The following is a 55,807-nucleotide window of genomic DNA, read 5'->3' as shown; positions in this document are numbered from 1 at the left end:
TGGAGTTCGTGCAGGCGCTGGGGCCGGTGAAGCGGACGTTCCAGGAGGCCTTGCAGGCACGACAGAGAAAGGTCTCGGGCAGCAGCGGCTGAGGCGTGGCGCCGCGCGCACGCGCGTGGCGGTGGAAGAGGCGGCAGGTGGGCGGAATGCGCGGCGATCGGGCGATCTTTCCGCAATCCCGTGCCAGCGCCCACGCGGTCCCGGCTGCTACGTTGCCGGTGGGTTGCAGATCGTTTTTCCATGGACGGTCACCTGGTGCTCGCTGCGATGACTTCGCGGCCGGCGCCGTTGCCAGCGAGAGATTCCGATGCCAGCAACGATCATGGTCAATGGGGTGCGGCACACGGTGGATGTCGACGACGACACCCCGTTGCTGTGGGTGCTGCGCGACGTGCTGCACCTGACGGGCACCAAATTCGGTTGCGGTGTCGCCCTGTGCGGCGCCTGCACGGTGCACATCGATGGCGTGCCGCGCCGATCGTGCATCACGCCGATCGCCGCCGTCGGCGATTCGCAGGTACGCACCATCGAGGCGCTGCATGAAGTGCCGGTCGGACGCGCGTTGCAGAAGGCGTGGCTCGACAACGAAGTCGTCCAGTGCGGGTACTGCCAGTCCGGGCAGCTCATGTCGGCGGCCGCGCTGCTGGCCGGCAATGCCGCGCCCAGTGACGACGACATCGACGGCATCATGAGCGGCAACATCTGCCGCTGCGGCACGTACGAGCGCATCCGCGGCGCCATCAAGCTGGCGACCCGGCAGGTGGGCGGACGGGGAGACGCGTCATGAGCGCCGATTCCCGCGACGAAACCCTCGCGACGGCATTGGGCGGAATCCGCCAGTCGCGGCGTGCGTTCCTGCAGACGGTCGCCGCGGTCGGCGGCAGCCTCGTGGTGGGTTTCCAACTCGGCGGCCCCACGCAGGCGGCCGCCGCGCGCGCCGGCAAAGGCGCCAAACCGTGGAGCGCGAACGCGTTCATCCGCATCGCCCCCGACGGCGCGGTGACGCTGGTCGTGCCGTACGTGGAAATGGGCCAGGGTGCGTACACCTCGCAGGCGCAGCTGCTGGCCGAGGAACTCGATGTCGGTCTGGATCAGGTGAAGGTGGAACCCGCACCGCCGGACGAGACGCTCTACAGCCATCCCGTGTTCGGCGGGCAGGTCACCGGCGGTTCGGCCTCGCTGCCGGGAAGCTGGGCGACGTTGCGGCAGGCCGGCGCGGACACGCGTGCATTGCTGGTGGCCGCCGCCGCCAAGCGATGGAACGCGCAGCCCTCCGAGCTGCGCACCGAACACGGCCAGGTCATCCACACGGGCAACAACCAGCGACTGGGCTACGGCGAACTGGTGGCCGCCGCGGCGACATTGCCGGCGCCGGCGGAGAAGGCGCCGTTGAAGCCGCTGTCCGAATACAAGCTGGTGGGCCATTCGGTGAAGCGTGTCGACACGCCCGCGAAGGTCAACGGCACGGCGAAGTTCGGCATCGATGCACTGCCGCAAGGCGTGCGCTACGCCGCCGTGCGCGCCACGCCGGTGTTCGACGGCAAGGTGGCCGGCGTGGACCAGGCGCCCGCGCTGGCGGTGCGCGGCGTGCGCCAGGTCGTGGTGCTGGACGATCTGGTGGCGGTGGTCGCGGACCACACCTGGGCGGCGCGCAAGGGTCTGGCGGCGCTGGACATCCGCTGGAACGAAGGCGCCAACGCCAACGTCGACACCGCCGCGCTGGTGGCGCAATGCGACGCCGCACTGGAGCGCGAGGGCGTGGTCGCGGTGAAAGTCGGCGATGTCGCCGCCGCGCGTCCCGCAAAACGCTACGAGGCGACGTTCCGCCAGCCCATGCTCGCGCACGCGACGATGGAGCCGATCAACTGCACCGCGCACGTGACGAAGGATCGCTGCGAGGTGTGGGTTGGCTGCCAGGTGCTGGGGCGCGCGCAAAAGCGCGCGTCCGAAGCCAGCGGCCTGCCGCTGGACAAGGTGATCGTGCACAACCATCTGCTCGGCGGCGGATTCGGCCGACGCCTGGAAGCCGACTACGTGCACCAGGCGGTGCGCATCGCCAAGCACGTGGATGCGCCTGTCAAGGTGATCTGGAGCCGCGAGGAAGACATCCAGCAGGATTACTTCCGCTATCACAACCACAGCCGCGTCTGGGTCGGCACCGATCGCGAGGGAATGCCGGTGAGCTTCCACCACCGCGTGGTCGGGCCGGCGATCATGGCGACGTTCCTGCCGATCTTCTTCAAGGACGGCGTCGACTTCGATGCGGTCAACGGCGCTGCCGGGCCGTACGACTTCGCCAACGCGCGCGTCGACTTCGTGCGCCAGGAACCGCCCACGGGCCTGCATGTGGGCAACTGGCGCGGCGTGGGCCATACGCGCAACGTGTTCGTGGTGGAGTCGGTGATCGACGACCTGGCGCAGCGCGCCGGCATCGATCCGGTGGAATACCGCAGGCGCCTGCTGGGCAAGAGCCCGCGTTCGCTCGCCGTGATGGAACTGGCCGCGCAGAAGGCCGGATGGGGCCGCAAGCTCGAACGCGGGCAAGGGCTGGGCATGTCGGTGCAGGACGGCTTCGGCAGCTTCCTGGCGACCGTGGCGCAAGTGCGCGTGGCGCCGGACGGAAAGTACAAGGTCGAGCGCGTGGTGTGCGCCATCGACTGCGGCGTGGCCGTGAACCCGGACATCGTGAAGGCGCAGCTGATGAGCGGCGTGGTGTACGGCCTGTCCGCCGTGCAGTACGGCAGGATCACCGTCGCACGCGGGCGCATCGTCGAAAGCAACTTCGACACCTATCCCGTGCTGCGCATGCGCGACACGCCACCGGTGGAAGTTCACATCGTGCCGAGCACGGCCGATCCGGGCGGCGTCGGCGAGCCGGGGACGTCGGGCATCTTCCCGGCCGTCACGAACGCGATCTTCCACGCCACCGGCAAGCGCGTGTTCGATCTTCCCATCGACACCGAATTGCTGAAAGGAGGCCGTCATGAAGCGTAATGCAGTCGTGGCCCTCGCGGCGGCATCGGGCGTGTTGCTGTGCGTGGCCGTCGCGTGGGCGCAGAACACGGCGCCGAAGGCCGCCACCTCCGGCGCCACCTTGAAGGCCGTGTCGGAGTTCGATTCGATCACCGATGAGCGCAAGCGCTCGGTCGCGCTGTTCGAGGAAGCGGGCAAGGTGTTGCAGCACCCTCGTTGCCTCAATTGCCATCCGGTGGAGCGTGCGCCCACGCAGGGCGATGACCTGCACGCGCACGTGCCCGAGGTGACCGGCGGACCCGACGACCACGGCCCGCCCGGCATGCCGTGCAGCAGTTGCCACGGCAAGGTGAACTCGATGACGTTGGGCGACACACTGCGCAGCATTCCCGGCGATTCGCACTGGGCGCTGGCACCGGCGTCGATGGCCTGGCAGGGCAAGTCGATCGGCGAGATCTGCGAACAGCTGAAGGATCTCAAGCGCAACGGCAACCGCGACCTGGCGAAGATCAGCCATCACATGGGTACCGACACGCTGGTGGGATGGGCATGGAATCCAGGCTCCGGCCGAACGCCGGCGCCGGGCACGCAGAAGCAGTTCGGTGCGCTGATCGATGCGTGGATCGCCAGCGGGGCGGCGTGTCCGAAGAGCTAGGCCGAAGAGTTCATCTGAAGAGCTCCGTCTGAAGAGCTCGGTTTGAAGAGCGTGGTTGCGATTGCCGTCCGTGGTCGGTGTCGCGCGGCCGATTCCACTGTCATCCCGGCGGAGGCCGGGATCCAGGCCCATTGCGTGTGGGCACTTCCTCTCCGGTAAACCAGCACACCGTCATTCCCGCGAAGGCGGGAATCCAGGGACTTTCCACGCTCCACCTTTGGGCATGCCAGCTGCAACAGCTTGGCCATCGCGATCCGCACGCCATCGGCAAGGCGTGAAACGTCCCTGGATTCCCGCTTTCGCGGGAATGACGGGGAGGGAGTTCACCCTGGTGTGAGTGCCCGCACGCTGCCGGCCTGGATCCCGGCCTTCGCCGGGATGACGGTAAGGGCGCCCAACAATGACCTGCGCATCTCACCCACTACGAAAGCCATTGCGACGATGCGTGTTGTCGCAGAACGGCTTGTTCGACGACCCGCCGCAGCGGCACAGGCGCGCCGACGTCATGCGCCTGATCGTCCGCCCCGTGCCACAGCAGATTTCGACGTTCCCGTGGATGATGAGCGGGCCGTCCGTTTCCGGGTCGATGTTCAACGGCCCGTTGCGCGCGGGCAGGGCGGCCGATTCGATGCTGTCGGGTTCACCCGATGCGCGGAACTGCATGTCGTTGTGGCTGCCATCGCAGAAGGGCTTGTGCTTGGAGGCCCCGCAACGGCACAGCACGGCGCGCATGCCGATGGGCTCGCCGTCGAGCACGATCTGAGCGCGCACACCCAGTGGGCCGTTCTCGCGCAGCTGGATCAGGTTCACCGGCGGCGGCGCTTCCTCCGCGCCGCCGTCGTGGCGACGGTAGCCGATGGCGCCGGACGGGCACATGTGCGCGACCGTCACCAAGTCCTCCGTCGTCGCCGCATCGGGATGGATCCAGGCGCCCGGCGTATTGGCGCGGAACACGCGCGGCAGTCCGAGCACACAATGGCGCGCGTGGATGCATCGCGCCCCGTTGTAGACGATGTCGACCTGCGCACCGGCAATGATTTCCACGCCATCGGGCAGGCGCTGCGGCTGCGGCGCTTCGTTGGCCGCCACCGCGTGCTCCGGCGCGGCGACATTCGTGGGCGTGGCGCGCATCGCCGCTTCCTCGCGGCGGCACTGTTCGGCCTGCGCGGCCAGGCGCCGCGCGAGGCGTTCCGTGCCGGCACGCGTGACGTCCAGCAGCGACACGAGTTCGGGATGCTTCTGCATGATCCGCTCGCAACGACCGCTCATCTCGTGCAACCGCTCGACCATCACGTCCACGCTGCCGGCTTCGCCCATCAGCGCGGCGGAGGACCGGATGGTGGCGAAGCTCAGTCCCGCAGTGGCCTGCGGCAGGGCAGGGTTGGCGGGCAGCGTGCCCAGCAGTGTCGCGACGGGCGTGAGCAGGTGCATCAGGTCGATGCCCGCGGCCACCAGCGCGATCTGCGACGGGCGGCCTACGTCGCCGTAGGCCAGCGACACGCAGCGCAGGCAGTGGTTGTACAGCGCGTTGCCCAGGTCCAGCAGCGCGGCCGCGGGTTCCTCGCTGATCCACAGCCGGCCTTCCGGCGTCGGCGGCGGGCGCATCACCGGGTTGTGCGCGCTCATCCGCGCGGGGCGGAACGCCGGCCGCGCCTGCACGAGCGCGTCGTACTCGCGGCCGATGCGCAGGAACCGCTGGTAATGCGAGTCTTCGCTGCACGAGTCCGCGCCTTCGCCCTGGCGGACGATCGCGTCGATCGCCTCCAGCGCGGTGCGCAGGCAACGCACGGTCTTCAGGCCCGGCAACCGCGCCACGTCGCTGTCGAGCTGGTGTTCCGGATTGCCGACAAACAGCACCCGTTCGCCCATCGACTGGCTCAGGTGCGCCAGGCCCGCCGAGATGGAGTGGTACAGCTCACCGACGGTGTCGTAATCGGTGCACACCGTCATCAGGCGGTCCATGCCGAGCGCGCGCGAATAACGCTGCGGCGGTTCGAAGCCTTCACCGTCCTGCACGTCGGCATCGTCGGGCCGCTCCAGGTAGATGAAGTGCGTGAGCGTCTGGCGGTTGAACGGGGCCAGCTTCACCACGACGCCGGACGGGTGGTAGCCGGGCGGGATCGGAAAGTTCTGGTGCACCAGGTGCGCCGGCGCGCCGAGCGCGGAGAGGATGTTGCACACGATGGCGAGGTGCCCCATCTCCTCGACCGAAACGGAGAGGATCTCCTGCCGCCAGCGCTGGACGGCCTGCAGCTCGGCCTCCGACAGGTCTTCGTCGGTGCGCTCCTTCAGGCTGAAGGCCGCATACAGGTAGCAGCACATCAGGTGGTGTTCGATCTCCGCGGCTTCGGCGAGCAGGGCCCACAGCTGTTCACGGGACTGCGGTACGGCGATCCGAGCGTCCAAGATCCCATCCTCCGTTGCGCGGCCTGACGGCCTGGGCGATCAATCGGGCACGATGCTACAAGCACGTGGAACGATTCTTCGAAAGTCTAGGCCGGAAGACGGCCACCGCAAGAATCAAATGCAGTCAAAGCCCGTGAAGGCGCGATGTCGCCGCGCGCCGCCGTGCTGCGGCATCGACGGTGCGCCATGCCTTCACGGGTTCTTTACCTGGTGCCACGAGCCGGTGGCAGACTGCGGTGATCCGCGCTGACGAGTGGAACGCCCCCCGCCGGCGATCGTCACCCGTCTCCTCGATTGCCGTGTGCCGTTGCGGGAGGTCCGGTATGAGCGAGACAACCGATTTCGGGCCGTTCCGCCTGTGCCCGGACAATCGCGTGCTGCAACGCGACGGCGCGGACGTCGTGCTGGGGAGCCGCGCGTTCGACATCCTCGTCGCGCTGGTCGCGGCCCGCGGCACGGTACTGACCCATCGCGAACTGATGGCGGTCGCCTGGCCCGGGATGGTCGTGGAGAGTTCGAACGTGCGCGTGCAGGTGGCCAACCTGCGCAAGGCGTTGGGCTGCGGGCGCGATGGCGTGCGCTACATCGGCAGTGTCGCCGGGCGCGGCTACTGCTTCGTGGCGCAGGCGCATGCGGCAGGCGTTGGGACGTCGTCGCCCGGCCCGTATGCGGCGAACGACGCCTGGCCTTCGTTCCATGCCGACCGAGCGCGACCGAACCTCCCCGCGCCGCTGCAACGCGCACTGGGCCGCGATGAATGCGTCGCCGAACTCTCGCAGCGCGTGCTCGATCACCGCCTGGTCACGGTGGTCGGCGCCGGCGGCGCGGGCAAGACGACCCTGGCGGTGCTGGTCGCGCACGCGGTGGATGCGTTCGACGATGCGGTGTTCTTCGTCGACCTGAGCACGGTGATGCGCGAGGACATGGTCCTGGAAGCGGTCGCGGCGTGCGTCGGATACCACCCGACCGGCCCCGTCCTGCTCGCCGGACTGGTGGAGGTGCTTTCCACACGCCCGACGCTGATCGTGCTGGACAACTGCGAGCATCTGATCGACGCCGTGGCGCGGCTGGTCACGCAGGTTCTCGCGCAATCGCAACGGGTGTCCTTCCTCAACACCAGCCGGGAAGCCCTGCGGGTCGATGGCGAGCATGTGTATTTGCTGCGTCCGCTGGCCTTTCCTCCGCACACGGGACGATTGACGGCAGGGCAGGCGCTTGCGTGGCCGGCGGTCCGGCTCTTCATGGACCGTGCTCGCGAGGGCGGCGCACCGTATGCGCTCGACAATCGCGATGCCGCGACCGTCGCCGCGATCTGCCGCCGCCTCGACGGCAATCCGCTGGCGATAGGCCTGGTCGCCAGTCGCGTTGGCACGTACGGCATTCACGGCGTGTCGGATCTGCTCGCCAACCAGTTGGCCTTGCACTGGCAGGGCCGTCGCAACGCCGTCCCGCGGCATCAGACAGTGGAAGCGATGATCGACTGGTCGCACGACCTGCTCCCGGAACGCGACCGCCAGGTGCTGTATCGCTTGTCGGTGTTCTCGGGGGCGTTCTCGATGGAGGCGGCGATCGATGTCGTGTCCGACGAAGTCATCCGCGCCCACCAGGCGAGCGAGGCGATCGGCGACCTGATCGACAAATCGCTCGTCAGCGTAAGCGCAGGCGAGGGCGGCACATGGATCCGGCTGTTGGAGACGACGCGCGCGTACGCCGCGGAGCGATTGGCCGACACCCGCGTCAGGGACGAGGTGGCGCGTCGGCACGCGGTTCACTACGCGGGGCGCCTGCAGCGCGGCGCGGCCGGAAACGCGGCGGAAGCGCCGCAAGCGTCGGACCTGGGCAACGTGCGCCTCGCGATGGAATGGTGCTTCGCCGCGCACCATGACCTGACCTTGGGCGCGCAGATCAGCAGCCTCGCCACGCCCTGGCTGTTGGAACAGTCGCTGCTCGACGAGTGCAAGCGTTGCTGCGCGCGCGCCCTGGCCCTGCTGCCGGAGCCGCTGCGATCGAGCCGCGTCGAACTGACCCTGCTGGAGTCCCTCGCCATCGCCCGCTACACGATGGGCGACTACGAAGGCGAGATGACGTCGGTCGTCGAACGCGGGCTGGCAGTCAGCGCGTCGCTGGACGACGCAGGGGCCACGTTCCATCTGCTGGCGGGTCTGCACCTGGCGATGATGGCGAACGGCCGCTTCCCCGATTCGCTCGACGTCGCCGTGCGTTACGCGGCGCTGGCCGCCACCCGGGGCGGCCCGTGCGAAACCATCATCGCCGGCTGGATGGCCGGTTCGTCCCGGCATTATTCCGGCGATCAGATCGCGGCCGATGCGAACTTCGCCTCGAGTGCGCAGCTGCTCGTCCAGCAAGGGATGCGCCCGCTGCGGTACTTCGAGATGAAGGAGCAGGTCATCGCCGTCGCCAGCACGGCACGCGTCAAATGGCTGCGCGGATTCCCGTTGCAGGCCCTGGATGTGGCACGGCGCGTGATCGAAGATTCGCGGCGCCATCCGGACTCGCTCTACATCAGCGTCGTCCTGTGCTTCTCGATCCTGTTGCACAACAAGCTGGACGATGAGGCCGAGCGCCTGATCCAGGACCTGGCGGACGTCGCCAACGAGTACAAGATGGGAACGCGCGTGCAGATGGCGCACTTCCTCACCGGGCGCGTCATGCTTCACCGAGGCCACGCCGAAGAAGCGGCCTGGCACCTGGGGCAATGCCTGGACATGCTGCCGCCGCCGAAGCTGACCGTCATCAGGACCGAGGCACTCCAGGCGATGGCCGAAGCGTTGCGGCAGCAGGAGGACGGGGCAGGGGCGCTGGCGGCGATAGACGAAGCGATCGCACTGGCGGAAACCACGGGCGGGCGTTTCAGCATCGCCCAGTTGCTCAGGACGAAGGCGGAAGTGCTGCAGATCCTGCCGGGCACGAAGCCCTCGCGCGTGGCGATGCTGCTGGCCCGGGCGAAGGATTGCGCACGCGAGCAGGGCGCGCTGGGCGGTGGGGCGTACGAAAGGTCATAACGGCCTTGCGTACCGTGGCGTCGCACGTCTTGGCGGCGACCGCTGGATTCGCCGGGCGCACCTGTGAGCGCTCTGGAACGTGCGCGGGACGCCCTGTAACGTTCGAGACTTCGACCGGCAGGCAGCCGCCACGAAGGACAGTTGCCGTGCCCGACATCGGATCACAACGAACGCGAAGGGCGACGATGAACACCACCACCACCGGGTCCACCTCGCGACACCTGCTGCGCGATCTTTCGCTGTCGGCGATCGCGGCCGGCTTCGTCACGGTGCTGGTGGGGTTCGCGAGTTCCGCGGTGATCGTGTTCCAGGCGGCGCAGTCGTTGGGCGCGACGCCGGCCCAGATCAGTTCGTGGATCTGGGCGCTGGGCCTGGGAATGGGGCTGACGTGCATCGGCTTGTCGCTTCGCTATCGGATGCCGGTGGTGACCGCCTGGTCCACGCCCGGTGCCGCGATGCTGATCGGCAGCGCCGCGGGGCTGCCGTTGTCCGACGCAGTCGGTGCGTTCGTCCTGTCTGCCTTGATGATCATGGCGGCCGGCTTTTCCGGCTTCTTCGAACGCATGATCAGCAGGATCCCGGTGTCGCTGGCGTCCGGCATGCTCGCCGGCGTCCTGCTTCGGTTCGGGCTGGACACGTTCGCCGCCCTGCGCTCGCAGGCGGGCATGGTGCTGGCGATGCTGGTGACCTACCTGCTGATGCGCAGGTACGCGCCACGCTATGCCGTGATCGCGACGCTGCTGGTCGGCATAGGCGTGGCGGGTGCGGCGGGCCTGTTGAACGTGCAGGGACTTTCGCTGGAAGTCGCGCGACCTGTGTTCGTCGTGCCGACGCTGTCGATCGCGGCGATCGCAGGCATTGCGCTCCCGCTCTTCATCGTGACGATGGCCTCGCAGAATGTGCCCGGTGTCGCGGTGATCCGTGCGGCGGGATACCCGATTCCGATCTCGCCCGTCATCGGCTGGACGGGCGTGGCGAACCTGTTGCTGGCGCCGTTTGGCGGGTTTGCGCTCAACCTGGCGGCGATCACCGCCGCCATCTGCATGGGCGAAGAGGCGCATGAAGATCCCGCACGTCGCTACACGGCGGCCGTGGCCGCGGGGGCGTTCTACATCGTGGTCGGCCTGTTCGGTGCCACGGTGGTGGCGTTGTTCGCGGCGTTTCCCAAGGAACTGATCGTGGCCATCGCCGGCATTGCGTTGCTGGGCACGCTCGGCAGCAGCCTGGCCGCGGCACTGCGCGAGGAATCCGAACGCGAGGCTGCGCTGGTGACGTTCCTGGTCACGGCATCGGGCCTGTCGCTATGGGGCGTCGGCTCGGCCTTCTGGGGCGTCGTGGCGGGCGTCGTTACGTTGTTTGCTTTGACCAGGCGCAATGCTGCCAACAACGCAGGCAAGAAGTAGCGCTTCGACGCCTCACACCATGGGCGGGTCGGACTCGCGTACCCAAAGCCGATGCTGCGACAGCGCGTCGATGAAGGCGGCGATGCTTTCGTCGTCGGCGTCATCGGCCTGCACGATGCCCGGGTCGTCGCTGCCGTCGGGCAGTACGGCCGAGGCGCCGGCGCCTTCCAGCAGCGCGCTGGAAGCGCCCAGTGCCAGGATCGGCTTGCAATGGCGGTACTGCTCCTTGATGAACTCCGCCGCGCGTCCATCCAGCGCCAGCGCCTTCACGGCCTCGGCACCGTCGGGAAGGACGAGTGCGTCGAACAGCGGCCCGGGCTCATTCTCCAGCGATGCGTGCGCTTGCAACTGCTTGCCTTCGCGCGTGGTGAACGGACCGACGCGCTGACCGACCAGGCGCGGCACCGCGCCCGCTTCCATCAACGCATCGCGCACTGCGGACAGCGCGGCGCCGTCCACACCATCGCGAACCATCAGCGCGACCTTGCGTGTGCGGATGCTTCCATCGCCCGGGTGCGACAGCAGCGACAGCGCGGACGACTGGCGCACTTCAGGACGAGGCACCCGTCCGATGGCGCGGGGTGCGGCTTCCACGTCGCCGATGCCGAGACCGTCGGCCACCTCGCTCGCCAATTCGACCGACACGTTCATGAGCTGCGACAGCATGCGCTCGCGGATGGCGGGCACCGTGACCTTGCTGAGCTCGAACCGGAAGGCCGCGGCGATGTGTGCCTTCTCCGTGTCGCTCTGGCTTTCGTAGAACAGCGTGGCCTGGTTGAAATGCTCGGCGAACTTTTCCGGGCGGCCGCGCAGTTCATCGGCACGTATCGGCTCGGGAAACGCGACGAATCCCGCCGCACCGGCCTGGAACGGGCAACCGCCGCCCAGGCTGTTGGGCTCGTAGGCCACGCGTCCGCGATGGATGGCCTGACGATGCAAGCCGTCGCGCTGGTTGTTGTGCACCGGCGCGATGGGCGCGTTGATCGGAATCTCGTGGAAGTTCGGGCCGCCCAGACGCGACAGCTGCGTATCGACGTAAGAATGGATGCGTCCGGCGAGCAACGGATCGTTGGTGAAATCGATGCCCGGCACCACATGCGCGGTGCAAAACGCCACCTGTTCGGTCTCCGCAAAGAAGTTGTCCGGATTGCGGTTCAGCACCAGGCGACCGATCGGCTCCACCGGCACCAGTTCCTCCGGCACGATCTTGGTCGCGTCGAGCACGTCGAAACTGAACTTGTTGGCCTGCTCTTCGGTGAACACCTGGACACCGAGTTCCCATTCGGGAAACTCGCCGGCCTCGATCGCTTCCCACAGGTCGCGCCGGTGGTAGTCGGGATCCGCGCCGGAAATCTTGACCGCTTCGTCCCACGCCAGCGAATGCGTGCCCAGGCGCGGCGTCCAGTGGAACTTCACCAGCCGTGATTCGCCCGCCTCGTTGACGAAGCGGAAGGTATGCACGCCGAAACCCTGCATCATGCGGAAGCTGCGAGGGATGCCGCGGTCGGACATCACCCACATCAGCATGTGGGTCGATTCGGGCATCAGCGACACGAAATCCCAGAACGTGTCGTGCGCCGAGGCTGCCTGCGGCATGCCGTGGTGCGGCTCGGGTTTGACGGCGTGCACCAGGTCCGGGAACTTCATCGCATCCTGTATGAAGAAGATCGGGATGTTGTTGCCCACCAGGTCCCAGTTGCCTTCGTCGGTGTAGAACTTCACCGCGAAGCCGCGCACGTCACGCGCGGTGTCCTTCGATCCGCGTGCCCCCTGCACGGTGGAGAAACGCACGAACACCGGCGTGACCTTGCCATCGTCCTGGAAGGGCGCGGCCCGGGTGAGCCTGCGCAAGGATCGGTAGCACTCGAAGTAGCCATGCGCACCGGAACCGCGTGCGTGGACGATGCGTTCCGGGATGCGCTCGTGATCGAAGTGCGTGATCTTCTCGCGCAGGATGAAATCCTTGAGCAGCGCAGGACCGCGGAGTCCGGCCTTCAGCGAGTCCTGGTTCTGCGCAATGGGCACGCCCTGGTTGGTGGTCAGTCGCTGTCCACCGCCGTCGACGCGGACGCGTTCGAGTGGGCCGGTCGAGGGACTGGCTCCGGCGGTGGGCGGGTGACCGGCTTTCGCCGAAGGCTGCGACTCGCTCAGCGTGCTGGCGCCTACGAGTGGCGACGTCGCGACGTGCTCGCCTTCGGGCGGGTCGAGCGCGTTGTCGCGGCCATACTCGGCGGGCTTGGTGGCGTTGTGCGGGAACGCCGCCGCCGTGGCTTGCACCTCCTGCTCCTGTCTCGCCATGGCGCCGTCGGCATGGCGGTCGGCGTTACGCCGCACGGAACGACTGCCGGCCTTCTTCGCGCCGGTCTTGCGTCCGGTGGTCTTGCTGGCGGCGGGCTTCTTTCGGCTGGCCATGGCGGTCCTCGTGGCGTGTGGGGCGGGCACGGGCCAGGGAGTGCACAAAGCGGATCGCTGGCTATTTCCCAGCGTGAGGTGCGGCTAGTGCACGTGATGTCGTTTCATGGGACGCGTCGTTCATGTAGGCGAAGATGGCGTCACGCGGCGCGCGCAACGCGAAGGCGCTGCGTTGATCGCCGCCGCGTTCTGCTTGCGTCGCCGCTCGTGAACAGGGCACCGTGATGGCGCTTCCATCGTGGCAGTTGCAGGTTGTCTATGCGCTCTACCTGGTGTGGTGGGTTGCCGGCTACGTCGATATCGCCTGCCATCGGCGATCGGACCATCCGCACACCGCGGGACCGCCCCGTCGGATGCGGCGAAGGCAGACAGTGGCCCTGGCCGCGTGCTCAGGGGAGCTGCGCCGAAGTGCTCGCTGTTCCAGCGAGGTCTTCGCGCAGGATGCGGACGACTTCCGCGATCGCCTCCGGATGGGCGTAGATGTCGTGCCCGGACTCCACGACCAGCGTGGATGACGCGCCGGGAAGCATTGCGCTGGCCAGTGGCACCACGCCGTCGCCTTCCGGCATGCGCATCGGCAAGCGGCCGGCGATGGTGTGGTACGCAATGCCGGCCACCGGCAACAGGCGCTCGCTGGCGCGCCGCACTGGCTGCGCCGCCTGCAACGTCGAGATGCTGGTGATCCTGCCTTGCTGGTAGCTGGAGTGCAGTTCGATCCTGACGACCTCCGGATGTTCGCGCGCGATGCGCCTGATTGCCTGGATCTCGGGCGGCGGCTCTCCCGCCAGGCCTTTGACGAGCCGGGCGTACCACCGGTCCGCCAATGGACTGCCGTGATGAGGCGCGGCCAGGAAGATCGCGCGGGAAACACCGGGATAGGGCGAGAACACGAGCAGGCTCGCGACCGCGGCGACATCGCCCGCGTCGCTGGGCATGGCCTCTGGCCTCACCGAGAACGCCGTCGACCAGAGCGTGTCGCCGGTTTCCACCGAAAGCAGCCGCGACAGCACGCCGCCCATGCTGTGTCCGATCAGGACCGCGCCGTGTCGTGCCGGATCGTTCCCGTCCGGGTCGACGATGGCCCATGCGGCGTCGAGATAGCCGGAGATGCGGCGGCGCGCGACGAACAAGGGATCGTCCGTCGAGTAGACCAGGTACCAGATCTGAAAGTGTCGACGTAGCTCCGCATCGCCCCAGATCGCGTTGGCCATGCCGCTCCAGGACAAGGGGCTGCTGCCCAGGCCGTGCACCATGATCAGCGGGCGCTTGTCGGGGTCGTAGTCTTCCATCAGGTACACGCCGGCGCGGCGCGCGACTTCGCCGCCACCGATGAGGCCGAACAGTCCCAGGCGCCCGATCGGAGAGGACCCCATGACATGCGCGTACGCCGCCGATGTGTCTTCGGCCAGCGGCACCTGCGTGCTTCCGATCGTGGCCGTGGTGGCGTGCAACGGATCGGCGATGACGAGCCGCGCGTCGGCCTGCGCATCCGGTTCGATCCATGCGGTGGCCGGCCGGAATACGCCCGAGAACGGCAGCAGCTTGCACATCGGGCGATCACGGCAGCGCGGGCTCACGACCACGACGGGAATGCCCAGGCCCGCGCGCGTGTAGCGCGTGCCTCCGTAGATGCGCATGGACACGTCTGCAGCCCGGACGACGCGGACGGACTTGTCCAGGTAAGCCGATAGACCCCGGAACTCGACCTGTACCGTTCGGCCGTGAATCCGTTCCCGGCCCGCTCGCCAGGCGCGCTGATCCTGCAACGCGGCGACCAGCCACGCGTCGGTGCAGGTGTTGGCCAGCGTCAAGGAGCGCGCGACATCGCTGTCCGCCTGCAACGCCGCATAGGCCAGACGCGAACACTCCAGCCACAGGATCGACGCTTGCCTTGTCGAGGCGCGTGGCGCTCGCTGGGCATGGTCGCTCGCCATGTCGAGCGCCTGCGTTGGCGTCGCAGTGTCCGGGGATGCTCCGCCCGGTCCGGCCTTCGCACCGTGTGCGCTTTCGAAGAACAGCGCGAGCGCGAGGACACCGATGCCTCCTGCGCGCGCGAGCCTTTCAGCGATGAAAGGTCTCCGGCCGACGCCAGTCATGCGGCATCTCCCGGCCGACCGTGTCAGCGACCGGATTCGCGTGCCGCCGTCGCGATCACCTGCGCGACCTTCGCCGGCTGCGACAGGAAGACGGCATGGCTGGCCGGGATCTCGACGACGGTACTGCCGGCGCGTTTGGCCAAGCGTCGCTCAAGATCAGGACTGATCGTGCGGTCGTTCGTGGCCACGATGGCCCAGCTCTTGCGGTTCTGCCATGCCGGATCGCCCACCGGCGTGGAGAAGGCCGCTTTCGACGCCAGCACCTGGGACTTGGCCATGAATGCCGAATCCGCTGCAGGTACATCCGCAGCAAAGTCCCGTCCGAAGGCGGCGGGATCCAGGTAGAGGAACTTGTCGTCCTTCGTGGAACGAATTTCCCGGCTCGGCCCCGGCGTCTGCGTGACCAGCGTGATCAGGCTCTCGCCTTTGGCTGGCTGGTACGCCGCCACGTAAACAAGCGCAGCCACGTTCGGGTGGTTTCCCGCTTCGGTGATCACGACGCCACCGTAACTGTGGCCCACCAGGATGCTGGGACCGTCCTGCATGTCGAGCACGCGATGGGTCGCATCGACATCGTCCTGGAGGGACGTGATGGGGTTCTGGACGAGGGAAACCTTGTATCCGTCCTTCTCCAGGATCTCGGTGGCTGCGCGCCAGCCGGAACTGTCCGCGAACGCGCCATGCACGATGACGATGTTCCTGATCTCGGCCGTGGCGTCATGGGGTGAAGCGAGCATCGCCAGCGCGGTGATGGCGAGCGCGCCAAGGGGAAGGACGTGCATGGCTGTTCTCCAGTGAGTGGAGCGGGGCTGCGTCGCGGTGGATCGACGTAGTGCGATGGCCCCACCTGCGCATCAGCGCAACCGCTTCCGGCGCGGGGCGGCTCGGGATCGCGCGAGTGCGATGTCAGTGCGCAATCGCCTGCCGCCGGATGTCACAAACGCTATCACCGGATCGTCGAACCGATGGATTAACGCTGGTGAATTCTGGTGAATGCCGAGCACTCATGAAGGGCGTCGCCGCGTTGCTTGCTTGCCGCGTCGCGAACTTCCCGGAGTGAGAAGAGCGACGGCGGATGGCTCACGCAAAGATTCGTGAGGCACAGCTCATCAGCGCGTCGACCTCGCGGGCGCAGCGCGGCGTAGTCGCCATCGCCTGCGCGCTGATGTTTCGCATTAGATTCAAGTCGTAATGCAATGATTTACCACGGCTTACTACCTGGCGCTGCTTGAGCACCCCCGTACTTTCCATGCATTGCATGCATGCGCTAATGATGGTCGCGAGGTCACATCGCCAAGCCATTGACTCGGGCGATATACGACGGCGCCTGGAGACTGCGCATGAACGAGGTCTTCCGCTTCGATTCCTTCAGTCTCGACGTGATGGCACGCACGTTGCGAAAGGAAGGACACGAGGTGTCCATAGGCAGTCGTGCCTTCGACATCCTGGCGGCGCTCGTGGAAGGCGAGGGCAAAGTCCTCACTCGAAGGGAACTGATGGCATGCGCGTGGCCGGGCTTGGTCGTGGAGGAATCCAACGTCCGCGTGCAGGTCGCGCATCTTCGCAAGGCGCTGGGATGCGGAGAAGACGGCGTTCGATTCATCGTGAGCGTGGCTGGCCGTGGCTACTGCTTCGCTGCCCGGGTGAGGCGTGAGCGGGTACCGCAACCGGTTCCCTCGCGACGACTCGCGCCGAGCGCCACTGCGCGAGTGGAATCGGGCGAGGGCCGCCCCCTGGCCAATGCCGCCGTAGCGTGGGAACGGATCATCGGTCGGGAAGAGAGCGTCGCAGAACTGACCGCGCTGCTCTCGCAGCGCCGCCTGGTGACCATCGTCGGCGCAGCCGGAATGGGCAAGACCACGGTGGCCGTCCAGGCGGCGCGTTCACTCAGCCGCGTGGGCAATCCGGTCCACTTCGCCGATCTGAGCCTGGTGACGCGCGGCGATCAGGTGCTCGACGCACTGTCGTCCGCGGCCGGTTATCGTCCATCCGGCAGCGTGACGCCGACGGGGCTGGCGGAATTCCTGGACGCGCATTCCACGCTGGTGGTGCTCGACAATTGTGAACACGTGATCGCCGACGCGGCCCTGCTGTGCAGGCAGATCCTCGACACGACGCGCCAGGTGTCGATCCTGTGCACCAGCCGGGAAGCGCTGCGCGTGCTGGAAGAACTCGTCTACCTGCTGCCTTCCCTTGCCTCGCCTCCGAACACCGGAAAGCTCACGGCCGAACAGGCCGTGGCGTGGCCCTCCGTGCAGTTGTTCGTCAACCGGGCGGAGGAATGCGGCGCGCTCGACGTCCTGAGCGACGAGAGTGCGTCGATGCTCGCGGCCATCTGCCGGCGGCTGGATGGCAATCCGCTGGCAATCGAGCTGGTGGCCAGCCGGGTCGGGACGTACGGCGTACAAGGCGTCTCCGAATTGTTGGCGACACAGGCGGGCCTGCATTGGCAGGGACGACGGGACGCCACGCCCCGGCATCGGACCGTGGAGGCGCTGCTCGACTGGACCTACGACCTGCTTCCAGAGGGACATCGCCTGGCGCTGTGCCGACTTTCCGTGTTCTCCGGCGGCTTCGCGCTCGAATCGGCTGTCGATGTGATCAGCGACGACCGGCTCGACACCGTGCAGGCCGCGACCGCCATCGCCGACCTGGCGGACAAGTCGCTGATCTGTGCGCGTTCGATGGATGGCCGGATGCGGTTGAGGTTGCTCGAAACGACCCGCGCGTACGCCGCCGAGAAGCTGGCGGCCCTCGACGGCCACGACACTGCGCATCGGCACGCCCTGTACTACGCCGACTATCTCAGAAGCCGCGACGCGGCATCGACGCCCGACCCGGGCGCGCCGCCGGACGTGCGCGAGGACGAACTTGGCAACGTGCGCGTCGCACTGGACTGGGCGTTCTCCAACGCGCACGACGCCGTGCTGGCAGTGGAGTTGAGTGCGCTGGCGGCGCCTTCGTTCCTGCAGCATCGATCGTTCGACGAATGCATGCGCTGCTGCGTGCGCGCCTTGGCCCGCATGCCCGTGGAACTGCAATCCACCCACACCGAGCTGGTGCTGCGCGAGGCGATGGCGATCGCGTACGCCTCGATGGGCCTGTATGGGGACGACATGGTGTTCGTCCTGCAGCGCGGCCTGGAGATCAGCCAGTCGCTGGCCGATCACCGGGCGACGTTTCACCTGTACGCGGGACTGCATCTGACGATGCTGGGTCTGGGCAGATTCCAGGAATCGATGCGCGTCGCGCAACAGTATGCGGGTCTGGCATCGAGCACGGGCAAGGCATCGGAAGCCGTCATCGCCAGCTGGATGATCGGCGCATCGCATCACTTCATCGGCGAGCATTCCACGGCCGAAGCGCAGTTCGCGACCGCACGCCGGATGCTCGCCCATGCCAGCCTGAGGAGGCTGCAGTACTTCTACATCAAAGCCAGGCTCAACGCGAGCCTCGGCATGGCGCGCACGAAGCTGTCCATGGGACTGCCGGAGCAGGCGTTGCAGCTGTCCATCAACACCATCGAAGAATCGCGCGGCTACCCCGATTCGTTGTTCCCGTGTGCCACGCTGTTCTTCCCCATATTGCTGTGGAACAACCGCGAGCAGATGGCCGAGGCCCTGCTGGAAGAGTTGGGCGACCTGTCACCGGAGTACCGGATGGGTTCGCGACCGTGCACCATCGAGATGTTGAACGGCCTGCTGCTGCAGCACAGGGAGCACTTCGCGCAGGCCGAGGCGCAGTTGCGCCGTTGCCTGCCAGGCGTGCGGATCATCGCTGCACGACTGCTCGGGCTGCAGGCGATGGCGGAGGTGCTCCGCATGAACGGCAAGCCGGACGAGGCGCTGGTCTTCGTGGAAGAAGCGATTGTCCTGGCCGACACCAGCGCGGGCGGCTACGGCCTGCCGGACCTGCTGCGCGCGAAAGGCGAGATCATGATGGACCTGCCACGGTTCAGCGCAGCCAGCGTGCGGGAACACTTCGCGGAGGCGATGCGGATCGCCAGGCAGTCGCAGGCGCTTGGCTGGGAGATCGGCATCGCACTGGCCCTGGCCCGGCTGGAGATGTCGCAGCGCAGGGCCACCGAAGCCAAAGCCGTGCTGCAAGAGGTCTACTCACGATTCACCGAAGGACTCCAAGCGCGCCCGCTGCAGCAAGCGCGGCGGATGCTGGATGCCGTCTAGCGCTTCACTTTTGCGTGGGATTGCGCGACGCCGACAGCGACCGGAATCATCCGGTCGCTACGGCAGTGCGGGATTGCGTCAGTCGAACTTGACGAGGTTCAACGCCGGCAATGGGCCACCGGGGAATTGCACGAGGCGACCGCCGATCGCCAACGAGCCCAGGTCGATGCCGAAGAAGCCGAGCTGCTCGATGAGGCCGCCGACCTCCGACTTCGCACTCGCGTCGTCGCCGGAGTAGAACAGCACGCGTCGGCCGGCGCCCACTTTGGGATCGCCTGACACGATCTGCGGCTGCAGGTGATTGAAGGCCTTCACCACGCGCGCGCCGGGAACCCGATCGGCGAACACCTCGCTCGATGCGCGACCGGCCAGATCGACCGGACGGAACAGCGGTGCCTCGATCGGGTTGTTCGCATCGATGACGATGCGACCGTTCCAGTCAGGCAGGTTCGCCAATGCCTCGGGCAACTGCGACCACTTCACTGCGACCAGCACGATGTCCTGTGCGGCGGCCTCTTCACGCGTTGCCGCGCGGATCGAAGGCCCCAGGGCCTTGACCAGCGGTGCCAGCGAATCGGGACCGCGGCTGTTGGCGATGATGGCGGGGATGTTCTGGCGGGTGAGGGCGCGTGCGAATGCCGCGCCGATCTGGCCCGCGCCGATGATGCCGATGCTTTTCATGAGCGTGTCATCCGGGCGATCAGGACGTGAAGCCGCCATCGGCGAGCACATCGGCGCCGGTGACCAGCGACGCGCCCGGGCTGGCGAGGAACGCGACGACATTCGCCACTTCGGCCGGCTGGCCGTAACGGCCGATCGCCATGCCGGGGCTCACGAGCTTGGCGACTTCGCCGTCGGCCGGGTTCATGTCGGTATCGGTCGGCCCCGGGTGCACGGTGTTCACCGTGATGCCGCGCGGGCCGAGGTCGCGCGCCAGGCTGCGGTTGAAACCGGCCACCGCGCCCTTCGTCAGCGTGTACAGCGAGGCGCCGGCGAAGGAGGCGTAACGCGTCATCGAACTGCCGATGTGGACGATGCGGCCGCCCTCGCGCATGTGGCGCACGGCTTCCTGCGTTGCGACGAATACGCCCGTGACGTTGACCGCCACCATGCGCTGGTAATCGTCGAAGCCGATCTGGTCGACCGGGCCGCCGCCGAGGGCAATGCCGGCGTTGTTGACCAGGATGTCGAGCGCGCCGAAGGTCTCCACGACCTGCGCGACGGCCGCACGGACGGCATCCGGGTTGCCCGCATCGGCGAGCACCGGCAGCGCCGTACCGCCGAGCGCCTGGATCGCGCGCGCCGTTTCTTCGGCCTGCTGCGGCGAACCGAAGTACGTGAAGGCGACCTTGGCGCCATCGGCGGCCAGGCGCTTGGCGACGGCCGCGCCGATGGAGCGCGAGCCGCCGGTGACGAGCGCGACCTTGCCGGAGAGGGGGAGGGCGGACGGGGTGGTTTGGGTATTCATGGCGGTAATCCGGGAGGAGGGGAGTGCGTGGAGCGAACGATGCGCCCGCCACTTCCCACCCGGTAGCCGGTAATGCCTAGAATCAGTTTCAAGCACTACTTGAAGCGGGGCGACCGTGGAAACCCTGGCCAACCTGGAATCCTTCGTCCGCAGCGCGGAACTCGGCGGCTTCTCTGCGGCGGCGCGGCAACTCGGGCTGACGCCGGCTGCGATCAGCCGCAACGTGGCGCTTCTGGAGAAGAACCTCGGCACGCGACTGTTCCATCGAAGCACGCGCAAGCTCACGCTGACCGAATCCGGCGAGCGGCTCCTGCTCGGGATTCGCGACCATCTGGATGGACTGCAGTCCGCGATCTCCGGCGTGGCCAAGGACGATGGCGATCCGGCCGGCGTGCTGAAGGTCAGTGTGGCGCTGGCGTTTGGAATGGAGTACCTGCTGCCGCTGCTGCCGGAGTTCATGCAGCGCTATCCGCACGTGCGCATCGACTGGCAGTTCGACAATCGCCAGGTCGATCTGGTCGCAGAAGGTTTCGACGCGGCCATCGGCGGCGGCTTCGAACTGTCGCCGGGCGTCGTCTCGCGCACGCTCGCACCGGCGCACATCATCGCGGTGGCCTCGCCGGCATACGTGAAAGGGCGCCGCAAGCCGACCACGCCTCAGGATCTGTCCGAGATGGACGGCATCGTGATGCGTTCGGCGCGTACCGGCCGCGTCCGTGAATGGACATTGCGCGACGCCGCCGGCCACACGCAGCATGCGCAGCTTCGCCATCACTTGGTGCTGAATGATCCGGCCGCGATGACGCGCGCCGCGGTGCTCGGCCTCGGTGTGGCACTCATCGCCGTCCCGGACGCGTTGCCTTTCATGGAGCGGGGCGAACTCGTCCGCCTGGTCCCCAAGTGGTACGCCGATGCCGGCCCGATCTCGCTGTACTACGCAAGTCGTACGTTGATGCCGGCCAAGACGCGCGTCTTCGTCGATCACGTCGTCGAATCGTTCAAGGCGCGGAATCTTGCCGAGCGCTTTGCCGGCAGCATCGGCTAGGCGTGCGTCCCAGCGACGCCACGCAGGTCCGCAATGTCGATGGCGGAACCGCGCAGATCCGGTAGACCTGCGCGGCCGGTCCAACACTAGCGTATGGCGCGACGCGGCCAGTCGATCAGTTCCAGCTTGCCGCCCGCCAGCGCTGGAGCAGTCTCCGCGACGACGTCGTGCGGGAATCCGAGCGTGATGGCGCTCGCCGCGTCCAGGCGCTGGACCTGATCGTCGGTCAACGTCACATTGATCGATGACAGGTTGTCATTGAGCTGTTCGTGCGTGCGCGGTCCGATGATCGGCAGCACGCCCTTCGCCAGCACCCAGGCGATCGCCACCTGGCCGGGCGACACGCCGATCTCGTCGGCGATGGCCAGCACGGCATCGACGGTCGCCGTCTTTCGCGCGTCGCTCTCGCCGTGGATGACCACACCGAGGCCTTGCGCGCGACCCGTTTCGCCGCGACGGTATTTGCCCGTCAGCAGGCCACCGCCCAGCGGCGACCAGGCCACCGTGCCGAGGTTGAAGCCGGCGGCCATCGGCAACAGCTCGCGCTCGGCGGAGCGTTCGACCAGGCTGTACTCCAGTTGCACCGCGGCCACCGGTGACCAACCTCGAACTTCCGCCAGGGTCGCAGCGGTCGCGACGCGCCACGCCGGAAAGTCGGACAGCCCCGCATAGAGAATCTTGCCGCTGCGCACGAGGTCGTCGAGTGCGCGCGCGATCTCGTCGATCGGCGTGACGCCGTCGGGCATGTGGACCCAGAGCAGGTCGACGCGATCGGTGTTCAGACGCTTGAGGCTGGCTTCGACCGAACGCAGCATCGCCTTGCGGCTGTTGCCGCTGCGCTGCAGGCCCGCATCGGGCGCATCGCCCAGCGAGAACTTGGTGGCGAGCACGATGTCGTCGCGGTCGCGCGCAATGAACTCGCCGAGCATCGTCTCCGACTGGCCGAACTGGTACTGATCGGCGGTGTCGATGAAATTGCCGCCGGCCTCGCGGTACGTCGTGTAGATGCGCTGGGCCTCGTCCTGCTCGGCGCCGTAACCCCAGCCCTTGCCGAAGTTGCCGGTGCCCAGCGCAAGCGTGGAGACGCGAAGGCCGGTGTTGCCGAAGATGCGGTAACGCATGACGGATCACACGCGCCTCAAGGGTGCCGATGCGAGAAGCGCGTTGCGTGAAGACCCTCGGCTGAGGTCGGTCGACGTGGTTGCCCGCTGCCTGCCAACGCAGAAGCTTGCACTTGTGCAGGCCTTGAGGGGCGCTGGGGAGATTGTTGCAGTCACCGGCGACGGGGTGAACGACGCGCCGGCACTTTCCGCGGCCGACGTCGGAATTGCGATGGGTCAAAGGGGAACCCGCAGTGCCCGCGAAGCCGCGTCCATTGTCCTTCTGGACGACGATCTGCGTTCGCTTGTGCGCGCCATTGCCGAGGGGCGCCAGCTGTTCCGAAATCTCCAGACGGCCTTCGCATACCTCTTGCTAGTGCATATTCCGCTCGTCCTCACCGCGGCGCTGGTGCCTCTGCTCGGCTTCCCACTGGTCCTGCTTCCGATTCACATCGTGTGGCTCGAGCTTGTGATCCACCCCACACTGCTTCTGGTGTTCCAGGAGCTGCCGCGTCATTCCAGCCAGCCGCTTCAGGCGACGCAAGCGGCGCGGTTCTTCAGCTCCTCACAGGCTGTTACGATCGGTATCGGTGGCCTTCTGCTCACCATCATCGTTGCCGGCGCGTACTTGGCATCACTGCATGGAACGCAGGATGCCGCTCAAGCCAGGACGTTCTCGTTGTCGGCGCTTCTTGCTGTCAGCGCCGGAGTCACGGCTGGCCTGACCGGCTTGCGAACGCGAGCGTCTCGGGTCGCCGTCGCGACAACGCTGCTGACGACTGCCGTCGCAGTCAGCACGCCGGCAATTGCATCGACGCTCTCGCTCAGCGTCGGCGGAGTGGGCGTGATCGCCACATCGATGGCTGCAGCGATTACGTCGGCATTGATTGCATCACTGCTTCGGCAAGCTTAGCCCGCACTTCTTCAAGTGGCATGTCGAGCCCGTCCAGGGCCCCACACGGAGACTCGCGACTACGTCAGGTCGATCGTATCGCGGTACTCCGGAACGTGGGCCCTCCAGTGCAAGTCACGCTCTACGCGAAGGCGCAGCGCCTCGGCTGCATCCGGTTCTCCGTGGGTAATGAAGACCGATTCCGGACGCCGTGGAGCGGAGCGCAACCATTGGATCAACTCGTCTGCGTCGGCATGGGCGGACGCCGATTCGAGCTGAATCACTTCGGCATTCACCGGCACGTCCTGTCCGAAGATCCGAACCGTTCTCTCGCCTGCGGCGAGGCGTGCACCCCTGGTCCCGCCGGCCTGGAAACCGCTGAGCAGGATAGCGTTTCGCGGATCTGAAGCGAACGCCACGAGATGGTGCAGCACGCGGCCACCCGTCAGCATCCCACTGGCGGACACGATGATCATGGGCCCCTTGCGGAGATTCAGTGCCTTGGACTCCTCCACGCTGTTGATGATGCGTGTGTTGTGCGCCAAGGCGTCAAGCTGCGCGGCGGTCAACCTGTGCTCGCGCGGATGTCCACTGTAGAGCGCGGTGACGTTGGTTGCCATTGGGCTGTTGAGGTAGATGGGCGTGGTCGGAAGCTTGCGCTCCAGCTGTAGTTGGACGATCAGATGAAGCAGGAGTTGCGCGCGCCCGACCGCGAACGCCGGAACAAGCGCGACGCCACCGCGCTGGAGGACGGGTCGCAACGCATGGGCGAGTTCGCTGGCGGCATCGACGGCGGGGTGATGGCGATTGCCATAGGTGGATTCAACCACGATCCAGTCGGCCTCGTCGGGCGATGACGGTGGATGCATGAGCGGATCGCCAAAGCGACCTATGTCGCCGCTGAAGACGACGCGCCGATCCTCACTCTCGACCGTGACCGCGGCGGCTCCCAGGATATGTCCCTGGGAGCGAAGTCGCGCGCGGACACCGGGAACAGGCTCGAAGTACTCGTCATAGCCAACCTCGCGGAACCGCTTCAGCGCGGCCAATGCGTCGGCCTCGGAATAGAGCGGTTCGGCCGGATGATGCTTGCTGGTGCCCTTTCGATTTGCGTACTCGGCCTCTTCGCCGAGCAACCGCGCCGAGTCCGCGAGCAGGATCCGACATAGGCTGCGTGTCGCCGACGTGCACCAGATCGGGCCACGGAAACCTTCACGCACCAACCGTGGAAGGTAGCCACTGTGGTCCAGGTGGGCGTGGGTGAGCACCAATGCATCGATCGAATCGGGCGCGACCGGGAATGGCGCCCAGTTGCGCAGCCTTAGCGGCTTGTATCCCTGGAACAATCCACAATCGATGAGGACCCGACTCCGGGACGTTTCGACGAGATGGCGGGATCCTGTGACCGTCGCATTCGCGCCGAGGAATGTCAGCTGGAATATCGACATGGCGAGTGGCATTTGCCGGAGGATCAGTCGGTCGCACGCCCACGGACCACGGTCACCGGCACCTTCGACTGCGCGATGACCTTCATCGTCACCGAACCGAGAAAGAGACTTTTGATGGCGCCTCGGCCGTGCGATCCCATGACCAGAAGGTCGCACCGCTCTTTCCTGACCGCGTCGAGGATCTTCGGTGCGGCTTCTCCCATGAGCAGGCGTTCGCGAAACGCGATACCCGCACGTTTGAATGCGGCACGAACGCTACGCAGGGCGTATGTGGCATTCTCATCGTGGTAGCGCTGCGTGCCGGCCACGCCGAGTTTCAACGCGACCGCTTGCAGGAGCGGCTCGTCCACATAGATCAGGACGACCGGCTCCCTGGTTGCCAGTGAACGTTGCAGCGACAGCACATGGCGAGCCGCTGCGCTCGACGACCTGCTTCCATCTACAGCCAGCGCGATGCGCATGCGTGCCTCCCGGTTTGTCCTTCAGTGTGCGGCGGCGCGCTTCGCAGCCGCCACGAAGTGGGCCAGGTAGGCGCGATGCGAATCCGGTTCGAGGTGTTCGCTGTCCACGATCATCGTGGCCTTGGGCGCGTGCTGGCAGAGCTTGGCCAGATCGGCGAAGGCCTGGTCGGCGCCGGTGCTGTCCTCGGTGCAGAAGAACGCGAGCTGCCGTGCCTTCGCGCCGTAGCGGCGAGCATAGGTGCGCACGGGCGGCGCCATCCGCCCGGCCCAGACGGGGCCACCCAGGACCACCAGATCGTAGTTGGCGGGGTCACGAGTGGCCGGAGCGATAGGCGGCCGTCGTCTCGTCATGGCATCGAAAAGCGAGCGCACCATTCCGGTGGCTCCGTGCCGGGGATGCGGCTCGCGGATTTCCTCCAGGTCGACGCCTTCACCGAATGCGACTCGAACTTCCTGTGCGAGCTTCTGGGTGTTTCCGGTCATGGAGAAGTACGCGACGAGCGTCCTGTTCGACATGGTGGCCTCCCGAACGGCCGATGGCTACGACGCACTCAGAATGCGTCGCCCATGGCCGGAGATGTTGACCACGGTCAACATCGAGGGCGCGCTTGGCACAGCGCAACTCGAGGAGGTCCATCACCAGGGCTTAATGCGCATGAGTACGAAATCGCGCCGCCTGTTCCGGACGATTGCGATGGGCATGCATACCCGGCTTCTGCTCGTGCTGATCGCGAACCTGTCGAAGGCCAGCGCGCAGGAGATGCCGCGCGGTGCGCCGACCAGGGAGCAGCTCGCCAGCGACAACAAGCTGTTCATCACCCTCGCGAACAAGGCCCTCAAACGGGATGAGCCGGCTGAGCCCACCGGAATCGAGGACGACTTCCGGACGACATTGCACCGGCTGGAGATGCTGAGACCCGACATCTGGCTGCGGCACCACATTGAGTACTTCGATCTGACCGGTAAGCGCTAACGCGCCGCCTCGCAGGGCGTGCAGGCCTGGGTCGATCCGGAGGGCTAACGGCAGTGCATCGCCGGCAAGCGGCGCGCGTTCGAGGGCGAAGTGGACGGAAGAGGGGGCCAAGATCAAGCAGAAGTAGATCAACGGGTCGGCCGTTGTGACAGCCATTGCATGGTCTCGCGCGCCATCTCGTGCTCTTCGTCGATGGGCAGGATGAGTGTGCGGACCGGTGCGTCGCCGGCGGTTGCATCCATCCGGTTTGCTGAATTGGCGAGGGGGTCGAGCCGGATGCCCATCCAGGCAAGTTGCTCGCAGATGCGCGCACGTACGATGCCCGAGTTCTGGCCGATGCCGCCGGAGAACCCCAGTACGTCGATGCCCCCGACGCAGGCGGCCATGGCGGCGATGCCCTGGGCGGCGAGCGTGACGTAGACGGCGACCGCGCGTCGTGCCGACGGCGTGCCGGACGCCAGCAGGCGTGGCATGTCGCCGGATTCACCCGACATGCCGCGCAGGCCGCTGTCGCGCCACAGCAAGTGATCGATCTCCTCGTCCGACATGCCCACGGTGCGCTGCAGGTGCACCACGACGCCGGGATCGAGCGACCCCGGTCGCGTCGTCATTGCCAATCCGTCCAGCGGCGTCATACCCATGGTGGTGTTGATGCTTACGCCGCCGCGGATCGCGCAGAGGCTGCTACCACCGCCGAGGTGGGCCAGGACAACGCGCTCTTTCGCGAGCATGGGCGCCAGCTCCGCGACCCGAGTCATGCCCGAGGCGAAAGCCAGTCCGTGAAAACCCATCGCGAAAGCCGATCATCAATGCTAGCCATGGCGGACGTCGAGCCGACGACGCAATGCGGCGGTGCGACTGGCTCGCAGTAATGCAGGACACGAGGTCCGCTCACGCGCAGAGATACGCGCCATCATTCGCACCGCGCAACCAAAGGCATTTTCAGCGCTGCTTCGTAGGCGCTCCTGGACGAATCAGCGCGTTGTGAGGCCCTCGGAAAATCTATGCGCACCTTCAGCGGAGTGCCGTTGGGTCCACGTATCGTCCCGATGCCCTCGAATGTACGAAGGCGTCGAGTGCTGGCGTCGTAGGTGATCTGCATGCTGGGCGCGACGAAGTCCAGCCAGCTATCGAGGCTGAGCCGGAAACGTACGAGGCCGGCCCCTGGCGCATCCACGCGCTGGACGCGTATGGGCACCTGTGCGCCGCGGCTGGGCACGACAAACTGGGCGCGCGACGGTGAGCCGTCTGCGAGTGAGTTCCATCGTTCGCGCACCCAGTCGTCGAAGCCCGCGTCGATCACCGTGTCGGAGCCGACGACCACCGTCCGCTCGCGCAGCGGCGAGAACGCCGACGCGCGCCAGTACGCCCGACGCGTACCCGATGCGCCATCCACGCCTTCGCGGTAGCCGTCGCGGGCATCGTCGAACTCGAAGACGGGCGCGCCCGGCAACGCGGTGTCGATCACCCGCTTGCGCGCGAATGCCCGTCCATCGGGACATCTGTACACGACCAGACGAGTGCGTTCGCTCCCGGTGGTGCGGATCCAATGCTGCTCCTCGTACAGCAGGCGGCCGGTACGCAGGTCCGTCGCTTGTCCCGTCGTATGTTCGATGGTGGCTCCGCCGGCCACCCCACTTGCGAACAACAACATCGCGAGCGCGCGGGCGCTACGCGCGGTCGCGGCCGACTGCGATATGCGATCCGCGGCCGGTCGCACGCGCGTGCCAGAAATCAGATGTTCGTGCTTACCTGTCGGGCTCATAGAACCAGGTGTTCACGTGTGCCGTGCCAATCGGGATGCCTGCGGTGAAGGCGGACACGCCGAACACCGTATTGAGCGCGGAGGCCGCATCGGCCGTCAGCGTGACAGCGACGTCGCCAACACGGAGCTGACCGACGCGCGCGTTGCGTTTCACGGTGGGCGCGGTAGACAGCCCGAGATCGAACAACGGAAGTCGGCCGACCACGGAGTCGTTCACCTTCACCAGCCCGGTAAGGACCGGCGTGGCGCCGGTGGTGTCGATCACGAAGCTGCCCAGGTTCACCATCAAGGCGCCGGCGGCGAGATCGAGCCCGCCGGTATGCACGATCTCGCCCTTGATCGTGCCCAGGTCGACTTCACCGGCCGGGATCGGGAAGGATGCGGTCCCGCCGCGCAGGCGCGCAGGATGGCTCGCCGTGGCGCGGACGCCCAGGCTGCCCAGTGCGCCGGTGAACGTCGGGCTGAGTTCGACGCGCGTGTCGCCGCCGATTGTCGAAACAGTGGGCGCGGCATGCGCCGGAGTAGCGAGAGCGAGCGACGAGACCAGCAGGACGCCGCCGATGAGAGCTGGAGTGCGCATGGAATCTTCCTCATCCGTAGGGGAACCGCGCAAGGCACGCGCGGTGATCCTAGCTTCTCCCCGCATTCGCTGGGCCTCCAGCGGACAAGCACGCAATCGGGCTCGGTAGTTGTACGCAGGGATCAGCGTTCGGTGTCACCGGTGCCGCGCGATTCCGGCCAGCGTTGCGGCACCTTGCGCAGTTGGTCCATGGGGTAGCCCATGTCGCGCAGTCGCTGCACGGCATCGGCGTACATCGCGTCGGAAATCGTGGGCGTGCGCGCCATGATCCAAGCGTAGTCGCGCTTGCTGCGGGCGACGATGGTGAGCGTGTAATCCGGGTCGAGATGGGAGATGACATATTCAGCCTGGATCGGCCAGATGAACTGCATTCCCCACACCGCATTACCCGTGCCCGGCCGCACGGTGCCAATGGGCTCCATCATGCGCACCGGCGCGTCGAAGCTTCCACGCCGGTAGCGGAAATGCGTCTGTATGCGGCCGTCGTCGCGCATCGAGTACGACTCGATGGCGTTGTAGGCCTCTCGCTCGGGGAACGACGGGATGTGGGCGATCACGTACCAGTCGCCCATGAAGCGCGGGATGTCCACCGTCGCGACCCTGGGCACAGTGGGCGCGGTATGGGCGCAACCGCACAGTGCGAGCACACCGGCGATGAGTGCGGATGGAAGTCTCATGTCAGTCCTCCCGCACGAAGCGGTAGTGGGCCACCTGCCATTCCTCGCCGTCGCGATACCCGAACAACTCCGCGCAGGCCATCCAGAACATGCGCCAGCGCTGGTTCCACAAGCCCGCGGCATCGCCGTAGGCCTGGCGCAGATGGCGCATCACTTCATCGCGTCGTGCGTCGTGGTTGGCCAGCCAGTGGTTGGCGGTGCGCGCATAGTGCTCCCCGTCCATTATCCAGCGTTCGTCCAGCTGCAACGACTGCTGGAAATGCAGCAGCGTGTCGGCGGCGGGCATAAGGCCGCCGGTGAAGAAGTGGCGTCCCATCCAGTCGTCCTTGCCGTCGTCATCGAACGGATAGAGCAGGGTGCGGTGGCAGAAGATGTGCACGAAGAGGCTGCCGTCGGGGCGCAGCCATCGGGCGATGCGCCGCATCAGCACGTCGTAGTTGCGCATGTGCTCGAACATCTCCACGGACACACAGCGATCGAACGAGGTGCGGTCGAGTTCGAGGCGGTTGACGTCGCAGGTGATGACGCGAACGTTGTTGAGGCCCAGCTCGTGGCATCGGGCCAGGATATGCTCGCGCTGCCCATGCGAGTTCGACACGGCCGTGATGCGCGAATGACGGTATCGTTGCGCCATCCATAACGTGAGGGACCCCCAGCCGCAGCCAAGCTCGAGGATGTCGAGTCCATCGGCCAGGCGCGCGCGCTCGGCGTAAAGCTCGAGCATGGCGTCCTCGGCTTCGTCGAGCGTTTCGCGGCCGGTGGGGTAGTAGCAACACGAGTACTTTAGCCGCGCGCCGAGACAGGCCTGGAAGAACGCAGCCGGCAGTTCGTAATGCTGGCGGTTGGCAGCATCGGTATGAAGGGCGAGCGGGCTGTGGCGCAACATCGACAATCGTTGCGTCATGCGTTGCGACTGCCCCTGGGTGCCGCCGGCATGCTCCTCGCGCAAGCGTTGCGCGCACAGGCGACGGATGCCGAATCGGACCACGGCATCGGGCAGGAGCGCGCGTTCGGCCATCCCCAGCAGGCCAGGGGCGGGCAGGTCGGGAATCGCATGCAGCACGGTGCTCATCGGTCTTCCTTCGGAAACCAGGGGAACAGCATCGGGGTGGAGCGTTGGTAACGGCGGTAGTCGTCGCCGCGCGTGCGCAACGCCTGGCGCTCGGTGTGCGGCACGCCACTGAGCCAGCGCAGGAAGGCATACATCGTCAGCGGGCCTGACCAGGCCAGCCACGCGATCGGCGATCCCACGGCGAGTAGCACGTAGGCGAACCAGTGCAGCCACTCGAAGAAGTAGTTGGGGTGCCGGCTGTAGCGCCACAGGCCGGTGCGCATCGTGCGGCCGCGGTTTTCGGGGCGCGAGCGAAAGCGGGCGAGCTGCGCATCGGCAACCGTTTCGCCAACGAGTGAGACCACCCATACGAGCACGGCCGCCCATAGGAACCCGGTGGATTCCAGCGGATTGCGCGCCACTGCCGCAAAGGGCAGCGCGAACAGCACCACCAGCAGCGCCTGCGCCTGGAACAGCACGAGCCATCGCAGCGGTGCATCGCCCCAGCCATCACGCAACGCGCCGTAGCGGCCGTCCTCGTGTTCGCCGTGCACGCGCCGCCAGAGGTGCCACGCCAGGCGAAGGCCCCAGAGTCCGCCGAGCAGTGCGAGCAGCAGGCGCGGCGCCGTAGCGCCATCCCCCAGTGCCGCCAGCAGCACGGCCGCCGCTGCGACGCCGCCCGCCCACACGACGTCGACCAGTCCCGCGTTGCGGTGGCGCTGCTGCCACCACCAGGCGAGCGTCTGCGCGAGCGCCGCGAGCGCCCACACGAGCAGCAGCGAAGCGCCGGTGCTCATCGCGAGCTGCCCACGGCGAACGGTCTGGAGACGGCGCCGCCGCGCGCGTGTCGCGCGACCAGCGTGAGCGCCCAGGTTGCGATCGCCCAGCCGATCGCCAGCGCGATCGTGGCTTGCACCGTGGCGATCAATTCGATGGCGCCCAGCCGCTCCGCACCCAGATACGCCATTGGTCCGCCCACGGCGCCGAGTACGATCGCCATTCCGGGACGCAGCCATGCCAGCGAGTGGTTAATCGTCATCGCGAACGCGGCCCACAACGCGACGATCCACGCGGGCGCGGGGAGAGCGATGCTGCCGCGGTAGTCGATCCAGCCCAGCTGCGCGAGAGACCCGTCAAACGCCACAGCCGTCAAGACGGCGCAGGCAACCAGCCAAGCGTCCGCGCGGCGGCACGACGACGCGAGCCACTGCAGTGCGACGAAGGCGACGCACGCGACGACACCCAGCCACGGCGCGCCATGGACCGCGCCGAGCACGCAGGCCCACCATGCAATCTGGAAGCCGGCGAAGTTCGCCAGGGAACGCATCATTCCTCCGTAAGGGCCGCGTCCTGCGCGTGCGGCCGATACCCTGGACGCGCGAAGAGCATCTGCGCGACACCGATCGATCGCTCGCGAAAGCCGCCTTCGCAGTAGGCCAGGTAGAACTCCCACATGCGGATGAAACGTTCGTCGAAACCAAGTGCGCGCACTTGTGGCAATCGGTCCAGGAAGCGACCCCGCCAGGCCTTCAACGTCCGTGCGTATGAAAGTCCCATGTCCTCCAGGTGCAGCAGTGAAAGATCGCTGGCCGCCGCCTTCGCTGACATCATCGCGGCGATGGACGGGATGAACGAGCCAGGGAACACGTAACGCTTGATGAAGTCGACCGACCGAACTGCCTGCTCGTAACGGTGGTCTTCGATGGTGATGGCCTGAACCAGTGCGAGCCCCTTTTCCGAGAGCCGCTCACCGATGCACGCGAAATAGCGGCGCAGGTTCTCCGGTCCGATGGCCTCCACCATTTCGACAGACGCGAGCTTGTCATAGGTTCCGTCCAGCTCGCGGAAATCGCGCAGCAGGACGGCCACGCGATCCTGCAGTCCGGCCTCGGCGACGCGCTGGCCCGCCAGTTCGTACTGCTCGCGCGAAAGCGTCGTGGTGGTCACGTGGCATCCGTACTCGCGCGCGGCGTGCACTGCGAACCCGCCCCAGCCGGTGCCGATTTCCAGCACGCGATCGCCTTGGCGCAGTTGCAGCTTGCTGCAGATCGTATCGAGCTTGCGTTTGGAGGCCGCCTCCAGCGTTTCGTCTTCGCGTTCGAACAATGCCGACGAGTACATCAGGTCGTCGGACAGGAACAGCCGGAAGAAGGTATTGCCCAGGTCGTAGTGGGCCGCGATGTTGCGGCGTGCGCCCGACGCGGTATTCCTTCGCAGCGCGTGGGCCAGGCGGAGCGCCCACCCGGCAGCGCGCGCGGGGCCGCGCTCCACGTTGTCCAGCAGATCGCGATTACGTACAAGCAGTCGCACCAGGCCGACCAGGTCGTCGCACGTCCACGCGCCGTCCATGTACGCCTCGGCGGCGCCGACGCTGCCGCCAAGCGCCACAGCGCGATAGAAGCGTGTGTCGCTCACGTGCAGCGTCGGCCACCGCGCATGGCCGGCGTTCTCGCCGAGCGTGATCGACCCCCACGGGTCGTGCAGCACGACGGCGCCGGAACGCAATGCGTTGAGCTGCGACACGACGCGACCGCGCAGGAGCCGATCGATGGCGCCGACGCCGGGCAGGGGAAGGGTTTGCTGCGCGGTGTCGCTCATGGTGCCGTGCCTTCGCCGGGATGAGGGTGGAAAGGAATGCGCTTGAGCCAGAGCTTCAGCGCCTGCCAGTGGATGGCACCGACGATCTGCAGCGTCATCGCGGGATATCGCCACAGTACGCGCGACAGCGCGGCCGCATCGAGCGGGCGGCGCTCCAGCGACAGCGTGGCGTCGAACTCGCGCCGCTGGTCGTCGTACACGTTCATGTGCACATGCAGGGTGTCGCCGGGCGGCGTGAACGTCCAAGCGTAGCGGCGTCGCATCGGCATGAACGGCGAGACGTGGAAGGTCTTGTCGAACTGCCAGTGGAATGCGCGTCCGCGTGGCTCCGCGGCCACGACCGGCAGCACGTAGGCGTGCCGTTCGCCCCATGGTGTATTCGTGATCTCGGCCACGACATGTTCCAGCGTCCTGTGGTCGGCTCCGTAGCAGTAGTAGAAGCTCACCGGGTTGAACACGTGACCGCAATAGCGGGCGTGGGTAAGCAAGCGGATCGGCCCGATGGACGATGAACCGGTGACTGTCGCGATGCGTTGGCGCACCGCCTGTGCGAGCGGCACCTCGACGGGGCCGAGGTAATCGCTGCGGCGGAATTCGCCGAGGTTGCGGCCGCGCGTGGACCAGAGCGGATGCGCATCCAGGATCGCTTCCACTTCGTCCAGATCGAGGAATAGCTGCGCCATCCGGTACTGGAAAGCATGCCGACGCGGCGCGAAACGGCGGTGCCGCACCGTACCTTCGTACAGTGCGCTGCTGCGCGGCCGCATGCGTTCGCCGCCGTCGCTCATGCGCGGCCCCACGCGAGATTGCCGGGCGTCGCGTTGTCGATCGAGCGCGGTTCCGGCGCGATCTCCGGCCACGCGACCCCGAGCGAGCGGGCGACCTCGACGGCGCTGCGAAGCCCGTCCTCGTGGAATCCCCATCCCCAGTACGCGCCTGCAAACCAGGTGCCGCGACGGCCCTGTATCTCGTGTCGGCGCGCCTGCGCGGCGACCGCTTCGGTCGTGAAGACCGGATGGTGGTAACGCACGCGCTTGAGGATGCGACGCGGATCGATGGCATCGCTGCGATTGAGCGTCACCACCACTGGCGTCGTTAACGGCAAACCTTGCAGCAGGTTCATGCAGTAGCTCACAGTGCACGCCTGCGCCACGTCGGCGCCGACGTGAGCGTTCCACGCTGCCCATGCCTTTCGGTTGCGAGGGAGCAGTCGTTCGTCGGTGTGGAGGACGACGTCGTTGGTCTGGTAGGCGATTGCGCCGAGCACCTCGCGCTCACGTTCGTCCGCGTCGGACAGGAGCGAAAGCGCCTGGTCGCTGTGGCACGCCAGCACCACCTGGTCGAAGGTCTCCTCTCCCTCGGCGGTCGTCAGCGCGATGCCATTCTGCAGCCTTCGGACGGCCTGCACCGGAGCGGCGAGTCGCACGGACGCCGACCACCGTTTGGCAAGCGCGTCCACGTAGCGCCGCGAGCCTCCGCGCACGACCTTCCACTGCGACCGCCCGACGGCCTGCAGCATCTGGTGGTTCGCCATGAACTGCACCAGGTGCCGAGCGGGAAAGTGCAGGATCTGATCGGCGGGCGCCGACCACAGCGCGGAAGCCATGGGAACCAGGTGATCGTCGCGGAACGCCTCGCCGAAGCCCTGAGCGAGCAGGTAATCGCCCAGCGTGGGGCCGGGATCGGTGCCGGCGAGCAGTCGCGGCGCGATTCGGTAGAAGCGCCACAGGTCGGCCAGCATGCGAAGGAACCGCGGCGACATCAGGTTCCGCCGCTGGCAGAACAGTGCGTCGAGCGAGTTGGCGTTGTATTCCAGGCCGGTGCGTTCGTTGTGCACCGAGAAGCTCATGGTGGTGTCCTGCGTGGGCACGTCCAGTTCGCGGAACAGCCGTGTGAGCAGGGGATAGTGGACGGGGTTGTGCACGATGAAGCCGGTATCCACCGCCAGCGCTACGCCGTCCACGTCCACCTCGTGCGTGTGCGTGTGTCCGCCGAGATAGTCGTTCGCTTCGAACAGCACGACTTCGTGCTCGCGCGACAGCAGCCACGCCGCGCCGAGTCCCGAGATGCCCGAGCCGATGATCGCGATCCGCATCTCAGTGCCTCGCCCGCGCCCAGACCCAGGCCGGCACGGGCTTGAGGTCGCGCACGAGACCGACCCAGGCCAGCAACTTCAGGCCGTACCAGGTCAGGTCGATCTCCCACCAGCGGAAGCCCTGTCGCGCCGTCCCCGGGAAGAAGTGGTGGTTGTTGTGCCAACCCTCGCCGAAGGTGAGCAGCGCCAGCCACGCGTTGTTGCGGCTGTCGTCGCGCGTCTCGAAGCGTCGGCTGCCGAAGCGGTGCGCCAGCGAATTGATCGTCACCGCCACATGGAACAGCACTATGGTGGAAACGAAGAATCCCCAGACGACCAGTTGCATGCCGCTGGTTTCGAGAGACGGCGCGGCGTGCTGCAGGAACGCGCCCAGGCCGTAGAGCGCCGACGCAAGCGCTACGGGAATGACGATGTCGTAACGGTCCAGCCACCGAAGTTCCGCGTAGCGAGCGAGATCCGGCACGCGCGAGAGGTCCGTGGCGAACGCGCGTCGGGTGAGGAACCAGCCGACGTGGCTGCGCCAGAACCCGTGGACGCGGGGGGAATGAAGGTCCTGCGGCGAATCGGCATGCGCGTGGTGGTGGCGATGATGAGCCGCCCACCAGAGCGGGCCGCGCTGCACGCAGGAGGCGCCTATCAACGCGAAGGCGAACTGCACCGGGCGCGACGCGTGAAAAGTGCGATGCGAGAAATAGCGGTGGTAGAACGCGGTGATTGCGAACATCCGCACCGCGTACAGCACCGCCGCGACGACGACCGCCGTGGCCGACACGCCGACCCAGAACACGCCGAGGCAGGCCAGGTGCATCGCGACGAAAGGTACGACGCGCACGAGGTCGAGCCTGTCGAAATCGTCGATCTCGTCGGGCACGTGCGTCGCGCCGGCGTCGAACCATCGGCGAACCGAGGCGAGCACGTGGAAGCGCCAGGGCAGGGGAGACGGAGCAGGCATCGGGTCGCCACGAAGGATCCGGGACGCTTTATGGCACGCAGGGCCCGTCGGCCACATCCGTATATTTGCGTAGACCGGCGGTCCTTTTCAGGAAGTACCGGCGCTGACCGCGCGAAGTTGCGTAGTTGTACCGAAGGCATGCGGCGGCGCCGGCGCTAACGTCGAGCTGACGCGGCAACGCATGCATGGTGGCCGCATCGTGTCCACGACGATCCTTCTACGGAGATGCTCATGAAAACGATGACGATTGCGGCGATCGCATTTCTGGCCTGTACATCGGCGCATGCCGCCGGTCCCCAACCCGGCCGGTTCTCGCTCACACTGCTCGGCGGCGGCGATGTCCCTGTCAGCGGCGACGTGCACGACGGTGCGACGGTCGACGTTCCCGATCTCGGGCCGCTCAACCCGGCGCTGGCAGGCGTCGACGCGCAGTTGCGCATCGGCTCGCGCACGCACGAACGCGTCTACGACATGGCCTCCACGTACGGGCTGCGCATGGCATGGGGCATGAGCGACCGCATGGAAGTATTCGGCGAACTGCGGGAGACGCACGCGTCGGCGGGGAACGTGCAGGTCGGCGAGGCCTACGTGCCCGCCCTCGATGTCGCACTACCGGTGTATGGCCGGTTCTCGTCCTACCAGGCGTGGAGCGCGGAAGTGGGTGTGCGCTGGTTCTTCATGGATCCCGGTTTTGCCCGTCCGTACGTGGCCGCGCGCCTGGGCGGCACGGAGACGGACGACATTGATGCGACCTTCCAGATCCCCGCAGCCGATATTCTGATCCCCAACGCGCCGCTCTACGAGAAGAAATGGGCCCTCAGTGCGGGGCTGGATGTCGGCGTAAACGTTCCGCTTTCCGAACACGCCAGTTTCATCGCCGAAACCGGCGTGCGCTACGTCGACGACCTGGAAGGAGACGACAGCGCGATCGGACCGCTGGGCCTGTCCCGCATCAACGACACGGGCCGGCGCATTTCCGTTCCGGTGACGCTGGCGGTGCGGTGGGACTTCTAGGGGATGGGGCGCGTCGTGCGAAGCCCAGGCGTGAGGCCGTATTCATCGGCCTTGCGCACCAGCTCCAGCGTACTGTGCACGTCGAGCGCCTGCATGATCGCGTACTTGTGCGACTCGACCGTTCGCACGGACACGCCGAGTTCGGCGGCGATCTGCTTGGACCGCAGGCCGGCCGACACCAGTTGCAGCACCTGCATCTGCTTGTCGGTGAGCTCCTGTTTCTGGCCTCGACCGGGTGCGGCGATCACGTGCGCACCCAGCGTCGGGGTGATGTAGGTGCGGCCCCCACGCACCGCGTGGATCGCCCGGAGCAGTTCCTCGCCGGCGGAACTCTTCAACACGTAGGCCGATGCACCGGCGCGCAGGGCCTGCTCCGCGAGCGTGGGCTCGGCGTGCATGGTCAAGAATACGAACGGCACCTCCACGCCGGTCGCGCGCAGTTCGCGCATGACGCTGAGGCCGTTGCGATCGGGCATGCTGAGGTCGGTTACCACCAGGTCAGGCGCGTACAGATGAACGGCGTCCAGGAGTGCGGTGCCGCTGGACACGCACGCCACCAGTTCGCACTCGTCTTCCAGCAGGCGCTGGAGCCCTTCGGCCACCAGGCGGTGGTCGTCGGCAAGCACGACGCGTGGTCGATCAGCGGGCATCTCGGGCATCATCGTGACCTGCGGCGGAGGAGGGTGCCTCCGTGGCGAGGGTACTCCACTGACGGGCTGGAAAGTTGCAGGAGGTCATCATGAGCATGCACCGCGCGACCGGCCATCCTTTCGCCGTCGCCGGCATCGTGGCGGTGTCGGTGGCGTGCTCGCAGTGGGCGTCGATGCTGCTCTGGATGCCGAACCCGCGCAGTCATATGGTGTGGTTCCCGGGCGCGGTCCTTCTGGGCGCGCTGTTGCTGCAGCCACGCCGGCGCTGGTGGGCCTGCCTGCTCGGCACGGCTGTCGGCGAGGCAGCGGCATTCGGCGTCCTGGGCGTTCCGCCGCTGGCGGTCACGGTCGCGATGCTGGGCTCGCTGGTACTCACTCCGGCGGTCGCGATGGCGCTGGAATCGCTGCGCAGCCGCCTGCAATCTCCGCTGGAGGACTTCCGCCTGCTTACCGCCTTCGTGGTGCTCGGCGGACTCGCGCTCCCGATGCTCAGCGCTGCGTGGATCGCCATCGCGATCCGCGGCAACGTACTGGAACCGTACCTGTCGGATTGGCCCAACGTCACGCTCGCGCAGAGTCTTGGCAACCTGATGCTCGTACCAGCCGTCGTGTGGACCGCGATGCGTCGGCGCAACGCGGTGCCGCTGGAAGCCAATGGCACCAGCCTCGCTGTCGGCGCGGGGCTGCTGGTGGTCTTGTGCCTGCTGTGGACGTGGCACTTGCCCATGCAACGTCTCCAGCCGGCGCTGGTGGTCGCACCGGTGCCATTCCTGATCTGGGCCATGGTGAGCTTCCGCGCCGTCGGCGCCTCGCTGGCGATGCTCGCCGTGGGCCTGCTGGCCATGCACTTCAGCGTCGCCGGTGTAGGGCCTTTCATCCGCGACGACCTGGCCACGACCACGATCGCCGTTCAGCTGTGGACCGCCTCGCTCACCGTAGCGCTGCTCTACATGACCGTAGTCGTCGAGCAGCGCGCTACGCGCACGCAGGCGCTGCAGCACGCGCACCAGCGGCTGCAGTCGATGACGGTGCAGCTGATGCGCGCCCAGGAGGACGAGCGAAGCCGCATCGCGCGCGACCTGCACGACGGCATCAACCAGTCCATCGCCTCCATCGCGATTCGACTGAGCATCGCCCGCCAGAACACGCAGGGGGCGGCCGAACGCGAGTTGCTCGGCGAACTGCAGGCGGCCGTGACCGACGTGTCCGAAGACGTACGCCGCCTTTCGCACGAGCTGCACCCCAGCCTGCTGCGGTACACGGGCCTGACGATGGCGCTGCGTTCGCTCTGCGAAGCGCAACCGGCCGAGCTGCGCGTGCATGCAGAACTGGACGAGTTGCCCGACCTCCCGCTCGAAGTCTCCACCGCGCTGTACCGCATCGCGCAGGAGTCGCTGCGCAACGTCGAGAAGCATGCCCACGCCAGTCAGGTCACCGTGCGTCTCCAACGTGTGGGGTCCGACATCCAGCTTGAGATCGGCGACGACGGCGTCGGGCTTGAAGATCATCGGCACGATGCGCCGCGCGGACTGGGTCTGCTCAGCATGCGCGAGCGTGCTCGCGAAATCGGCGGCGAGCTTCGGCTGGTGAGTGGCTTGCACGGTGGAACGCGAGTCATCGCGCGAGTGGCGGGCGTCGCTTCGCAGGCGAACCAGCGCGACGACACCTGGGGTTAGCGGGTCACGCAAGCGCATCGTCATGCCGCCTCGCCGATCTCCGGCGCGTCGCGATTCCAGTGGAGCCACGCGCTTTGCACGGCCAGCGCCAACGCGAGGATGAGTGCCGCGATCCCCGTGGTGCTAGCGCCATCCATTGACGCGCCGGACTGCTTCACGTACAGCGCGACCAGGCCCCACACCGCGGCCGCCACGTAGGGGATATTTCCGCGCATTGCCAGATTGGCGAGCAGCAGCAGGGTCGCCGCGCCGCCCAGCAGCGCGATGCTCCACGGGAGCTGCACGGCGGTGGACAACCATTGGTGCGCGACGATCAGCTGCGCTGTGTTGAGAAACACCGCCAGCGAAAGCCAGCCCGCATGAAGCGAGAGGGGCAGCCACGCGAAGACCGTCTCTCCCGGCCATGTGCGGGCCGGTTGCGAGAGCGTTGTCGCGCAGTACAGCAGGCACACCAGCGCGGCGATGATGATGGCCCATGCCGCGACGAACCAGCCCATCGAGAACACTGGCATCCACGCCGCCGTGAGCACGAACCCGGCCGTCGCCATTGGCACCACACGGTCGCGCTGCGGATGCGAGCGGCGGAAGAACTGCCAGCCGGCGTATGCGATGTCGAGCAGGAAGATCAGCCCCCAGATCCCGAAGGCGTAGCCAGCGGCGGACAAGAGGGTGGGGTAGCGGTCCGAAACGGCGCCGGTATCGGGCCCGAACGCGTCGCGCATCGTGAGGAACGCGATTGCCGGCATCGACAGCGCGCTCAGCAGGGCGAGGTATCGCATGGGCGTGCTCCATTCGAGAACGCAACGATGGAACCGCATCGCCCGCGTCTCGCGCATGCGTCGCAGCACTGGTCGGACGTCAGTAGAACTACGCAGGCCGGCCTGTTGGTCCTTCGCTGGACGCCGCCATTCGTCGCGGTCGATCGTATTGTCGGCGCCATCCAGTTGGTGTCCGGCCCGCACCCTGCGAGGGCCGGCTGCCGTGCCGGGCGGACTCCCTCGACCGGCGCGGCGGCATTCACTCCGTCGTCTCATCGGGCACCAATCGCGCCAGGATTAGGGGCGCTAACGCGTGAGATCGCTATCTACCTCGCGCCGGCGCCGTCGCAGCGGGTTGGGAGCGACGAGGAAGCTGACGCTGACGCGATACCTGCAGACCTTCTGCGATACTCGCCGCCTTCCCTCGAGCCGTGCCCGATCATGCCAGCGAGCGCCAACCTTGAGTTCCTTGATGCGCCGGGCAAGGTGGCTTCGATGATGCGCAGCCACGACTGGAGCGGCTCGCCTCTCGGCCCGCCGGCGCAGTGGCCGCAATCGCTGCGCAGCGTTGTCAGCCTCCTGCTGTGGTCCAAGTTCCCCATGTTCGTCGCCTGGGGACCGCAGCTGGGCTTCGTGTACAACGATCCTTACGCGGAGATCCTCGGCGCGAAGCATCCGTCCTCACTGGGGCGGCCGTTCGAGGAGATCTGGTCGGAGATCTGGAGCGAGGTGGGGCCGTTGGCGCACCGTGCGCTGCAGGGCGAGGCCAGCTACGTCGAGAACATGCCGTTGCTGATGAGCCGAAAGGGCTACGACGAGCAGACCTGGTTCACGTTCTCCTACTCGCCGGTCACCGGCGACGACGGCCGAATCGCCGGCATGTATTGCGTGTGTACCGAGACCACGCACGGTGTGCTGCTGGAAGCCGCGCGCGAAGCGCAGACGCAGCGGCTCGCGTCCCTGGCCGAGCAGCGCCAGCTAGCGCTCGACGCCGCCCAGCTGGGATGGTGGCAGTACGACACCGCGACCGGCGCCGTCACGCACGACGAGCGTTATGGGCAGATCTATGGACTGGACGCATCGTCGCCGCGTCACGTCGATGAGATCCGTCATCTCGTGTATGAGGAAGACGCCCCTCGACTGCGGGCCGCAGCCGAGGCCGCGATCAGGTCGTCCGAGCCGGAACCTTACGCGATCGAGTACCGCATCCGTCGTCCGGATGGTGCCACCCGCTGGCTGGAGGCACGCGGCATTCCCAGCTTCGAGGGGAGCGGCGCGTCCCGCGTGTTGACGAGCTATGCAGGTACCGTCGCCGACATTACCGAGCGACGCATGGCCGAGGAAGTTCTGCGCGAGGATGAAGCGCGCTTCCGCCTGATGGCGAACGCATCGCCGGCCGCGCTCTGGCTGACCGATCCAAACGGCCATTGCACCTTCCTGTCCAGCCAGTGGTACGAGCTGACCGGCCAGACGGAAGCCCAGGCGCTGGGCTTGGGGTGGACCACAGCGACGCATCCGGACGACCAGGAGCATGCGCGCAACGCGTTCCTCGAGGCAAACCAAAAGCGCCAGCAGTTCCAGACCGAATACCGCCTTCGCACCGCCGACGGCTCCTACCGATGGGCGGTGGACCTGGGCCGACCGTGGTACTCGGAAACCGGTGAGTACGCGGGCATGGTGGGCGTGGTGTTCGACATCGATGCGCGCCGTCGCGCGGAAGAGGCTGTCGAGGAAGCCAGCCGTCGCAAGGACCAATTCCTCGCGACGCTCGCGCATGAACTGCGCAATCCGCTGACGCCGATCTCCAACGCACTGCAGGTCTGGCCGCACGTCGAGGGCAAGGCCGAGGAAGCCGGCCGGCTACGCGGGATGATGGAGCGACAGGTCCGACAGATGGCGCGGCTCATCGACGACCTGCTTGATGTATCGCGAATCACGCGCGGCCGCATCGACTTGCGGCGGGAGCGGCTTGACTTGTCGCTTGCGGTCCAGGAGGCCGTCGAGGCACTCAAGCCGTTCATCGATTCCAACGCACACCGACTCGTTGTCGACCTGCCCGTGGAGCCGGTGTACGTTGAGGCGGACATTGGCCGGCTCGTACAGGTCTTCGGAAACCTGCTGCACAACGCGGCCAAGTACACCGCGCCGGGCGGCGAGATCCACATTGTCGCAAGGCAGGAACGCGATGCGGCGATCGTGACGATTCGCGACAGCGGGTTGGGCATTCCGACGGACATGCTCACGGAAGTATTCGAGATGTTCGCGCAGGTGGATCAGTCGCTTGGGCGTGCGCATGGTGGGCTGGGCATCGGCCTGACGCTGGTCAAGAGCCTCGTCGAACTGCACGGCGGCAGCATAAAGGCGCGCAGCGAAGGCCTGGGCTTCGGCAGCGAGTTCGAGGTGCGCCTGCCCGCGATTTCCGACGCGACCTCGCATGCCGAAGTGGCGCAGCCGCTCGCAGGAGCACTCCCGCTCCCGTCGCATCGCGTCTTGGTCGTCGACGATTTGACATCGTCGGCCGACACTCTGGCGATGATGCTCGAATCGCTTGGACAGCACCTGCATATCGCGTATGACGGCGCGGCAGCGTTGGAGGCGTACGATGCCTTCGGGCCAGAGATCGCTTTCATCGACATCGCGATGCCCGGCATGGATGGTTACGAAGTCGCGCGTCGTCTCCGCACCGGCGCAAGTCGCAGGCCACTGCTTGTCGCCTTGACTGGATTCGGCCAGGAAGAGGATCGCAATCGCGCACTGGAGGCAGGGTTCGACCATCACCTGGTCAAACCTGCAACGATTCAAGCGTTGCGGGAGATCCTCGCCGCCGTGCCGTTGCGCATCATGGGATGAACGCCCAGCAAGTTTCCAGGCCGTAAGAGCGAGGTGACTAGTTTCCCTGTGCCCATTTTCAACCTCCGTCGAAGGATCTATTCGTCGCGTTACAGCGCGATACAGCAACGTGGACGCGGTGTCGAAGCTGCCGCGCCCATGGCCGCGGGCGCCCCTGAGCGCGCGTGCGGCGCCCCCAGATTCTTACCATGGACAAGACGGCCGCCGGCGCGAGGAGAGTTGCAGAGATGACCCATACGGGACAGGACATTCTTGCCGGCGGCGGTCAGATGGGCGAGCGCCTCCGCGACATGGACTGGAGCAACACGGCGCTCGGGCCCGTCGGAGCCGATCCACCGGGTTCTGTAACGGCCAGTAGAGCAAGTTACGAGCGGAGATATCGATGGAGGAGTTGGAGAAACATCAGGCAATTGTCGAAGGGCTGGAAGACGTCGCCAGCGGACGAACGATTCCTCACGAGGCCGTGTTGAACTGGGCCAGGAACCTTCTAGTCCAGCCGCGCGAGCCATCGTCATCTGAAGGTCAGGATGGCTAACGGGATCTAGGTTCGCGATCAGGTGCCTCTTGAATCTGCGGGCACACCGAGCTGCCAAGGTGGTCAGATGCCATTTGGAGGCCGGTTCGACGTACACAACGGAAGCCATCTGCTGACGTCGGGCCCAATAGTTCTGCGTAGTGCGTACCTAACGCACCGAATTACTGCCTCGGTTCTCGGAAGCTCAAATTTTCTGCCTCAAGAACGCTGAGCTTCTACCTAGGCATGACGCAATATTCTACGCAGGACACGCGCTTTGCGCGCTTACGCGAGCGAGAGAGGCGGGAAAGAGCCGTGTGCAGCAGGCAGGCCGCAGCGCAAACGGCGGCGACCCCAACGGTCACATCACTTCGCATAATGCATATCGCTACAGATATTCAGCTTCGCCGGTTCCGGCACTGAAGCAGGGGCGATAGGGGCGTAAAACATCGCTACGCACGCGATAGCCGCTGCCGCCCCGAGTTGGCGCGCCAACGCGGCCCACGTCTTCGCTGCTACACCATGCGAGCGCTCAGCAGCAGCAGCCACCAGGTACGGCGCCGGATCGACTTCGGCGAGCCGCGCAAGCTCGCAAATCATGTCGTCTTCGGGGTGCTTAGCGCCGCTACGCCACTGGGCTACCGCCTGACGCGAACGGCCGACACGAGCCGCCAAAGCCATATCTGTCGGGATGGAGCGACGTTCCTTCGCTTTGTCAAGTAGCTGAGCGGCGACGGTCATGGTAACCCTCCGGTTGACAGGATGTTCACCGCTGAGGTTACATCGCCCGTGTTCCCCCGTGGGGGAGCATGGGGCACCCAGCCGGGACCGCCCCCGGCGGAGGGGGACGCCCCCTAGCAACCCGCCGCCGCAGTCCCGGCAAACGCCGAGCCAAAGGGGGCAGGGCATGGAAGGGCAGGGAATTCAACTCGCGGTTTCGGCCGCACTGATGATCGCAGTGGGCACGCTGTTCGTGCTGCCGGAACTGCAACACCTCATCGAACAGCAGCGCACCCAGCGTGCACGCGAGCGTGAGTTCCTCCGCCGCTGCCGCATGGAGATCGAAGCATGATCTCGCTGCTTACGTTGACGTACCGCCGCGACGCGGCGCCCACGCGCGAAGACATCCATGTGTTCGCCGCACACCTTCACCGTTGGGCGGAAGAGCAGGGCATCGAAGCCAAGGCGCACACGGCCGGAATGGAATTGAGCCGCCACGGTGTGTATTTCTTCCACGTCTACGTGCAGCTCCCTGCGGGCGTGCGTATGCCCCACGCTGACAAGGCGGGCTGGTGGCCACATGGCGTCACCGCGTGTATGCGCTCAAGGCACCCACTGGTAAGCTCGCCCGGTCAAGTGGGTGCGCAAGCACTAGGCTGGTCAGCCGGTCTGCGAGCGACGGCCGTTACGCTCCCCTCCGATTCCCTTACGCTGGCTCGGGATTCGGCACTTGGCACTCCCGAGGTCAGCTGCAATGGCTGACGGCAGCGGTTTTGCTCTTCCGAGCGGCGCAGCCGCTGGGCTTGTCCATATAGGAACAAGTGACACGAGCCTCGCTCGTAGCCAAGCGCTTTCGAATATCGCGAAGCGTGAGCGGAGCGTCGCCCGTGCAGCGGTGAAGCCGTCGAAGGTCATCACTGCCGAGGAACAGAAGCGGAAGCGCTTGGGCAAGATGAAACAGAACGTCATCACGTCTGCGCGCCTGCACGTCGAGGAAGCGCAACGCGGTGGCTTCCGTGGCAAGTGGGCCATGCTCACGCTGACGTACCGCGACGACGAGCGCTGGGTCGCCAAGCAAGTCACCGAGCTGTTGAAGTGCCTTCGCCAGTACGCCACGCGCGCAGGCTTCGCAGCGCGTTACACGTGGGTTCTCGAACTGACGCAGCGCGGCCGCCCGCACTATCACGTGCTCGTGTGGCTGCCAAAAGGTCGCACGCTCCCGAAGCCAGACAAGCAGGGTTGGTGGAAGTACGGCATGACGCGCATCGAGTGGGCACGTAAAGCCGTCGGCTATCTCGCGAAGTATGCGAGCAAGGGCGACGACTACGACCTGCGCACGCTGCCGCGTGGTGCACGCCTGTCCGGGTTCGGCGGCCTGTCTGACGGCGCGCGCATCGAACTGCGCTGGTGGAAATTGCCCGGCTGGCTGCGCCAGCAATGGGACCAAATCTGCGACGTGGGCCGCATCAAAGGCGGCTACGTCAACCGCGAGACGGGCGAATTCCTCGCCAGCCCGTTTCTCGTCATCTTCCTTGGCGGGGCACTGATCCTTTGCGAGGTCATCCCATGAGCATGCACGTCCGCGTTGTCATCCAGTCCACCACCACCACCCGCCCGAGCGAGTTCAAGGGCAAGCGCTACGGCTGGCAGAACGCCGCCATTTTCAACGGCGGTGACTTCCCGCTGCCCTTCGGCGTGCACGTCGAACTCGGTCATGAGTACGCGCCCGGTGAATACACCATCGATCCGCAGAGCTACCAGCTCGACGAACGCGGCAACCTGCGTCTCAAGGGCGTGAAGTTGCTGCCCGTTGGTGGCGCTGCCAAGCCGGCCCGCGCCGCGTAATCAATCGCCCAGGTACATCGCGTGACGTTCGTCGCTTGCGGCGGGCGTCTCGCGGGAGAGAACACCGTGGAAGAAGCGCAACTGCTGACCCTGTACTGCAAAGCATCGGACTTCGACGCCGCAACAGGCCAGTGCGTTGCGCCCTTCTACGGCCCTCATTCGACATTGCTGCCGCCAATGTCGATGGCCGACGCCTCAGTCATCGCCGCGTGTATCGGGATGCTCTGGGCCATCGGTTTCAAGATCCGCGCGGCTCGTCGCGTCACCTCAACCTAAACCCATAGTCAGGAGATCCACCATGTTCAAGAAGATCCGTTCCAAGGTCGCCAAGGCCACCGCCGCCACCTCCGCCATGCTGGTCGCTGGTGCCGCTTCGGCGGGCGAGCTGGCCACGTCGTTCACGGGCGAAGTCACCGACGCCAAGGCTGAGCTGATGCTCATCGGTGCCGCGCTGCTCGTGGTGTCGGGCGTCATCGTGCTGATCCGCCGCGCCAAGTCGGCCGCGAACTGATCGGCGCAGGGGAGGGCGGGGATTCCCGCCCTTCGCTGTTTCAAGGGGGGAATGCATGGAATACATCGGCTATTACTTCTTGATCGGCGTCCTTGGCGCGCTCTGGCTCGCGCTGGACAGCTGACCATGAAGCGCATCGCCATCATGTTTTTCCTGCTGCTCGCGACCTTCGGCGCGAACGCGCAGCAGATGTGCGGCCTCACAAGGTGGAATGATGCGATCAACGCCTCTGGCGTCACCACGACGTTCGCCACGCGCGAGGCCGCTCAGGCGGCATGCAACAGCGTCGCCAGTAAGACCGCCTATCCCGATGTCTCCGGGTGGTTCTACGAGATCACCAAGGAAAGTTGCACGCTCAACGTCGCGGCTAAGAATTTCACCATCAAGGGCAACCGGACAGGAACGAATTACCACCCTACGTGTAATCAGGGTCATCAGTCGTGGAGCCCAGGCACCGCCACCGCCACCGGCTGGTACTTCAACGGACCGATCTGCGCGACCGGTCAGACGTGGAATGCAGCCTCGCAGAGCTGCACCGAAGACTGCTCCGTAAAGCAGCCCATCACCGGCACATTCACGCCACCCAACGGCTCGCTGCGATGCCACGCTGGCTGTCGCGTCTTCTACAGCTCCAACGGTGACGGAACCAGCACGGCGTCGGCCACCGGCCAGACGTGCACGACCGAGAATGAGCCGAACGTGTGCAGCGAGATGAACGGCTATTACTGGCATCCGACGTTGAACGTGTGCGCGCCCACCGAGCCCGACGACTGCAAGCCCGGTCAGGACGGTCAGGAAGGCGTGTGCAACAAGCCGGAAGAGTGCCCGGCCGGCATGAAGACCGACGAGAACGGCCTGTGTAAGCGTGCCGATCCCGAGTGCCCCGCAGGGGCAACGAAGGGCCCGGATGGCTCCTGCGTCGACGACAAGACGACGTGCAAAGCAGGGGAGGCCAAGAAGAACGACGGCACCTGCGGCAAGGACGAGAACAACGACGGAAAGCCCGACGACGAAGACGACGACCCGGACAACGATTCCGAGAAGAACGAGTTTTCCGGTGGTGACGACTGCAAATCACCGCCGCGCTGTGCCGGCGACCCGATCATGTGCGGGCAGGCGCGTATCCAGTGGCGCATCGAGTGCAACACGCGCCAGAACGTGAACCTCACGGGCGGCGGCTGCAACAACCCGCCGCAATGCCAAGGCGAGAAGTGCACCGGTTTCGAAATGGCCCAGCTGGTGCAGCAGTGGCGCACCGCGTGTGCGGTTGAAGGGCTCAAGACCGTGGGCGGTGGTGGCGACGGTCAGCAACCGGAATGGACGAAGCCCAGCGGCATGACGCAAGACGCGGGGCAGGGCAGCAGCGACGGCGATACCGACGTGCACAGCGTCGAGACCATCGACGGCGCGGACCTCGATCAAAGCGGCTTCGTCGGTGGCGGTGGTAGCTGTCCCGGTTTCGGCATTGCGTCCGGTGGTAGCACGCTCGCCGGTTCGTTCCTCGGCGAACTCGCCACGCCGCCGCCGTTCTTCTGCAACTTCATCAGCTGGATTTACGCGATCACCGTGCTGCTGTTCGGCGTGCTGCCGTCGCTGTACATCCTTGCCGGCTATAAGGGGAGCTGACCATGCCCATGATTATCGGCGCGCTCGTTGCCGCGCTCATCAACGCCGCGCGTATGTACCTGCCCGGCATCGTCGGCCGCGTGCTGCTCGCATTCGGTATCGGCTTCGTGACGCACAAGCTCGCGATGCCGGCGCTGCTCGGCATGCTTCAGTCGCAAGTGAACATGCTCCCGGCCGTGTTGCGCGCGTACTTCGGCGCGATCGGTCTGGACGTGTGCGCCACGATGATTTTCTCGGCTCTGGCTGCGCGCATGGCGCAGAAAACTATTCTGAAGAAGTTGGAGACCTGACCCGTGCTCAAGCTCGTCACCGGCCAACCCGGCCACGGAAAGACCGCGTACGCCATCGACTGCGCGTTGAAGCTCAAGGCCGAGGGCCGCGTCGTCTACGCGCACGGCATCAAGGACCTTGACTACGACAAGATCGGTTTCCAGCGCATCGAAGACCCGACGAAGTGGCAGGACCTTCCTGACGGCTCGGTGCTGATTCTCGACGAGTGCTACACGACGTTTCCGAATCGCAACCCGGGCGCGAAGGTGCCGGATCACGTCGAAGCGATGGCGCGCCATCGTCATCGCGGTTTCGATTTCATCCTGATCGCGCAGCAAGGGTTGCAGTTGGACCCGTTCCTGCGCGGCCTGTACGAAGAGCACGTGCACGTGCGCAAAAAGCTGGGCAAGGTCACCAAGCTGCTGCGCTGGTCGCAGTATCAGACGAACGTCAAGGCGCAATGCGCGGACGCGGCGAATTGGGTGCGCCCGGCGCACGTGTTCCAGTACTACACGAGCACGGTGCTCGACACCGCGAAAATGCACATTCCGATGTGGGCCAAGCTGCTGGCGCTCTCGGCGGTCGTACTCGTCGCAGTGCTCTGGTACTTCTCGCACCGCTGGAAATCGAAGATCGACGCGTATACCGCAGCGGAGACACCGATTGCGGAGACTGCGGGGTTCGCGCCTCGGGGCGTGTCGCACCGAGGTGCGGGACCCGCGAATGAAGGGCCGCGATGGGAAACGCGAACCGACTACGCGACCGATCATCTACCTCGATTCGCGACGATGCCGTGGACTGCGCGTGTGTTCGATCAGCGACAGGTCGTCTCCGATCCGCAGCTTATATGCATGTCGTCGATGCCAGGACGAGACGTGGACGGCCGCGAACGCGAAGCCAGCTGCACGTGCTTGACAGAGCAGGGCACGCTATACGAGATGTCGCAGCCGGAGTGCCGCCGAATCGCCCGCTTCGGTCCGGTCTACAACCCGTACAGGACGCAACAGGCTGTCGCACAGCAGCCGCCGAGTGGGGGTGTAGGGGGTTCACCCCCTACGGCTATGGCGGCGATAGACGCCGCTCCTACAGGTGCAATCCTCAGCTCGACACAGGTGACCGGTTACGGCGATATCGGAGCCCGACGCATCGAGTCCGCCCCTCGATAACCGCTTGTCGCGATGCGCACGAAAAAGGCCCGGTTCTCACCGGGCCTTCCTGTTTACCGTGCGAACATCCGTTGGTGTCGCCAGAGCCATCGGTCCAATAGTTCGGCTGAGATCTTCTCGCCGTGTGGCGACACCAGATGTCGCCCTCGAAACTTCCAGCCATTCCAATCTGCGTGTAGATCTTGCTGGTTGTGGACCACGCGCCGGTAATGCTGATCGGCGCAGTTATTGGGGCATGGCTTGCCGTCAGGCCAGCACGGCGGGCGAAGCAAAGTCACGTCCGAGACCTCCTGTCACAGCGGACAGGGCACGGTGCAAGCCGCGAGCCATGCGGGCAAGCCACCTCCGGAACTTCGCATAATGCATACCGGCCGGGCCGGTTCAGGGGAGGGCGGACCGATGTTAATGTCCGCTTTCGACCCGAAGCGGACGTCGGGTTGAACAGGGGGCAGGATGGAAGTCGTTGTGCATAGGTCGGCGGACGGCACTGTAGTGGTCGAGCGTGATGGCCGTTACTTCATTCACTATGACGCGGGCTCGCACCAGATCATTTGGCGCGAGGACGAGGTCTCGGCCGAAGAGCTGGAGATGATCCGATCTGGACCTGAGGGGCTCGATGCCGTCCTGTGGGCCATACAGCGGAAGTTGCTTGCCGCGGGCGATGCGTATTGCGCCAACTGGACGCCAACGACCTGATTCGACTGCACCGTGTTGGCATTCTGGCCGATAGCGGACATTGAGGCCGGGCGGGGCGGTCGGACTGCTGCTAATTTCCGCTTTCGACCCAGAGCGGACGTTGTCTCATGGCCTGCCTCCCTAAACCGCTCGCTTTCGAACCCACCTGACTAGCCAGGTCGGATGGGATTACGATGGTGCGGGGATCCGGCGCAGGACGGCCGGATAGGGCAGCGTTCATGGGGAGTCTTCATGGATAGTCGCAACACAATTCTGTTCGCTGTTTCGCTAATCCCGTTTGCCGCGTTCGCAGCCGACACGAAGTCCGCTACTTCATGCGTCCCGGCGCCACCCATCCGCGCGCCGGCATATCCGCCGGACCTCGCGATCAAGGGGATCAACGGTACCGTGGTGCTGACGTTGATCATTGATGATTGCGGGCGCGTACTCGATGCGAAGGTGAAAACGCCAGACCGTCCTACTTTCAACAAGGCCGCACTCGCTTCGGTGAAAGGTGCCAGTGTCGTACCTAGCCTCACGACAAAGCCCCAGGCGGGGGAAACGGATTACACCGTTTCATTCAACATGAACCCCCAGCGATACGAATACCGGGAAATCGACTGGCCGAAGTCACATGCACGCCCTCGTTACGAGTTGCAGCCGTCGGACGCTGAATTCGCTGATGCGGCCGCAGTAGACGCAGCGTTTCCTTTCGATCCGGCGAACTCTTGGAAACCACCTTATCCGGGGGTACGCAGCCGCTTCATCCAGACCGGCACTCCGGAAGCCAGGGAATTCTGGCTGGTCATCTTCAAGGACCGCGAACCTAATTTGGCCGCGCACTACCGACCCGTGATGAAGGATGGCGAGCCGGTGGTGCAGCTGTCGGTGCTCTGCAGCGATACCGCTGCCAACTGCAACCAAGCTACGACGAAGTTGCTCGAGGGTTTGCCCAATGCCAAGGCGCGGTAGCCGGTCACCAGTCTGGGCAACCAGAGCGTCTGCTTCTGGCCGATAGAGGACATTCGGCCAATGAGCGCGCCGCAGCAATGCGAAGGTCCGCTTCCGACCCAAAGCGGACATCCGGTGCGGCGGGCAGCGAGGACCGCCAATGGCCCGATCAGGGGAGAGGGGAAGATGAGATTCGCCGCATGCGTCGTGGGGATTGTGGCGCTGTTTGCTGTCGGCATTGTCGCAGCCGCTTCGCCAGGCGCCCTCAGCGTCGACGCACAGCGCCACGTCACGCGTTTCAGCGACGCCTTGAATGCCCTTAGCGAGGGCGCGAGTGGGAAACGCGCCAACGTGCAGGCGAATCGTGCTCTGGAGTTGCTGGTGAAAGACATCTCTGCGGCAGGCGACGAGGCGCTGGCTGCTCTGGCTGGACACTATCTTGGCGAATCAACGGAACCAGAGTGCGAGATCCTGGCGCGGGGGGCGAGGATGCTGCCGCTCCTGATGCGGTTCACACGGAACCCACCGACCGTTCATTTGCCTGCTTCGCCGGTGCATAGCCGGTCCGAACTCATCGACCAGATCAACAACGCCGAGCGGTGCGACTAGGCCATGGTGTCCAACGTCCGCTACTGGCCGTTAGCGGACAAGAGCTTCGGTAGCATTGCGAGCGGTACAACGAAGGGGCCGCGGCGCCGAGTGCTCGGGGCAACCTTGGACGTGGAGTTAGACCATGTAGGGGGCGAGAGTGATCACAGGTCGCTGTCTCTGCGGTGCGGTTCGATACGAGTCGCCAGGCCCGGGCTTGTTCTCCATCGTGTGCCACTGCCGGGACTGCCAGCGTGCGTCCGGAAGCGGTGGCGTCCCCGTGCTCGGCGTACCGCGGGTATCGTTTGCGAGTGTCGGGCCGATCAAACAGGTTCGAACCAAAGGCGGCAGCGGCCATGCCGCCGTTCGCAATATCTGCATAGATTGCGGAAGTCTGCTGTTCGGCACTCCAGAGTCGGCTCCCGAGCTGGTCACCATCTACGCGGGCAGCCTCGACGATTCTGCGACATTCCTGCCAGACGCAGCCTTATTCGTCAGCCAGCGTCCGCCGTGGGCTGCTCTGGCACTGCCCCTGGCAGAACATCAGCGGATGCCGGACGACGAGTGAGTGTGTTTCTGGCCAGTGGCGGTCATAGGTCCGTGCGAGGCGACCAAACTGGTGATAGCGTCCGCTTTCGACCCTTAGGGACATTGTCCCCAGGGCCGGTAAACGAAGCGCTACTAGGGGCGAGAATGGACTACGACGACAAGGTCAGGGACGCCAACGGGCTCGTCATCTGCCTTCGCGACATGGGGGACGGTACGAGTCGCCTGTTCTTCGATGACGTGATCGCCGATCGCCATGCGAATCCGATCAACTGGTCATACGGCAGCTTCTACACCTTCACGCCTGACTTCGATAACGCCCTCATTGAAGGCATGGCGTTGAGCTCGGAGGACTTCGAACGTATCGGCGTCTCTGTCGTCGCCCGGCTTTTGGCGTCGACGAAGCGGATACGCTAGCCCTGAAGGGGTGTCCGCTCTTGGCCGATAGCGGACCTTCGGCCGGACGAGCCCGCTGCTGCGATGCTAATGTCCGTTTCGACCCAAAGCGGACATCAGGTGGGGACGTGCCGAAGTCGATATCGCTTCTGTTGCTGGGCATCGCCTTCGCATGCGGGGGCTGCGCGAAAACCCCTGAGCCCGTGTGCATGGCTCCTGGTCATATTGACGATGGCAGCTGCACGACGGCGCTACTGAACATCCTCGCGTCGCCGGAATCGTACGAGGGGAAGACGGTGTCCGTGCTCGGATTCGTCGAGGTCGTCCCAGGAAACAATGGTGAAGCGATTTTCTTTTATCCCTCACGCGACGCCCGGGCGTTGCAAGCGACGACGACCGCAGTTCGAGTACGGGCCGAAGGGCGTCAACTCGAACTGATTCGTGGCCGCCATCGGGTCGAAGCCCCCGCGTACGCCTCGGGTGTATTCACGCGTGCCGCCTCAAGTTCGGGAATGCTCGGTGAAATCCGGGTAAGGAGCGAATGACCGCTTCTGGCCGATAGCGGACGTTAGGCGGCGTCGCTGCCGTTGAGTCTGTACTGCGCCAAATCCACGAGCACGACGCGGACGAGCTGGTTCTTCGGCTGCCGTCGCGCCCGGGCGCGTTCGCGACGTTCGTCCATCGACTGCCGAAAGATCAGCCCGCGCAATCGTTCAGGGCTGATGCGTTGGCCGTCCGGGCTCACCAGGTCACGGCCAGCCAGTCGCCATCCTTGCCATGGCCCGGTGAGTTCCAGTTGATTGAGAACGCGCCGCTGGTAGTCAGCAGCAGCGCATTCGTTGGGACAGGGCTGACCTTCGATCCAGCAAGGCGGCCGGTGCACGGTCAGACCGCCAAAGCGGGTCGGAAAGGGCCTACAGGGCGTGCCCAACGGCGGAGCAGCCCCATAAGCCACTTCGCATAATGCATACCGGCCGGGCCGGTTCAGGGGAGGGCGGACGGATGTTAATGTCCGCTTTCGACCCAAAGCGGTCATTGAGGCCATGCGTCCGCTGTAGTCCCCTCACGGGCTGGGGCGCTTAGGGGAAGTCGGACGTTCCATGCGAACTAGGCCTGCGTCGTACGCCAAGGAGGGGTGATGATTTCGATGGGAAGGATGGGTGCCATTACGGTCACATCGTTTGCGTTGTTCTTTACGGTTTCGCTTTGCTCAATGCTGACACCGTACGCACCATCGAACGTCGCAGTAGTAGTGATGAGATACATGTTGTTCTCGTTCATGGTCATCAGCTACTTCTACTTTTGCTTCATCTATCGGAGACCTGCTTGGAAAGGCACCCGATGGCAGTTGGTCTACGGCGGGCTGAGCGGTGCACCGCGCATATGGGCGGTCGTAAAGCTGATGGCCATGGCTCTGGTGTTCTTTGGTGCCGTGACGTGGTGCATGGAGCGGTGGTTAGCGATTCCAACGAAGTGGTTGGCATCCACCGAACTCGTTGTCGAGGCACGGTGCGTCAGCGCTGACCAATGGGGAAAGTCTTACCGGAGGCGGGTGATGATCGTTACAGATTCGAGCGAACCATTGCGCTTTCCGTGGCCCGAGCATCTCGCGCCCCCGTGTCCAGGCGACGTCGTCGTAACAGGGCGCCGCTGGATCTTCGGAACACTTGTTGAATCCGTTCGAGCGGCGAATGATCCTGCGCTGGCAGAGGCACAGCCCTCGGCGCTTGCCCGGGATAGCCGAGGCGAAATGTCCGCTCCTGGCCGATAGCGGACATTGAGGCAGAGCGGAGGCGAGGAGCGGGTGCTAATGTCCGCCTTCGACCCAAAGCGGACGTTCGCGAAGGCGATGAAACCCGATATTCAGCCTATAGATCCCTTGTCCCAAGTGGTGTTCGTTCACGACTACTTACAGCTCGTGTTCCAGGACTGTGGGTTCACGCTCTACAACCAAGTCACCTATTCCAAGGGCGATGCGGTGCTTTACCAAAATCGGCCGGGTTTCTGTGATGCCGTCGTATCGCTTATCGGCCAACGGGCGAGGGCGGAAGCGGGCTGCACTGATCTTTTGTTGCACTTTGCGAGTGGAGCCGTGGTGTCGATATCAACTTCTGCCGAAGCCGGGTATGGCCCAGAGGCGTGGCAGTTCAGTCGGTCGGATGGCCTATGCGCCGTGGAACAGAATGGCTGACGCCTCGTCACCGAGGCCGCTTCACGGTCCCTGGTTAGTCGGTCCAAGGACCGCTCCTGGCCGATAGCGGACGTTAGGCGGCGTCGCTGCCGTTGAGCCTGTACTGCGCCAAATCCACGAGCACGACGCGGACGAGCTGGTTCTTCGGCTGCCGTCGCGCCCGGGCGCGTTCGCGACGTTCGTCCATCGACTGCCGAAAGATCAGCCCGCGCAATCGTTCAGGGCTGATGCGTTGGCCGTCCGGGCTCACCAGGTCACGGCCAGCCAGTCGCCATCCTTGCCATGGCCCGGTGAGTTCCAGTTGATTGAGAACGCGCCGCTGGTAGTCAGCAGCAGCGCATTCGTTGGGACAGGGCTGACCTTCGATCCAGCAAGGCGGCCGGTGCACGGTCAGACCGCCAAAGCGGGTCGGAAAGGGCCTACAGCGGCCGAGAGCCAGCGCAAGGCAGCCCTGATCCTATTTCGCATAATGCATACCGGCCGGGCCGGTTCAGGGGAGGGCGGACCGATGTTAATGTCCGCTTTCGACCCATAGCGGACGCTGGAACATCTTAGAGGCCAGTTTGTGTGGTGCTCGGAGGCTGGCGTCGATACCGGCAGCCC

Annotated in this window: 56 protein-coding genes (1 of these 56 running past the window's edge); 29 read left to right on the top strand and 27 right to left on the bottom strand. The window is 65.9% G+C overall.

Translation table 11 applies throughout. The features are described 5' to 3' along the window. The 4 genes from AAFF32_RS13260 to AAFF32_RS13245 all read left to right on the top strand — a co-directional run. Positions 1-92, top strand: partial view of a VOC family protein gene (locus tag AAFF32_RS13260; RefSeq protein ID WP_216966273.1) — the final stretch only. 775 nt of this gene lie to the left of the window's left edge; 92 of the gene's 867 nt are visible here — the last part of the coding sequence; its start codon lies beyond the left edge, outside the window; the stop codon is at positions 90-92. 215 nt (positions 93-307) lie between these two features. Further along, on the top strand, positions 308-787 hold the full coding sequence (locus AAFF32_RS13255) for a (2Fe-2S)-binding protein (protein WP_342315446.1): 480 nt from the start codon (positions 308-310) through the stop codon (positions 785-787). Then, the gene (locus tag AAFF32_RS13250) at positions 784-2,994 is read left to right on the top strand and encodes a molybdopterin cofactor-binding domain-containing protein (RefSeq protein ID WP_342315445.1); all 2,211 of its coding nucleotides are present in this window, start codon (positions 784-786) and stop codon (positions 2,992-2,994) included. Before AAFF32_RS13255 ends, AAFF32_RS13250 begins: the two co-directional genes overlap by 4 nt. After that, positions 2,984-3,628 carry a hypothetical protein gene (locus AAFF32_RS13245; RefSeq protein ID WP_216966271.1) on the top strand — a complete coding sequence of 215 codons (645 nt, stop codon included), beginning with the start codon at positions 2,984-2,986 and terminating at the stop codon, positions 3,626-3,628. The genes AAFF32_RS13250 and AAFF32_RS13245 overlap by 11 nt, the downstream gene beginning before the upstream one ends. A gap of 414 nt (positions 3,629-4,042) precedes the next feature. Here AAFF32_RS13245 and AAFF32_RS13240 read toward each other — a convergent pair whose 3' ends face one another. Then, complete coding sequence (locus AAFF32_RS13240) at positions 4,043-6,034, bottom strand: ferritin-like domain-containing protein (protein WP_342315444.1); 1,992 nt, start codon at positions 6,032-6,034, stop codon at positions 4,043-4,045. Between the two features lie 179 nt (positions 6,035-6,213). Between AAFF32_RS13240 and AAFF32_RS13235 the strand changes: the two genes are divergently transcribed. Together AAFF32_RS13235 and AAFF32_RS13230 are read left to right on the top strand one after the other, a co-directional pair. After that, positions 6,214-9,057: a winged helix-turn-helix domain-containing protein gene (locus AAFF32_RS13235; RefSeq protein ID WP_342315443.1), complete on the top strand. Its 2,844-nt coding sequence runs from the start codon at positions 6,214-6,216 to the stop codon at positions 9,055-9,057. Between the two features lie 185 nt (positions 9,058-9,242). Next, complete coding sequence (locus AAFF32_RS13230; protein ID WP_216966265.1) at positions 9,243-10,460, top strand: benzoate/H(+) symporter BenE family transporter; 1,218 nt, start codon at positions 9,243-9,245, stop codon at positions 10,458-10,460. 12 nt (positions 10,461-10,472) lie between these two features. On the opposite strand, the gene AAFF32_RS13225 is transcribed toward AAFF32_RS13230, so the two are convergent. The 3 genes from AAFF32_RS13225 to AAFF32_RS13215 form a co-directional block, all read right to left on the bottom strand. Further along, positions 10,473-12,872 (bottom strand): catalase, encoded by a 2,400-nt coding sequence (locus AAFF32_RS13225; protein ID WP_342315442.1) that lies wholly within the window; start codon positions 12,870-12,872, stop codon positions 10,473-10,475. A gap of 389 nt (positions 12,873-13,261) precedes the next feature. Beyond that, complete coding sequence (locus tag AAFF32_RS13220; protein WP_342315441.1) at positions 13,262-14,968, bottom strand: alpha/beta fold hydrolase; 1,707 nt, start codon at positions 14,966-14,968, stop codon at positions 13,262-13,264. A gap of 23 nt (positions 14,969-14,991) precedes the next feature. Further along, entirely contained in the window at positions 14,992-15,750 is a 759-nt protein-coding gene (locus tag AAFF32_RS13215; protein ID WP_216966262.1) for an alpha/beta hydrolase, read from the bottom strand. 558 nt (positions 15,751-16,308) lie between these two features. On the opposite strand from AAFF32_RS13215, the gene AAFF32_RS13210 reads away from it, so the two are divergent. Beyond that, positions 16,309-19,152 carry a winged helix-turn-helix domain-containing protein gene (locus AAFF32_RS13210; RefSeq protein WP_342315440.1) on the top strand — a complete coding sequence of 948 codons (2,844 nt, stop codon included), beginning with the start codon at positions 16,309-16,311 and terminating at the stop codon, positions 19,150-19,152. A gap of 78 nt (positions 19,153-19,230) precedes the next feature. Here the strand turns inward: AAFF32_RS13210 and AAFF32_RS13205 are convergent, their stop codons facing one another. Further along, entirely contained in the window at positions 19,231-19,833 is a 603-nt protein-coding gene (locus tag AAFF32_RS13205; protein WP_216966255.1) for an NAD(P)-binding domain-containing protein, read from the bottom strand. A gap of 19 nt (positions 19,834-19,852) precedes the next feature. Next, a complete protein-coding gene (locus AAFF32_RS13200) occupies positions 19,853-20,620 on the bottom strand; it encodes a 3-oxoacyl-ACP reductase family protein (protein ID WP_216966253.1) in 768 nt (255 codons plus the stop codon). A 115-nt stretch (positions 20,621-20,735) separates the two neighbouring features. On the opposite strand from AAFF32_RS13200, the gene AAFF32_RS13195 reads away from it, so the two are divergent. Continuing rightward, the gene (locus AAFF32_RS13195; RefSeq protein ID WP_342315439.1) at positions 20,736-21,665 is read left to right on the top strand and encodes a LysR substrate-binding domain-containing protein; all 930 of its coding nucleotides are present in this window, start codon (positions 20,736-20,738) and stop codon (positions 21,663-21,665) included. Between the two features lie 86 nt (positions 21,666-21,751). On the opposite strand, the gene AAFF32_RS13190 is transcribed toward AAFF32_RS13195, so the two are convergent. Next, positions 21,752-22,786 carry an aldo/keto reductase gene (locus tag AAFF32_RS13190; protein WP_216966249.1) on the bottom strand — a complete coding sequence of 345 codons (1,035 nt, stop codon included), beginning with the start codon at positions 22,784-22,786 and terminating at the stop codon, positions 21,752-21,754. On the opposite strand from AAFF32_RS13190, the gene AAFF32_RS13185 reads away from it, so the two are divergent. Further along, positions 22,785-23,678, top strand: a complete 894-nt coding sequence (locus tag AAFF32_RS13185) for an HAD-IC family P-type ATPase (RefSeq protein WP_342315438.1) — start codon at positions 22,785-22,787, stop codon at positions 23,676-23,678. The genes AAFF32_RS13190 and AAFF32_RS13185 overlap by 2 nt on opposite strands. A 59-nt stretch (positions 23,679-23,737) precedes the next feature. On the opposite strand, the gene AAFF32_RS13180 is transcribed toward AAFF32_RS13185, so the two are convergent. From AAFF32_RS13180 to AAFF32_RS13170, 3 genes are read right to left on the bottom strand one after another with little or no spacing between them, the layout of a single operon-like run. Then, the gene (locus tag AAFF32_RS13180; protein WP_342315437.1) at positions 23,738-25,105 is read right to left on the bottom strand and encodes an MBL fold metallo-hydrolase; all 1,368 of its coding nucleotides are present in this window, start codon (positions 25,103-25,105) and stop codon (positions 23,738-23,740) included. 23 nt (positions 25,106-25,128) lie between these two features. After that, entirely contained in the window at positions 25,129-25,566 is a 438-nt protein-coding gene (locus AAFF32_RS13175) for a universal stress protein (protein WP_342315436.1), read from the bottom strand. A gap of 21 nt (positions 25,567-25,587) precedes the next feature. Then, positions 25,588-26,082 carry a hypothetical protein gene (locus AAFF32_RS13170; protein WP_342315435.1) on the bottom strand — a complete coding sequence of 165 codons (495 nt, stop codon included), beginning with the start codon at positions 26,080-26,082 and terminating at the stop codon, positions 25,588-25,590. On the opposite strand from AAFF32_RS13170, the gene AAFF32_RS13165 reads away from it, so the two are divergent. Next, complete coding sequence (locus AAFF32_RS13165; protein WP_342315434.1) at positions 26,048-26,539, top strand: hypothetical protein; 492 nt, start codon at positions 26,048-26,050, stop codon at positions 26,537-26,539. The genes AAFF32_RS13170 and AAFF32_RS13165 overlap by 35 nt on opposite strands. 128 nt (positions 26,540-26,667) lie before the next feature. Here the strand turns inward: AAFF32_RS13165 and AAFF32_RS13160 are convergent, their stop codons facing one another. The 11 genes from AAFF32_RS13160 to AAFF32_RS13110 all read right to left on the bottom strand — a co-directional run bounded on the left by AAFF32_RS13160 (position 26,668) and on the right by AAFF32_RS13110 (position 36,257). Beyond that, positions 26,668-27,330: a hypothetical protein gene (locus AAFF32_RS13160; RefSeq protein ID WP_342315433.1), complete on the bottom strand. Its 663-nt coding sequence runs from the start codon at positions 27,328-27,330 to the stop codon at positions 26,668-26,670. A 122-nt stretch (positions 27,331-27,452) separates the two neighbouring features. Then, positions 27,453-28,304 carry a hypothetical protein gene (locus tag AAFF32_RS13155; RefSeq protein ID WP_342315432.1) on the bottom strand — a complete coding sequence of 284 codons (852 nt, stop codon included), beginning with the start codon at positions 28,302-28,304 and terminating at the stop codon, positions 27,453-27,455. Beyond that, complete coding sequence (locus tag AAFF32_RS13150) at positions 28,288-28,884, bottom strand: hypothetical protein (protein WP_216966216.1); 597 nt, start codon at positions 28,882-28,884, stop codon at positions 28,288-28,290. Before AAFF32_RS13150 ends, AAFF32_RS13155 begins: the two co-directional genes overlap by 17 nt. 122 nt (positions 28,885-29,006) lie before the next feature. Beyond that, positions 29,007-29,561, bottom strand: a complete 555-nt coding sequence (locus AAFF32_RS13145; RefSeq protein WP_216966214.1) for a lipocalin family protein — start codon at positions 29,559-29,561, stop codon at positions 29,007-29,009. Position 29,562: 1 nt separating this feature from the next. Further along, complete coding sequence (locus tag AAFF32_RS13140; protein ID WP_216966213.1) at positions 29,563-30,633, bottom strand: cyclopropane-fatty-acyl-phospholipid synthase family protein; 1,071 nt, start codon at positions 30,631-30,633, stop codon at positions 29,563-29,565. Beyond that, positions 30,630-31,409 carry a DUF1295 domain-containing protein gene (locus AAFF32_RS13135; protein ID WP_216966211.1) on the bottom strand — a complete coding sequence of 260 codons (780 nt, stop codon included), beginning with the start codon at positions 31,407-31,409 and terminating at the stop codon, positions 30,630-30,632. Before AAFF32_RS13135 ends, AAFF32_RS13140 begins: the two co-directional genes overlap by 4 nt. Next, positions 31,406-31,939 (bottom strand): DUF2878 domain-containing protein, encoded by a 534-nt coding sequence (locus AAFF32_RS13130; RefSeq protein ID WP_342315431.1) that lies wholly within the window; start codon positions 31,937-31,939, stop codon positions 31,406-31,408. The genes AAFF32_RS13135 and AAFF32_RS13130 overlap by 4 nt, the downstream gene beginning before the upstream one ends. Continuing rightward, positions 31,939-33,210: a cyclopropane-fatty-acyl-phospholipid synthase family protein gene (locus AAFF32_RS13125; protein ID WP_342315430.1), complete on the bottom strand. Its 1,272-nt coding sequence runs from the start codon at positions 33,208-33,210 to the stop codon at positions 31,939-31,941. Before AAFF32_RS13125 ends, AAFF32_RS13130 begins: the two co-directional genes overlap by 1 nt. Beyond that, positions 33,207-33,998: a DUF1365 domain-containing protein gene (locus tag AAFF32_RS13120; RefSeq protein WP_342315429.1), complete on the bottom strand. Its 792-nt coding sequence runs from the start codon at positions 33,996-33,998 to the stop codon at positions 33,207-33,209. Before AAFF32_RS13120 ends, AAFF32_RS13125 begins: the two co-directional genes overlap by 4 nt. Then, positions 33,995-35,305: an FAD-dependent oxidoreductase gene (locus tag AAFF32_RS13115; protein ID WP_342315428.1), complete on the bottom strand. Its 1,311-nt coding sequence runs from the start codon at positions 35,303-35,305 to the stop codon at positions 33,995-33,997. The genes AAFF32_RS13120 and AAFF32_RS13115 overlap by 4 nt, the downstream gene beginning before the upstream one ends. A gap of 1 nt (position 35,306) precedes the next feature. After that, a complete protein-coding gene (locus tag AAFF32_RS13110) occupies positions 35,307-36,257 on the bottom strand; it encodes an acyl-CoA desaturase (RefSeq protein WP_216966204.1) in 951 nt (316 codons plus the stop codon). A 231-nt stretch (positions 36,258-36,488) separates the two neighbouring features. Between AAFF32_RS13110 and AAFF32_RS13105 the strand changes: the two genes are divergently transcribed. Next, a complete protein-coding gene (locus tag AAFF32_RS13105; protein ID WP_342315427.1) occupies positions 36,489-37,271 on the top strand; it encodes a hypothetical protein in 783 nt (260 codons plus the stop codon). On the opposite strand, the gene AAFF32_RS13100 is transcribed toward AAFF32_RS13105, so the two are convergent. Then, positions 37,268-37,921 carry a response regulator transcription factor gene (locus AAFF32_RS13100; RefSeq protein ID WP_254201064.1) on the bottom strand — a complete coding sequence of 218 codons (654 nt, stop codon included), beginning with the start codon at positions 37,919-37,921 and terminating at the stop codon, positions 37,268-37,270. The genes AAFF32_RS13105 and AAFF32_RS13100 overlap by 4 nt on opposite strands. Positions 37,922-38,010: 89 nt before the next feature. Here AAFF32_RS13100 and AAFF32_RS13095 point away from each other — a divergent pair, with 89 nt between their 5' ends. Continuing rightward, positions 38,011-39,597, top strand: coding sequence for an MASE1 domain-containing protein (locus AAFF32_RS13095; RefSeq protein ID WP_342315426.1), 1,587 nt, complete (start codon positions 38,011-38,013; stop codon positions 39,595-39,597). A gap of 20 nt (positions 39,598-39,617) precedes the next feature. Here the strand turns inward: AAFF32_RS13095 and AAFF32_RS13090 are convergent, their stop codons facing one another. Then, positions 39,618-40,376 (bottom strand): hypothetical protein, encoded by a 759-nt coding sequence (locus AAFF32_RS13090; RefSeq protein ID WP_342315425.1) that lies wholly within the window; start codon positions 40,374-40,376, stop codon positions 39,618-39,620. 27 nt (positions 40,377-40,403) lie between these two features. On the opposite strand from AAFF32_RS13090, the gene AAFF32_RS13085 reads away from it, so the two are divergent. Beyond that, a complete protein-coding gene (locus tag AAFF32_RS13085) occupies positions 40,404-43,205 on the top strand; it encodes a PAS domain S-box protein (protein WP_342315424.1) in 2,802 nt (933 codons plus the stop codon). A gap of 880 nt (positions 43,206-44,085) precedes the next feature. Here AAFF32_RS13085 and AAFF32_RS13080 read toward each other — a convergent pair. Further along, positions 44,086-44,460, bottom strand: a complete 375-nt coding sequence (locus AAFF32_RS13080) for a hypothetical protein (RefSeq protein WP_342315423.1) — start codon at positions 44,458-44,460, stop codon at positions 44,086-44,088. A 208-nt stretch (positions 44,461-44,668) separates the two neighbouring features. Here AAFF32_RS13080 and AAFF32_RS13075 point away from each other — a divergent pair, with 208 nt between their 5' ends. The 15 genes from AAFF32_RS13075 to AAFF32_RS13005 all read left to right on the top strand — a co-directional run bounded on the left by AAFF32_RS13075 (position 44,669) and on the right by AAFF32_RS13005 (position 53,558). Continuing rightward, positions 44,669-44,791, top strand: a complete 123-nt coding sequence (locus AAFF32_RS13075) for a hypothetical protein (RefSeq protein ID WP_342315422.1) — start codon at positions 44,669-44,671, stop codon at positions 44,789-44,791. After that, positions 44,788-45,201: a hypothetical protein gene (locus AAFF32_RS13070; protein ID WP_342315421.1), complete on the top strand. Its 414-nt coding sequence runs from the start codon at positions 44,788-44,790 to the stop codon at positions 45,199-45,201. Before AAFF32_RS13075 ends, AAFF32_RS13070 begins: the two co-directional genes overlap by 4 nt. Beyond that, the gene (locus tag AAFF32_RS13065; protein ID WP_342315420.1) at positions 45,194-46,009 is read left to right on the top strand and encodes a replication initiation protein; all 816 of its coding nucleotides are present in this window, start codon (positions 45,194-45,196) and stop codon (positions 46,007-46,009) included. Before AAFF32_RS13070 ends, AAFF32_RS13065 begins: the two co-directional genes overlap by 8 nt. After that, entirely contained in the window at positions 46,006-46,284 is a 279-nt protein-coding gene (locus AAFF32_RS13060) for a single-stranded DNA-binding protein (protein ID WP_342315419.1), read from the top strand. Before AAFF32_RS13065 ends, AAFF32_RS13060 begins: the two co-directional genes overlap by 4 nt. Positions 46,285-46,305: 21 nt before the next feature. Then, complete coding sequence (locus AAFF32_RS13055) at positions 46,306-46,560, top strand: hypothetical protein (RefSeq protein WP_342315418.1); 255 nt, start codon at positions 46,306-46,308, stop codon at positions 46,558-46,560. A 22-nt stretch (positions 46,561-46,582) separates the two neighbouring features. Continuing rightward, positions 46,583-46,795, top strand: a complete 213-nt coding sequence (locus tag AAFF32_RS13050; RefSeq protein ID WP_342315417.1) for a hypothetical protein — start codon at positions 46,583-46,585, stop codon at positions 46,793-46,795. A 126-nt stretch (positions 46,796-46,921) separates the two neighbouring features. Then, complete coding sequence (locus AAFF32_RS13045) at positions 46,922-48,421, top strand: hypothetical protein (RefSeq protein ID WP_342315416.1); 1,500 nt, start codon at positions 46,922-46,924, stop codon at positions 48,419-48,421. A 2-nt stretch (positions 48,422-48,423) separates the two neighbouring features. Further along, positions 48,424-48,711 (top strand): DUF2523 family protein, encoded by a 288-nt coding sequence (locus AAFF32_RS13040; protein ID WP_342315415.1) that lies wholly within the window; start codon positions 48,424-48,426, stop codon positions 48,709-48,711. Between the two features lie 3 nt (positions 48,712-48,714). Then, positions 48,715-49,857 carry a zonular occludens toxin domain-containing protein gene (locus AAFF32_RS13035; protein WP_342315414.1) on the top strand — a complete coding sequence of 381 codons (1,143 nt, stop codon included), beginning with the start codon at positions 48,715-48,717 and terminating at the stop codon, positions 49,855-49,857. A 453-nt stretch (positions 49,858-50,310) separates the two neighbouring features. After that, entirely contained in the window at positions 50,311-50,553 is a 243-nt protein-coding gene (locus AAFF32_RS13030; protein ID WP_342315413.1) for a hypothetical protein, read from the top strand. A gap of 231 nt (positions 50,554-50,784) precedes the next feature. Beyond that, positions 50,785-51,504, top strand: a complete 720-nt coding sequence (locus tag AAFF32_RS13025; protein WP_342315412.1) for a TonB family protein — start codon at positions 50,785-50,787, stop codon at positions 51,502-51,504. Between the two features lie 165 nt (positions 51,505-51,669). After that, positions 51,670-52,092 (top strand): hypothetical protein, encoded by a 423-nt coding sequence (locus AAFF32_RS13020; RefSeq protein ID WP_342315411.1) that lies wholly within the window; start codon positions 51,670-51,672, stop codon positions 52,090-52,092. Positions 52,093-52,231: 139 nt separating this feature from the next. Next, positions 52,232-52,639: a GFA family protein gene (locus AAFF32_RS13015; RefSeq protein WP_342315410.1), complete on the top strand. Its 408-nt coding sequence runs from the start codon at positions 52,232-52,234 to the stop codon at positions 52,637-52,639. Positions 52,640-52,764: 125 nt separating this feature from the next. Then, positions 52,765-53,034 (top strand): hypothetical protein, encoded by a 270-nt coding sequence (locus tag AAFF32_RS13010; RefSeq protein WP_342315409.1) that lies wholly within the window; start codon positions 52,765-52,767, stop codon positions 53,032-53,034. A gap of 107 nt (positions 53,035-53,141) precedes the next feature. Beyond that, positions 53,142-53,558, top strand: coding sequence for a hypothetical protein (locus tag AAFF32_RS13005; protein WP_342315408.1), 417 nt, complete (start codon positions 53,142-53,144; stop codon positions 53,556-53,558). Positions 53,559-53,581: 23 nt separating this feature from the next. Here AAFF32_RS13005 and AAFF32_RS13000 read toward each other — a convergent pair whose 3' ends face one another. Next, the gene (locus AAFF32_RS13000) at positions 53,582-53,896 is read right to left on the bottom strand and encodes a DUF3653 domain-containing protein (RefSeq protein WP_342315405.1); all 315 of its coding nucleotides are present in this window, start codon (positions 53,894-53,896) and stop codon (positions 53,582-53,584) included. A gap of 224 nt (positions 53,897-54,120) precedes the next feature. Continuing rightward, positions 54,121-54,300 (bottom strand): hypothetical protein, encoded by a 180-nt coding sequence (locus AAFF32_RS12995; protein WP_342315407.1) that lies wholly within the window; start codon positions 54,298-54,300, stop codon positions 54,121-54,123. A 523-nt stretch (positions 54,301-54,823) separates the two neighbouring features. Here AAFF32_RS12995 and AAFF32_RS12990 point away from each other — a divergent pair. After that, positions 54,824-55,204 carry a hypothetical protein gene (locus tag AAFF32_RS12990; protein ID WP_342315406.1) on the top strand — a complete coding sequence of 127 codons (381 nt, stop codon included), beginning with the start codon at positions 54,824-54,826 and terminating at the stop codon, positions 55,202-55,204. A gap of 73 nt (positions 55,205-55,277) precedes the next feature. On the opposite strand, the gene AAFF32_RS12985 is transcribed toward AAFF32_RS12990, so the two are convergent. After that, on the bottom strand, positions 55,278-55,592 hold the full coding sequence (locus AAFF32_RS12985) for a DUF3653 domain-containing protein (RefSeq protein ID WP_342315405.1): 315 nt from the start codon (positions 55,590-55,592) through the stop codon (positions 55,278-55,280). Positions 55,593-55,807: the final 215 nt, after the last annotated feature.

The sequence above is a fragment of the Lysobacter sp. FW306-1B-D06B genome (assembly GCF_038446665.1).
Classification (GTDB): domain Bacteria; phylum Pseudomonadota; class Gammaproteobacteria; order Xanthomonadales; family Xanthomonadaceae; genus Lysobacter_J.
The sequence above is the reverse complement of the archived record's forward strand: the minus strand, read 5'-3'. Positions and strand labels throughout refer to the sequence as shown.

Excerpts from the sequence above, each read along its gene's own strand:
- AAFF32_RS13255 (WP_342315446.1), top strand. The coding sequence starts at position 308 with ATGCCAGCAACGATCATGGTCAATGGGGTGCGGCACACGGTGGATGTC.
- AAFF32_RS13250 (WP_342315445.1), top strand. The coding sequence starts at position 784 with ATGAGCGCCGATTCCCGCGACGAAACCCTCGCGACGGCATTGGGCGGA.
- AAFF32_RS13245 (WP_216966271.1), top strand. The coding sequence starts at position 2,984 with ATGAAGCGTAATGCAGTCGTGGCCCTCGCGGCGGCATCGGGCGTGTTG.
- AAFF32_RS13230 (WP_216966265.1), top strand. The coding sequence starts at position 9,243 with ATGAACACCACCACCACCGGGTCCACCTCGCGACACCTGCTGCGCGAT.
- AAFF32_RS13225 (WP_342315442.1), bottom strand. The coding sequence starts at position 12,872 with ATGGCCAGCCGAAAGAAGCCCGCCGCCAGCAAGACCACCGGACGCAAG.
- AAFF32_RS13220 (WP_342315441.1), bottom strand. The coding sequence starts at position 14,968 with ATGACTGGCGTCGGCCGGAGACCTTTCATCGCTGAAAGGCTCGCGCGC.
- AAFF32_RS13215 (WP_216966262.1), bottom strand. The coding sequence starts at position 15,750 with ATGCACGTCCTTCCCCTTGGCGCGCTCGCCATCACCGCGCTGGCGATG.
- AAFF32_RS13210 (WP_342315440.1), top strand. The coding sequence starts at position 16,309 with ATGAACGAGGTCTTCCGCTTCGATTCCTTCAGTCTCGACGTGATGGCA.
- AAFF32_RS13205 (WP_216966255.1), bottom strand. The coding sequence starts at position 19,833 with ATGAAAAGCATCGGCATCATCGGCGCGGGCCAGATCGGCGCGGCATTC.
- AAFF32_RS13200 (WP_216966253.1), bottom strand. The coding sequence starts at position 20,620 with ATGAATACCCAAACCACCCCGTCCGCCCTCCCCCTCTCCGGCAAGGTC.
- AAFF32_RS13185 (WP_342315438.1), top strand. The coding sequence starts at position 22,785 with ATGACGGATCACACGCGCCTCAAGGGTGCCGATGCGAGAAGCGCGTTG.
- AAFF32_RS13190 (WP_216966249.1), bottom strand. The coding sequence starts at position 22,786 with ATGCGTTACCGCATCTTCGGCAACACCGGCCTTCGCGTCTCCACGCTT.
- AAFF32_RS13180 (WP_342315437.1), bottom strand. The coding sequence starts at position 25,105 with ATGTCGATATTCCAGCTGACATTCCTCGGCGCGAATGCGACGGTCACA.
- AAFF32_RS13175 (WP_342315436.1), bottom strand. The coding sequence starts at position 25,566 with ATGCGCATCGCGCTGGCTGTAGATGGAAGCAGGTCGTCGAGCGCAGCG.
- AAFF32_RS13165 (WP_342315434.1), top strand. The coding sequence starts at position 26,048 with ATGGAGAAGTACGCGACGAGCGTCCTGTTCGACATGGTGGCCTCCCGA.
- AAFF32_RS13170 (WP_342315435.1), bottom strand. The coding sequence starts at position 26,082 with ATGTCGAACAGGACGCTCGTCGCGTACTTCTCCATGACCGGAAACACC.
- AAFF32_RS13160 (WP_342315433.1), bottom strand. The coding sequence starts at position 27,330 with ATGGGTTTTCACGGACTGGCTTTCGCCTCGGGCATGACTCGGGTCGCG.
- AAFF32_RS13155 (WP_342315432.1), bottom strand. The coding sequence starts at position 28,304 with ATGAGCCCGACAGGTAAGCACGAACATCTGATTTCTGGCACGCGCGTG.
- AAFF32_RS13150 (WP_216966216.1), bottom strand. The coding sequence starts at position 28,884 with ATGCGCACTCCAGCTCTCATCGGCGGCGTCCTGCTGGTCTCGTCGCTC.
- AAFF32_RS13145 (WP_216966214.1), bottom strand. The coding sequence starts at position 29,561 with ATGAGACTTCCATCCGCACTCATCGCCGGTGTGCTCGCACTGTGCGGT.
- AAFF32_RS13140 (WP_216966213.1), bottom strand. The coding sequence starts at position 30,633 with ATGAGCACCGTGCTGCATGCGATTCCCGACCTGCCCGCCCCTGGCCTG.
- AAFF32_RS13135 (WP_216966211.1), bottom strand. The coding sequence starts at position 31,409 with ATGAGCACCGGCGCTTCGCTGCTGCTCGTGTGGGCGCTCGCGGCGCTC.
- AAFF32_RS13130 (WP_342315431.1), bottom strand. The coding sequence starts at position 31,939 with ATGCGTTCCCTGGCGAACTTCGCCGGCTTCCAGATTGCATGGTGGGCC.
- AAFF32_RS13125 (WP_342315430.1), bottom strand. The coding sequence starts at position 33,210 with ATGAGCGACACCGCGCAGCAAACCCTTCCCCTGCCCGGCGTCGGCGCC.
- AAFF32_RS13120 (WP_342315429.1), bottom strand. The coding sequence starts at position 33,998 with ATGAGCGACGGCGGCGAACGCATGCGGCCGCGCAGCAGCGCACTGTAC.
- AAFF32_RS13115 (WP_342315428.1), bottom strand. The coding sequence starts at position 35,305 with ATGCGGATCGCGATCATCGGCTCGGGCATCTCGGGACTCGGCGCGGCG.
- AAFF32_RS13110 (WP_216966204.1), bottom strand. The coding sequence starts at position 36,257 with ATGCCTGCTCCGTCTCCCCTGCCCTGGCGCTTCCACGTGCTCGCCTCG.
- AAFF32_RS13105 (WP_342315427.1), top strand. The coding sequence starts at position 36,489 with ATGAAAACGATGACGATTGCGGCGATCGCATTTCTGGCCTGTACATCG.
- AAFF32_RS13100 (WP_254201064.1), bottom strand. The coding sequence starts at position 37,921 with ATGCCCGCTGATCGACCACGCGTCGTGCTTGCCGACGACCACCGCCTG.
- AAFF32_RS13095 (WP_342315426.1), top strand. The coding sequence starts at position 38,011 with ATGAGCATGCACCGCGCGACCGGCCATCCTTTCGCCGTCGCCGGCATC.
- AAFF32_RS13090 (WP_342315425.1), bottom strand. The coding sequence starts at position 40,376 with ATGCGATACCTCGCCCTGCTGAGCGCGCTGTCGATGCCGGCAATCGCG.
- AAFF32_RS13085 (WP_342315424.1), top strand. The coding sequence starts at position 40,404 with ATGGAACCGCATCGCCCGCGTCTCGCGCATGCGTCGCAGCACTGGTCG.
- AAFF32_RS13080 (WP_342315423.1), bottom strand. The coding sequence starts at position 44,460 with ATGACCGTCGCCGCTCAGCTACTTGACAAAGCGAAGGAACGTCGCTCC.
- AAFF32_RS13075 (WP_342315422.1), top strand. The coding sequence starts at position 44,669 with ATGATCGCAGTGGGCACGCTGTTCGTGCTGCCGGAACTGCAACACCTC.
- AAFF32_RS13070 (WP_342315421.1), top strand. The coding sequence starts at position 44,788 with ATGATCTCGCTGCTTACGTTGACGTACCGCCGCGACGCGGCGCCCACG.
- AAFF32_RS13065 (WP_342315420.1), top strand. The coding sequence starts at position 45,194 with ATGGCTGACGGCAGCGGTTTTGCTCTTCCGAGCGGCGCAGCCGCTGGG.
- AAFF32_RS13060 (WP_342315419.1), top strand. The coding sequence starts at position 46,006 with ATGAGCATGCACGTCCGCGTTGTCATCCAGTCCACCACCACCACCCGC.
- AAFF32_RS13050 (WP_342315417.1), top strand. The coding sequence starts at position 46,583 with ATGTTCAAGAAGATCCGTTCCAAGGTCGCCAAGGCCACCGCCGCCACC.
- AAFF32_RS13045 (WP_342315416.1), top strand. The coding sequence starts at position 46,922 with ATGAAGCGCATCGCCATCATGTTTTTCCTGCTGCTCGCGACCTTCGGC.
- AAFF32_RS13040 (WP_342315415.1), top strand. The coding sequence starts at position 48,424 with ATGCCCATGATTATCGGCGCGCTCGTTGCCGCGCTCATCAACGCCGCG.
- AAFF32_RS13030 (WP_342315413.1), top strand. The coding sequence starts at position 50,311 with ATGGAAGTCGTTGTGCATAGGTCGGCGGACGGCACTGTAGTGGTCGAG.
- AAFF32_RS13025 (WP_342315412.1), top strand. The coding sequence starts at position 50,785 with ATGGATAGTCGCAACACAATTCTGTTCGCTGTTTCGCTAATCCCGTTT.
- AAFF32_RS13020 (WP_342315411.1), top strand. The coding sequence starts at position 51,670 with ATGAGATTCGCCGCATGCGTCGTGGGGATTGTGGCGCTGTTTGCTGTC.
- AAFF32_RS13010 (WP_342315409.1), top strand. The coding sequence starts at position 52,765 with ATGGACTACGACGACAAGGTCAGGGACGCCAACGGGCTCGTCATCTGC.
- AAFF32_RS12995 (WP_342315407.1), bottom strand. The coding sequence starts at position 54,300 with ATGACCATGAACGAGAACAACATGTATCTCATCACTACTACTGCGACG.
- AAFF32_RS12990 (WP_342315406.1), top strand. The coding sequence starts at position 54,824 with ATGTCCGCCTTCGACCCAAAGCGGACGTTCGCGAAGGCGATGAAACCC.